Annotated in this window: 50 protein-coding genes and 1 tRNA gene (1 of these 51 running past the window's edge); 17 read left to right on the top strand and 34 right to left on the bottom strand. The window is 58.7% G+C overall.

The window, feature by feature from the left end:
- From ACTQV4_RS03315 to ACTQV4_RS03295, 5 genes are all read right to left on the bottom strand, one after another.
- A protein-coding gene (locus tag ACTQV4_RS03315; RefSeq protein WP_441540232.1) for a DegV family protein crosses the window boundary here: on the bottom strand, positions 1-828 show its 5' portion. The gene continues 27 nt to the left of window position 1, outside the view; 828 of the gene's 855 nt are visible here — the first part of the coding sequence; the start codon lies at positions 826-828; the stop codon falls past the left edge of the window.
- 549 nt (positions 829-1,377) lie between these two features.
- On the bottom strand, positions 1,378-1,629 hold the full coding sequence (grcA3, locus tag ACTQV4_RS03310) for an autonomous glycyl radical cofactor GrcA3 (protein ID WP_055252439.1): 252 nt from the start codon (positions 1,627-1,629) through the stop codon (positions 1,378-1,380).
- Between the two features lie 85 nt (positions 1,630-1,714).
- Positions 1,715-3,766, bottom strand: coding sequence for a formate C-acetyltransferase (gene pflB, locus ACTQV4_RS03305; RefSeq protein WP_427718174.1), 2,052 nt, complete (start codon positions 3,764-3,766; stop codon positions 1,715-1,717).
- Between the two features lie 469 nt (positions 3,767-4,235).
- The gene (locus ACTQV4_RS03300; RefSeq protein ID WP_427794436.1) at positions 4,236-5,258 is read right to left on the bottom strand and encodes a 2-keto-3-deoxygluconate permease; all 1,023 of its coding nucleotides are present in this window, start codon (positions 5,256-5,258) and stop codon (positions 4,236-4,238) included.
- Between the two features lie 108 nt (positions 5,259-5,366).
- Positions 5,367-6,116 carry an SDR family NAD(P)-dependent oxidoreductase gene (locus ACTQV4_RS03295; protein WP_427728112.1) on the bottom strand — a complete coding sequence of 250 codons (750 nt, stop codon included), beginning with the start codon at positions 6,114-6,116 and terminating at the stop codon, positions 5,367-5,369.
- Positions 6,117-6,366: 250 nt separating this feature from the next.
- Here ACTQV4_RS03295 and ACTQV4_RS03290 point away from each other — a divergent pair, with 250 nt between their 5' ends.
- The 4 genes from ACTQV4_RS03290 to ACTQV4_RS03275 all read left to right on the top strand — a co-directional run bounded on the left by ACTQV4_RS03290 (position 6,367) and on the right by ACTQV4_RS03275 (position 12,371).
- Positions 6,367-6,816, top strand: coding sequence for a MarR family winged helix-turn-helix transcriptional regulator (locus tag ACTQV4_RS03290; RefSeq protein ID WP_154514934.1), 450 nt, complete (start codon positions 6,367-6,369; stop codon positions 6,814-6,816).
- Complete coding sequence (locus tag ACTQV4_RS03285; protein ID WP_441569284.1) at positions 6,813-9,179, top strand: ABC transporter ATP-binding protein; 2,367 nt, start codon at positions 6,813-6,815, stop codon at positions 9,177-9,179. Before ACTQV4_RS03290 ends, ACTQV4_RS03285 begins: the two co-directional genes overlap by 4 nt.
- On the top strand, positions 9,179-11,035 hold the full coding sequence (locus tag ACTQV4_RS03280) for an ABC transporter ATP-binding protein (RefSeq protein ID WP_441031269.1): 1,857 nt from the start codon (positions 9,179-9,181) through the stop codon (positions 11,033-11,035). The genes ACTQV4_RS03285 and ACTQV4_RS03280 overlap by 1 nt, the downstream gene beginning before the upstream one ends.
- A 304-nt stretch (positions 11,036-11,339) precedes the next feature.
- Positions 11,340-12,371 carry a 3-deoxy-7-phosphoheptulonate synthase gene (locus ACTQV4_RS03275; protein WP_427748347.1) on the top strand — a complete coding sequence of 344 codons (1,032 nt, stop codon included), beginning with the start codon at positions 11,340-11,342 and terminating at the stop codon, positions 12,369-12,371.
- Between the two features lie 463 nt (positions 12,372-12,834).
- Here the strand turns inward: ACTQV4_RS03275 and ACTQV4_RS03270 are convergent, their stop codons facing one another.
- From ACTQV4_RS03270 to ACTQV4_RS03260, 3 genes are all read right to left on the bottom strand, one after another.
- On the bottom strand, positions 12,835-14,040 hold the full coding sequence (locus ACTQV4_RS03270) for an agmatine deiminase family protein (protein WP_441569283.1): 1,206 nt from the start codon (positions 14,038-14,040) through the stop codon (positions 12,835-12,837).
- A 225-nt stretch (positions 14,041-14,265) separates the two neighbouring features.
- The gene (locus tag ACTQV4_RS03265; RefSeq protein WP_441569282.1) at positions 14,266-16,467 is read right to left on the bottom strand and encodes an FtsX-like permease family protein; all 2,202 of its coding nucleotides are present in this window, start codon (positions 16,465-16,467) and stop codon (positions 14,266-14,268) included.
- Entirely contained in the window at positions 16,457-17,242 is a 786-nt protein-coding gene (locus tag ACTQV4_RS03260; protein WP_441569281.1) for an ABC transporter ATP-binding protein, read from the bottom strand. Before ACTQV4_RS03260 ends, ACTQV4_RS03265 begins: the two co-directional genes overlap by 11 nt.
- Positions 17,243-17,504: 262 nt before the next feature.
- Here ACTQV4_RS03260 and vsr point away from each other — a divergent pair, with 262 nt between their 5' ends.
- Complete coding sequence (gene vsr / locus ACTQV4_RS03255) at positions 17,505-18,494, top strand: DNA mismatch endonuclease Vsr (protein ID WP_441569280.1); 990 nt, start codon at positions 17,505-17,507, stop codon at positions 18,492-18,494.
- 699 nt (positions 18,495-19,193) lie between these two features.
- Here vsr and ACTQV4_RS03250 read toward each other — a convergent pair.
- The gene (locus tag ACTQV4_RS03250; RefSeq protein WP_022095149.1) at positions 19,194-20,051 is read right to left on the bottom strand and encodes a class II fructose-bisphosphate aldolase; all 858 of its coding nucleotides are present in this window, start codon (positions 20,049-20,051) and stop codon (positions 19,194-19,196) included.
- Between the two features lie 334 nt (positions 20,052-20,385).
- Here ACTQV4_RS03250 and ACTQV4_RS03245 point away from each other — a divergent pair, with 334 nt between their 5' ends.
- A complete protein-coding gene (locus tag ACTQV4_RS03245; RefSeq protein ID WP_441569279.1) occupies positions 20,386-21,189 on the top strand; it encodes a DeoR/GlpR family DNA-binding transcription regulator in 804 nt (267 codons plus the stop codon).
- Between the two features lie 64 nt (positions 21,190-21,253).
- Here ACTQV4_RS03245 and ACTQV4_RS03240 read toward each other — a convergent pair whose 3' ends face one another.
- The 3 genes from ACTQV4_RS03240 to ACTQV4_RS03230 form a co-directional block, all read right to left on the bottom strand.
- Positions 21,254-22,414 (bottom strand): FprA family A-type flavoprotein, encoded by a 1,161-nt coding sequence (locus ACTQV4_RS03240; RefSeq protein WP_427728570.1) that lies wholly within the window; start codon positions 22,412-22,414, stop codon positions 21,254-21,256.
- 129 nt (positions 22,415-22,543) lie between these two features.
- On the bottom strand, positions 22,544-23,530 hold the full coding sequence (locus ACTQV4_RS03235; RefSeq protein ID WP_441569285.1) for a LacI family DNA-binding transcriptional regulator: 987 nt from the start codon (positions 23,528-23,530) through the stop codon (positions 22,544-22,546).
- A 55-nt stretch (positions 23,531-23,585) separates the two neighbouring features.
- Positions 23,586-23,843, bottom strand: coding sequence for a hypothetical protein (locus ACTQV4_RS03230; RefSeq protein WP_441569278.1), 258 nt, complete (start codon positions 23,841-23,843; stop codon positions 23,586-23,588).
- Between the two features lie 70 nt (positions 23,844-23,913).
- On the opposite strand from ACTQV4_RS03230, the gene ACTQV4_RS03225 reads away from it, so the two are divergent.
- Both ACTQV4_RS03225 and ACTQV4_RS03220 read left to right on the top strand, forming a co-directional pair.
- Entirely contained in the window at positions 23,914-25,119 is a 1,206-nt protein-coding gene (locus ACTQV4_RS03225; RefSeq protein ID WP_441569277.1) for a galactokinase, read from the top strand.
- Positions 25,110-26,738 (top strand): UDP-glucose--hexose-1-phosphate uridylyltransferase, encoded by a 1,629-nt coding sequence (locus ACTQV4_RS03220; protein ID WP_441569276.1) that lies wholly within the window; start codon positions 25,110-25,112, stop codon positions 26,736-26,738. Before ACTQV4_RS03225 ends, ACTQV4_RS03220 begins: the two co-directional genes overlap by 10 nt.
- A 269-nt stretch (positions 26,739-27,007) precedes the next feature.
- Here the strand turns inward: ACTQV4_RS03220 and ACTQV4_RS03215 are convergent, their stop codons facing one another.
- The 7 genes from ACTQV4_RS03215 to ACTQV4_RS03185 form a co-directional block, all read right to left on the bottom strand.
- Positions 27,008-27,943 carry a hexose kinase gene (locus ACTQV4_RS03215; RefSeq protein ID WP_441569275.1) on the bottom strand — a complete coding sequence of 312 codons (936 nt, stop codon included), beginning with the start codon at positions 27,941-27,943 and terminating at the stop codon, positions 27,008-27,010.
- Between the two features lie 56 nt (positions 27,944-27,999).
- Entirely contained in the window at positions 28,000-28,881 is an 882-nt protein-coding gene (locus ACTQV4_RS03210; protein ID WP_427748000.1) for an aldose 1-epimerase family protein, read from the bottom strand.
- Between the two features lie 378 nt (positions 28,882-29,259).
- Positions 29,260-29,784 (bottom strand): galactose-6-phosphate isomerase subunit LacB, encoded by a 525-nt coding sequence (gene lacB, locus ACTQV4_RS03205; RefSeq protein WP_006234831.1) that lies wholly within the window; start codon positions 29,782-29,784, stop codon positions 29,260-29,262.
- A 63-nt stretch (positions 29,785-29,847) separates the two neighbouring features.
- Entirely contained in the window at positions 29,848-30,276 is a 429-nt protein-coding gene (lacA, locus tag ACTQV4_RS03200) for a galactose-6-phosphate isomerase subunit LacA (protein ID WP_006234830.1), read from the bottom strand.
- 310 nt (positions 30,277-30,586) lie between these two features.
- Positions 30,587-31,597, bottom strand: a complete 1,011-nt coding sequence (locus ACTQV4_RS03195) for a hypothetical protein (RefSeq protein WP_441569274.1) — start codon at positions 31,595-31,597, stop codon at positions 30,587-30,589.
- A 411-nt stretch (positions 31,598-32,008) separates the two neighbouring features.
- On the bottom strand, positions 32,009-32,347 hold the full coding sequence (locus tag ACTQV4_RS03190; protein ID WP_055252615.1) for a PTS lactose/cellobiose transporter subunit IIA: 339 nt from the start codon (positions 32,345-32,347) through the stop codon (positions 32,009-32,011).
- Positions 32,348-32,561: 214 nt separating this feature from the next.
- On the bottom strand, positions 32,562-33,566 hold the full coding sequence (locus tag ACTQV4_RS03185) for a LacI family DNA-binding transcriptional regulator (RefSeq protein ID WP_427718989.1): 1,005 nt from the start codon (positions 33,564-33,566) through the stop codon (positions 32,562-32,564).
- 357 nt (positions 33,567-33,923) lie between these two features.
- Here ACTQV4_RS03185 and ACTQV4_RS03180 point away from each other — a divergent pair, with 357 nt between their 5' ends.
- Positions 33,924-35,699 (top strand): PTS lactose transporter subunit IIBC, encoded by a 1,776-nt coding sequence (locus ACTQV4_RS03180; protein WP_427718986.1) that lies wholly within the window; start codon positions 33,924-33,926, stop codon positions 35,697-35,699.
- 66 nt (positions 35,700-35,765) lie between these two features.
- Entirely contained in the window at positions 35,766-37,205 is a 1,440-nt protein-coding gene (lacG, locus tag ACTQV4_RS03175; RefSeq protein WP_441564653.1) for a 6-phospho-beta-galactosidase, read from the top strand.
- 357 nt (positions 37,206-37,562) lie between these two features.
- On the opposite strand, the gene ACTQV4_RS03170 is transcribed toward lacG (ACTQV4_RS03175), so the two are convergent.
- The gene (locus ACTQV4_RS03170) at positions 37,563-38,564 is read right to left on the bottom strand and encodes a LacI family DNA-binding transcriptional regulator (RefSeq protein WP_441569273.1); all 1,002 of its coding nucleotides are present in this window, start codon (positions 38,562-38,564) and stop codon (positions 37,563-37,565) included.
- 284 nt (positions 38,565-38,848) lie between these two features.
- On the opposite strand from ACTQV4_RS03170, the gene ACTQV4_RS03165 reads away from it, so the two are divergent.
- The 4 genes from ACTQV4_RS03165 to ACTQV4_RS03150 all read left to right on the top strand — a co-directional run bounded on the left by ACTQV4_RS03165 (position 38,849) and on the right by ACTQV4_RS03150 (position 43,043).
- The gene (locus ACTQV4_RS03165) at positions 38,849-40,606 is read left to right on the top strand and encodes a PTS lactose transporter subunit IIBC (RefSeq protein WP_441569272.1); all 1,758 of its coding nucleotides are present in this window, start codon (positions 38,849-38,851) and stop codon (positions 40,604-40,606) included.
- A 75-nt stretch (positions 40,607-40,681) separates the two neighbouring features.
- Entirely contained in the window at positions 40,682-42,103 is a 1,422-nt protein-coding gene (gene lacG, locus ACTQV4_RS03160; RefSeq protein ID WP_390398991.1) for a 6-phospho-beta-galactosidase, read from the top strand.
- 405 nt (positions 42,104-42,508) lie between these two features.
- Positions 42,509-42,748, top strand: a complete 240-nt coding sequence (locus ACTQV4_RS03155; RefSeq protein WP_441569271.1) for a type II toxin-antitoxin system Phd/YefM family antitoxin — start codon at positions 42,509-42,511, stop codon at positions 42,746-42,748.
- Complete coding sequence (locus tag ACTQV4_RS03150; RefSeq protein WP_195240938.1) at positions 42,738-43,043, top strand: type II toxin-antitoxin system RelE/ParE family toxin; 306 nt, start codon at positions 42,738-42,740, stop codon at positions 43,041-43,043. Before ACTQV4_RS03155 ends, ACTQV4_RS03150 begins: the two co-directional genes overlap by 11 nt.
- Before the next feature lie 202 nt (positions 43,044-43,245).
- Here ACTQV4_RS03150 and ACTQV4_RS03145 read toward each other — a convergent pair whose 3' ends face one another.
- Positions 43,246-44,010 carry a DeoR/GlpR family DNA-binding transcription regulator gene (locus ACTQV4_RS03145; protein ID WP_441569270.1) on the bottom strand — a complete coding sequence of 255 codons (765 nt, stop codon included), beginning with the start codon at positions 44,008-44,010 and terminating at the stop codon, positions 43,246-43,248.
- 206 nt (positions 44,011-44,216) lie between these two features.
- Between ACTQV4_RS03145 and ACTQV4_RS03140 the strand changes: the two genes are divergently transcribed.
- Both ACTQV4_RS03140 and ACTQV4_RS03135 read left to right on the top strand, forming a co-directional pair.
- Complete coding sequence (locus ACTQV4_RS03140; protein ID WP_441569269.1) at positions 44,217-45,269, top strand: aldose epimerase family protein; 1,053 nt, start codon at positions 44,217-44,219, stop codon at positions 45,267-45,269.
- A gap of 206 nt (positions 45,270-45,475) precedes the next feature.
- A tRNA-Thr gene (locus ACTQV4_RS03135) sits at positions 45,476-45,551 on the top strand.
- Positions 45,552-45,763: 212 nt separating this feature from the next.
- Here the strand turns inward: ACTQV4_RS03135 and ACTQV4_RS03130 are convergent.
- The 4 genes from ACTQV4_RS03130 to ACTQV4_RS03115 are packed head-to-tail and all read right to left on the bottom strand — an operon-like array spanning position 45,764 to position 48,317.
- On the bottom strand, positions 45,764-46,237 hold the full coding sequence (locus ACTQV4_RS03130; RefSeq protein ID WP_117778978.1) for a YhcH/YjgK/YiaL family protein: 474 nt from the start codon (positions 46,235-46,237) through the stop codon (positions 45,764-45,766).
- Between the two features lie 32 nt (positions 46,238-46,269).
- Entirely contained in the window at positions 46,270-46,404 is a 135-nt protein-coding gene (locus ACTQV4_RS03125) for a hypothetical protein (protein ID WP_441569268.1), read from the bottom strand.
- A 37-nt stretch (positions 46,405-46,441) separates the two neighbouring features.
- On the bottom strand, positions 46,442-47,377 hold the full coding sequence (locus ACTQV4_RS03120; protein WP_441569267.1) for a hexose kinase: 936 nt from the start codon (positions 47,375-47,377) through the stop codon (positions 46,442-46,444).
- Between the two features lie 58 nt (positions 47,378-47,435).
- Entirely contained in the window at positions 47,436-48,317 is an 882-nt protein-coding gene (locus ACTQV4_RS03115) for an aldose 1-epimerase family protein (protein ID WP_154514986.1), read from the bottom strand.
- 155 nt (positions 48,318-48,472) lie between these two features.
- Between ACTQV4_RS03115 and ACTQV4_RS03110 the strand changes: the two genes are divergently transcribed.
- Positions 48,473-49,057, top strand: coding sequence for a flavodoxin domain-containing protein (locus tag ACTQV4_RS03110; RefSeq protein ID WP_229770598.1), 585 nt, complete (start codon positions 48,473-48,475; stop codon positions 49,055-49,057).
- 75 nt (positions 49,058-49,132) lie between these two features.
- Here ACTQV4_RS03110 and nagA read toward each other — a convergent pair whose 3' ends face one another.
- From nagA to ACTQV4_RS03065, 9 genes are all read right to left on the bottom strand, one after another.
- Entirely contained in the window at positions 49,133-50,302 is a 1,170-nt protein-coding gene (gene nagA / locus ACTQV4_RS03105) for an N-acetylglucosamine-6-phosphate deacetylase (protein ID WP_441547002.1), read from the bottom strand.
- 117 nt (positions 50,303-50,419) lie between these two features.
- Positions 50,420-51,586 carry an SIS domain-containing protein gene (agaS, locus tag ACTQV4_RS03100; protein ID WP_441569266.1) on the bottom strand — a complete coding sequence of 389 codons (1,167 nt, stop codon included), beginning with the start codon at positions 51,584-51,586 and terminating at the stop codon, positions 50,420-50,422.
- 114 nt (positions 51,587-51,700) lie between these two features.
- Entirely contained in the window at positions 51,701-52,432 is a 732-nt protein-coding gene (locus tag ACTQV4_RS03095; RefSeq protein ID WP_427794005.1) for a GntR family transcriptional regulator, read from the bottom strand.
- 184 nt (positions 52,433-52,616) lie between these two features.
- Positions 52,617-53,699: a PTS system mannose/fructose/sorbose family transporter subunit IID gene (locus tag ACTQV4_RS03090; protein WP_138374505.1), complete on the bottom strand. Its 1,083-nt coding sequence runs from the start codon at positions 53,697-53,699 to the stop codon at positions 52,617-52,619.
- A complete protein-coding gene (locus tag ACTQV4_RS03085; protein WP_154514996.1) occupies positions 53,689-54,489 on the bottom strand; it encodes a PTS mannose/fructose/sorbose/N-acetylgalactosamine transporter subunit IIC in 801 nt (266 codons plus the stop codon). Before ACTQV4_RS03085 ends, ACTQV4_RS03090 begins: the two co-directional genes overlap by 11 nt.
- 90 nt (positions 54,490-54,579) lie before the next feature.
- Complete coding sequence (agaV, locus tag ACTQV4_RS03080; protein WP_154514998.1) at positions 54,580-55,062, bottom strand: PTS N-acetylgalactosamine transporter subunit IIB; 483 nt, start codon at positions 55,060-55,062, stop codon at positions 54,580-54,582.
- 36 nt (positions 55,063-55,098) lie between these two features.
- Positions 55,099-55,380 carry a preprotein translocase subunit YajC gene (gene yajC / locus ACTQV4_RS03075; protein WP_022094612.1) on the bottom strand — a complete coding sequence of 94 codons (282 nt, stop codon included), beginning with the start codon at positions 55,378-55,380 and terminating at the stop codon, positions 55,099-55,101.
- Positions 55,380-55,823 carry a PTS fructose transporter subunit IIA gene (locus ACTQV4_RS03070; RefSeq protein ID WP_117743271.1) on the bottom strand — a complete coding sequence of 148 codons (444 nt, stop codon included), beginning with the start codon at positions 55,821-55,823 and terminating at the stop codon, positions 55,380-55,382. The genes yajC and ACTQV4_RS03070 overlap by 1 nt, the downstream gene beginning before the upstream one ends.
- 646 nt (positions 55,824-56,469) lie before the next feature.
- Complete coding sequence (locus ACTQV4_RS03065; protein ID WP_441569265.1) at positions 56,470-57,555, bottom strand: hypothetical protein; 1,086 nt, start codon at positions 57,553-57,555, stop codon at positions 56,470-56,472.
- Positions 57,556-57,671 lie beyond the last annotated feature (116 nt).

Raw genomic sequence — 57,671 nt, 5'->3', positions numbered from 1 at the left:
GAAGGCGGTCGGGCCGCAATGGCTCGAGATGACGCCGCCGACCTGAGTCCAGGTAACGTCCTTAAAGCCCAGGTCGTGCGCATAGACTTCCATGTCGTCGCGCAGCTCCTCGGAAAGGCCTACCGAATACGCCAGGCCAATGTGCGAGTAGTCAATTTCGCCCTTCGCAACCATGTGGTCAATAAAGGCGCGGGCGCACTTGAGCATAGAGCCGCGGAACTTCTTGGTCGCCACGAACTTGCCGCCCGTTACCTCAATGCAGGGCTTAATCTTGAGCAGATGGGCACCTAGGAACGCCACGTTGGACAAGCGACCGCCCGCCTTAAGGAAGGCAAGGTCGGTAGGAACAAAGCCCAGCAACACGCGGTCCATAACGGAGTTCGCGAAGGCGAAGATCTCGTCGACGGTGGCATCGGGATGAGCCTCGATGTATTTGGCGGTCTCGACGACAACAAGCGACTGGCCCACCGAGACAAAACGCGTGTCCATGGAGAACACGTAGTCGCGCCCCTCTGCCGCGATCTTCGAGGACTGATGCGAACAGGTCGTGGCCTCGGAATACGCAAGATGCAAAATGGTCGCGTCGGGCTGCTCGGCGTGAATGCGGTCGTACACGCGAGAGAAATCTGCCGGCGCGCAGCCGCTGGTCTTGGGCATCACGCCAAACTCGTTGCAGCGCGAATAGATCTCGAGCGGATCGATCGAGCCGTCCTCGACGGTCTCGTCACCAATCGTGACATGCATGGGCACACGCACGATGCCGTAGCGTTCGCAGAGCTCTGGCGTCACATCCGAACCAGATTCAACCACGATTACGTACTTGCCCATTCTTATCACGACCCATCTCGACGTTGACTTTTTAATATGTGACGCACGTCCGCCGTCCTGCTACAGAACGGTCTCCAAGCGCCAAAGAGACGCCGTCCCTTGCACAAAACAAAGGACAGCGTCTCCCTGGAAAACTCCGTTCTTAACTGAGATTTTACACGGTTTATTACTAAGTGTTACTTACTCCGCAAACGGTAGCTATACGCGATAAACGGTAGCAAGTAAGTATCCAGAACGCTCAGCCCATTAGGAGAGTTCCGCCTAAAGGGTGACTACACAGGACCCCGCCGGGGCTGTTTGGGCTACCTCCCAAAACATTCCGCAGGACGCAAGAAGCCCTCGCCGCACGAAGTGCGCAGCGAGGGCTTCTTGCATGTCCGAGGACACCAATTTAATTTAGCGTGGTTCCCTAAAGTGCGATAACGCAGGAGACCCGGCAAGGCCGGGAGCACTTTGCCTCGCAAACATTCCGCAGCCGCGAAGCGGCGAGGACGTTTGAGAGGCAAAGTGCGTAGGCCTTACCGGGTCTTCGGTGGGAGTTGAGTCCCTTTAGAACTTGTTGTGGAAGGTACGCGAAATGACCTCGTCCTGCTGCTCCTTGGTGAGCGTGTGGAAGTTCACGGCATAGCCGGAAACGCGGATGGTCAGCTGCGGGTACTTCTCGGGGTGAGCCTGAGCGTCGAGCAGCGTCTCACGGTTGAAGACGTTGATGTTCAGGTGGTGGCCACCCTTCTCGGCGTAAGCGTCGAGCATGTGGACCAGGTTGTCGGCCTGAGTCTCGGAAACTTCAGAAACCTTCATAATGTGTCTCCTTCAATCGATAGGCGCCGGCCGAAACCGTCGCACTAATCAGTAATCGTTATTGTTAGTATAGCACTAACAATAGTTACTCGCCCAGCTGATCAAGGTCGATATCACCAAAGAACACTTGGTCCTCCTTGCCGAGCGCGCCCGGGATGATGGAGAAGGTGTTGGAGATGCCGTCCTGGGCATCGCGGAACGGGAGCTTGGAAACCGAAGACAGCGAAGCGATGGCGCCCTGGCTATCGCGCTTGTGCATGGGGTTAGCACCCGGGGCGAACGGCTGGCCAGCCTTGCGGCCGTCGGGCGTGGAGCCGGTCTTCTTACCGTACACGACGTTGGAGGTAATGGTCAGAACCGAGGTCGTGGGCACGGAGTTGCGGTAGGTGTCGTTCATGCGGATGTACTCCATGAACTGGTGCACAACGTCGTGAGCGATCTGGTCGACGCGGTCGTCGTCGTTACCGTACTTGGGGAACTCGCCCTCGGTCTCGAAGTCGACGATGATGCCGTTCTCGTCACGGACGGGGTGAACCTTGGCGTACTTGATGGCGGACAGGGAGTCAGCCACGACGGAAAGGCCAGCGATGCCCGTAGCGAACCAGCGGTGCACGTGCTTGTCGTGCAGAGCCATCTGGATGCGCTCGTAGCAATACTTGTCGTGCATGTAGTGAATGATGTTCAGCGAGTTGACGTACACGCCAGCGAGCCACTTCATCATGTCGTTGTACTTGGCCATAACGTCATCGTAATCGAGCGTGTCGCCCTCGACGGCGCGATACTTGGGGCCGACCTGCTTCTTGGAGACCTCGTCAACACCGCCGTTGAGTGCGTACAGCAGGCACTTGGCCAGGTTGGCACGAGCGCCGAAGAACTGCATCTCCTTGCCAATGCGCATGGAGGACACGCAGCAGGCGATGCCGTAGTCGTCGCCATGGTAAACGCGCATGAGGTCGTCGTTCTCGTACTGGACCGAGGAGCTGGCGACAGAAGTCTTGGCGCAGAACTTCTTGAAGTTCTCGGGAAGACGGGTCGACCACAGAACGGTCATGTTGGGCTCGGGGCTGGTGCCCATGTTCTCGAGCGTGTGCAGGTAGCGGAAGCTCATCTTGGTAACGAGCGTACGGCCGTCAACACCCATGCCGCCGATGGACTCGGTGACCCACTGCGGATCGCCGGTAAACAGGGCCTGGTACTCGGGGGTACGGGCAAACTTGACCATGCGGAGCTTCATGATGAAGTGATCCACGAACTCCTGGATCTGCTCCTCGGTAAAGGTACCGTTGGCAAGGTCGCGCTCAGCGTAGATGTCGATGAACGTAGAGGTACGGCCGATGGACATAGCGGCGCCGTTCTGCTCCTTGACGGCAGCGAGGTAGGCGAAGTACATCCACTGGATGGCCTCCTGCGTGTTGGTAGCAGGTTTGGAAATATCGAAACCATAGGTCTCGGCCATCATCTTGAGCTCGCCGAGGGCGCGGATCTGCTCCTGCAGCTCCTCGCGATCGCGGATGTTGTCGGCGGTCATGACCGTCGGGGTGGAAGCCTTCTGGGCCTCCTTATCCTTGATCAGGTAGTCGACGCCGTACAGGGCGACACGACGGTAGTCGCCGATGATGCGGCCGCGGCCATAGCCATCGGGCAGACCGGTGATAATGTGAGCCGAGCGGCAAGCACGCATCTCGGGGGTGTAGACATCGAAGACGCCGGCGTTGTGGGTCTTGCGCTCGAAGGTGTAGCGCTCGACGACGTTCTCGTCGATCTTGTAGCCGTGCTGGCTGGCAGCCTGGCAAGCGATGCGGATACCACCGTTGACGTGCAGAGCGCGCTTGAGCGGCTTGTCAGTCTGAAGACCGACGATGGTCTCCTTCTCGCGGTGGGCGTTATCGATGTAGCCAGCGGGGTGGCTCACGATACCCGTGACAGTCTTGGTATCCATATCGAGGACGCCGCCCTGCTCGCGCTCCTTGAGCAGCAGGTCGAGAACCTCGCCCCACAGCTCCTTGGTACGCTCGGTCGGACCGGCGAGGAACGATTCGTCGCCCTCGTAGGGGGTGTAGTTCTTCTGGATGAAGTCTCGGACGTCAACCTCTCCCGTCCAGATGCCTTCCTTGAAGCCTTCCCATGCCTCCTGCATTGTGTAACCACGCTCCTAGTTACGTATAATGCGGCGCTCTCTCACACCGCTGCTTATTGAATTCTTGAATGTTCGGGTTGCATGACCGGCTTCATTCGCCTTCCATCGCGCGTTAGCACAGGGAAAAACGTTTGTCCACCTTGGAACTGCAACCCAAAACCCAAGATTTCACCCGTTTGAGAAGGATAACATAGCCACCCCCTTCATCAGGGCTGTTATATGTTTCTTTTTTTATACCATTAGGGCGTTTTTAACAAATCCGCAGGAAATGCGAGCGCGAACAACTACCGTTCACCGATTTGTTTGGTATTTTTCCTTGCCTTTGTACGACGTTCACTCTAGCTGTTATGCCAGCTTTAGCAGGGTAAAGTGCCCCAGAGACCCACAGAAACTGCAGGGCGGCCACGGGATTTCCCCCGGGGCCGCCCTGTGGCGTGGCTAGTTATTTAGCTTTGATTGCCGCTTGGCATTAAGCGGCTGCGGCGACCTTGTCGGCCGCGGCCTTTTTGCTGTCGCCGTGACCCTGGCCCTCAAAATGCTTGTAGCACCAGCTGGTGACCAGCGGGGTCAAAATGGCCGTCACGATGGCGCACGCTGCAACCTGCGCCGTAGCCGTCGCGAGCACGGCGCCACCGTACATGGCCTCGTTGACACTCGCCATGGCGGCAGGCGTGGCCACATTGGCTCCGGCGCAGCTCGAAATGGCCGCACCTGCGACACCCGTACCGCCCGTGAACTTATCGACCGCGATGACGGGAATTGCAAAGACCACCGAGCAGATCACGCCGAGCAGGATGCCGGGAAGACCGCCGTTGATGAGCTGGCCAAAGGTCATGGTCGAGCCCATGGCAAAGAAGACGAGCACGATGATGGCGGAAAGTGCCGGAGCCATCATCTTCTTAAAGCTCGGGAAGAGGTTACCCAGAATAATGCCGACGACGATCGGCAGGATGGCGCCCACGAGCGACCAGCCGATCGGAGCCTGGCCAGCAGCGCCGAGCACGATCATTGTGACCGGAGGGCCGACAACGAGTGTGGTGATGGCGACGGCGCCACGTTCGGCCTCGTTGCCCATGGTGCCCATCAGACCAGCGTACATAGCGTTGTTGGCGCCGGTGCAAGCCGCCAGCATCACCATGGCAGAGATGCCAAACAGGTTGTCGTTGAATACATAAAGGATGAGCAGCGACACGGCAACGACCACGATCTGCTTGACAGCGATGATGATGGCGCCGCGTGCAGCGGCGGCAGGCGCACTTTTAAACGAAATCGTCGTACCGACGATGAGCAAAAAAGCGCCCACGAGTGGGCTTGCACCCTGCTGGGTCATGCCAAGCGTAAAGCTGCCGAGCGTTTTGAACAGGTCGGGGAATAGCGTGTTGAGCAAGCAGCCCAGCAAAAGCGGCACCAAAATATTGGCGCCCGGGATGGACGACATCTTAAAGAACGGCTCCTTTGCAGCCGGCGCCTCCACCGCAGTCGATTCACTCATATATATCTCCTTTGGATGCATGCGAATCGTAGCCGCACGCGCCTATGTCAGAAAGAAGGCGACAACCCCGATTCGCCAGGGTCGCCGCCAAACGATTACCGCGGGGTATTACCCGTCCAGGACGATGCCGCCGTCGCAGTCACCGATCTCGCCGTTCACGAAGCTGGCGAGGTCGGAAGCGAAGAACAGCACCATCTGCGCAGGCTCGCTGGCCTGGGCGGCGCGGCCCAGAGGAATACCGTTGATGATGCGCTGAGAGTTCTCGTCAGAAAGGATCGACGTCATGTCGGTAAGCGTGAGCGACGGGCACACAGCGTTGCAGCGGATGCCGAACTTACCGCCCTCCTTGGCGACCGCCTTGGTAAGGCCGTTGACACCGGCCTTGGAGCTCGCGTAGGCCGCGGTGCCGAGCAGGCCGCCGCCGATCTTGCCAGCAACGGAGCTCACGTTGACGATAGTGCCGGCATGTGCCGCCTTAAAGTGCGGGTACACGGCATTCATCATGGTAAAGGTGCCGTTGAGGTTGATGTCGATGGTGCGACGCCACTCGGTGTCGTCGATCTCGTCAAACTTCTTGGTGCTGATGACACCGGCGCAGTTGATCAGGATGTTGGTTTGCGGCAGGTCCGTAAAAATCTGCTCGACGGTCTCGCGCGCCTTGGGCGCATCGGCGACATCGAGCTGATAGAACTTGTTGCCCTCGCCAAGCTCGGCCACAGCCGCCTCGCCCTTAGCAGCGTTCCTTGCGATGAGCGCGACGTGTCCGCCGCCCGCAACGATACCCTTGGCAATCTCGAGGCCAATGCCCTGAGTGCCACCGGTAACGATCGCGGTTTTACCCGTGAAGTCAAATGCCATGACTCCAACCCCCTTGATTCAGATGTCTCCTTGCGGGAAGTTGGAGCATCGCACATGGCGATAAATGAGTCCCAGTCGTCATGGTGGTGACAACCCCTCGCCTAACCGCGGGCATGATAGTTCTTTGAAACGCTTCAGCAATTGAATTATTTTAAGTCTTTATGCGTTCTTAATATTGCCCACTGCATGAGGCCCGCATATGGGGGTATCATCTTCTACCAAAAATAGTTTCTAGTGTTAGGGGTTTTCGGTGAAAGATACCGATTTCCGTGAACTTGGGCGTCAGCTCCTTACCGAGTTCGGCAGTATGCATCAGCGCATTTCGCGCTTTGCGGACAAAGCCCTCAGTGGTGAGATGGCCGTCATGCGCGCCCTCATGCTCGCTGGCGGTTCGCTCACGCCAAGCGAACTCGCCGATCGTGCCTGGGTCTCGAGCGCCCGCATCGCCAATATCCTGCGCGCTCTCGAAGCCAAAGGCTGGGTCGAGCGCGAGCACTCAAAGACCGACCGTCGTCGCGTACACGTCACGGTGACCGACAAGGGATTCCATGATCTCGAAATCAAGCATCGGGAATTCGAGGACCGCACCGCGGCCTTCCTCGAGCAGCTCGGCGAAACAGATACCCAAGAGATGGTGCGCCTTCTTAGGCGTGCCAACGAAATTATCGACCGCAATCAAGAAAGGAGAGATGCCGAGTGAGGATTCTCAAGCTCTTTAAAAAGCATGTCCTGGCACTGTTCGCAGCTATCGTACTTATCGTAATCAGCTGCAACGCCGATCTGGCGCTGCCTACGTATATGAGCGACATCGTCGACGTGGGCGTGCAGCAAGGCGGTATCGCCTCGCCCGTACCTGACACCATTCGCACCGAATCGCTCGACGACCTCGAACTCTTTATGAGCGATAAGGACGCCAAAGCTGTGGAGGCCGTGTTTAGCAAGGCGGATAATAACGGCATTCGAACGTACAAGGGCACCGAGGAAGAGCGCGCCGACGGCGGCAAGATTGCCGACATCGTGAGCCTGCCCGAGACCGTCGTCCTTTCGTTCAACCAGGGCATTGACGCCAACTCCATGGATGACATGATGGGTTCGTCCAGCGAGAATAACAACAACGCCGCCCAGGCCATGCCCACCCCCGAGCAGATGGCGGCAATGACGCCCGAGCAGCTCGCCGAGATGCAGCAGAAGGCCGCGGCGGCGCAGAACATGCAAAAGCAGATTGATACCGACGGCGGTAAGATCACCATGAAGAGCCTGCGCCTAGGCGTTGAAGGCGGCCTAATCGACCAGGGCAAGCTCGTCGAGGGTGCCAACGATATGGCGGACAAAATGGGCTCCATGTCGGGTTCCATCGTGACCCAACGCGCCGTGAGCTATGTACAAAACGAGTACAAGGCGCAGGGCATCGACCCCGCCGACGTGCAGAACGCCTATCTGGGCCGCATGGCAACCACGATGTTTGGTCTGTGCCTGATCTCGCTCATCGCCACCATCCTGACCGGCGCCGTGGCCTCGCGCACCGCCTGTTCCATCGCACGCGACCTGCGCCGCGAGACCTTCAACAAGGTTATGCACTTCTCGCCGGCCGAGGTGGGCAAGTTTAGCCAGGCCTCGCTCATCACCCGCTGCACCAACGACATTCAGCAGATTCAGATGGCCTCAACCCTGTTTATCCGCATGTGCCTGATGGCCCCCGTCATGGGCATCGTCGCCGTCATGCGCGTCCTGGCCAACCACACCGGCCTGGAATGGACCATCGCTGTGGCCATCATCGCGGTCTCGGCCGTCGTCGGCGTGCTTATGGGCCTCACCATGCCCAAGTTCAAAAAGATGCAGAGCTTTGTGGACCGCGTGAACCTCACCGCCCGCGAGCTGCTCGACGGCCTTATGCCCATCCGCTCGTTCAACCGCGAGGAGCATGAGCTCGAGCGTTTTGACAAGGCTTCGCTCGACCTAATGACCACGCAGCTCTACACCAATCGTGCCATGAGCTTTATGATGCCGCTCATGATGCTCGTCATGAACTGCATCACCGTGCTTATCGTCTGGTTTGGCGCGCAGGGCGTGTCCGATGGCGTGATGCAGGTCGGCAACATGATGGCGTTTATCTCCTACACCATGCAGATCGTCATGGCGTTTATGATCCTCACCATGGTTTCGGTCATCCTGCCCCGCGCCGAGGTCGCAGCCGAGCGCGTGGAAGAGGTCATCACCTGCCCCACGAGCATCAACGACCCCGCCTCGCCCAAACTGCCCGCGGCCAGCGCACCGCACGGTGAGCTCACCTTCCGCGACGTGAGCTTCCAGTATCCCGATGCCCGCGCCGACGTCATTAGCGGCGTGAACTTCACCACGCATGCCGGTCAGATGCTCGGCATCATTGGTTCCACGGGCTCGGGCAAGTCCACGCTCGTACAGCTGATTCCGCGCTTATACGACGTCACGGGCGGCAGCATTTCGCTCGACGGTATCGACGTGCGCGATATGACCCTTTCCGAGCTTCGCCGCCGCATTGGTTACATCCCGCAGCAGGGGCGTCTGTTCTCGGGCACCGTGGAGAGCAACCTTAAGTTTGCCGGCGACATGGTAAGCGACGAGAACATGCACGAGGCCGCGCGCATCGCCCAAGCCGAGGACTTTATCGCCGAGCGCGAGGGCGGCTACGACTCCCCCATCAGCCAGGGCGGCTCCAATGTCTCGGGCGGTCAGCGCCAGCGTCTGGCCATCGCCCGCGCGTTGGCAAAAAAGCCCGAGGTCCTGGTGTTCGATGACTCGTTTAGCGCCCTCGACTACAAGACCGACGCGCGCCTGCGCGAAGAGCTTGCCAAAAACGTTACCGACGCCGCGCTCGTTGTCGTAGCCCAGCGCATCGCGACCATCATGCACGCCGACCAGATCATCGTGCTCGACGACGGCCACGTGGTGGGCACTGGTACGCACGAGGAGCTGCTGCACAGCTGCCCGGCGTACCTGGAGATCGCACAGTCGCAGCTTTCCGCCGAGGAGCTGGGGCTCACTCAAGAAGAAATTGCAGCCGTTATGGAGGGAGGCGAGCACTAATGGCAGACGAGACCAAGACTCAGATTCCCAAGCCCACCCGCCAGCGCGGTCCCATGGGCCGCATGGGTGGCATGGGCCGCGGCGAGAAGGCCAAGGACTTTAAGGGCGCCATGCGGCAGTTGCTCGGCTATATCGGTCAACACAAGGTTGCCGTGCTTGCCGCCGTCGCCTTTGCCGTGTGCTCGGTCGTCTTTAACATTGTGGGACCCAAGGTGCTCGGCCAGGTTACGACCAAGCTGTTCGAAGGCCTGGTCGCCAAGGTCAACGGTACCGGCGATGTCGACTTTGCCTGGATCGCCAAGACGCTCGGCTTTTTGCTCTGCCTGTATCTGGCAAGCTCTGTTTGCAGCCTCATCCAGGGCTGGCTCATGACCGGCGTCACGCAAAAGATTTGCTACCGCATGCGCAAGGAGATCGCCGCCAAGATTGCCGTCGTGCCGATGAGCTACTTTAACGGACACAGCAAGGGCGATGTGCTCAGCCGCATCACCAACGACGTCGATACGCTGGGTCAGTCGCTCAACCAGAGCGTGACGCAGCTCATCACGTCGGTGACGCAGATTGTCGGCGTGCTCGTCATGATGCTGTCGATCAGCCTGCCGCTTACCGGCGTCACCGTGCTCACACTGCCGGCCGCCGCGATTATCCTGACCGTGATGATTCATTTCTCGCAGCCGTACTTCCGCGAACAGCAGCAGGTCCTGGGCACCGTCAACGGCATTATCGAGGAGGACTTTGCCGGCCAGAACGTCATTCAGGTGTTCGACCGCGCCGAGGCCTCAATCGAAGAGTTTGACCGTCAAAACGACCGCCTCTTTATTAGTGGCTGGCGCTCGCAGTTCCTGTCGGGCCTGATGATGCCGCTTATGAGCTTGGTGGGCAACATGGGCTACGTGGGCGTCGTCGTGGTGGGCGCACAGCTCGCGCTGACCGGCAATGCCACGCCCGGCGACATCCAGAGCTTTATCCAGTACGTTCGCAACTTTACGCAACCCGTGCAGCAGCTGGGCAACGTGAGCAACACGATGCAGTCTATGGCCGCTGCCACCGAGCGCGTCTTTGAGTTCCTGGCCGCGCCCGAGGAGGAGCAGAAGGCCGACGCGCAGATTCCCGAAAAGCGCCCTGGCCATGTGGAGTTTGACCACGTCAAGTTTGGCTACACGCCCGACAAGACCATCATCCACAACTTTAGCTGCGAGGCACAGCCCGGCCAGACCATCGCCATCGTCGGTCCCACCGGCGCGGGCAAGACCACGCTCATTAAGCTGCTTCAGCGCTTCTACGACGTGGACGGCGGCTCGCTGCGCGTCGATGGCGTCGACGTACGCGATTGGGACCGCGCGGCACTGCGCGGCGAGTTTGCCATGGTGTTGCAGGATACGTGGCTGTTTAACGGCACCATCCGCGAGAACATCCGTTACGGACGCCCCGATGCAAGCGATGCCGAGGTCGAGGCCGCTGCACGCGCTGCACGCTGCGACCACTTTATCCATACGCTCGCCGGCGGTTACAACTTTATGATCAACGAGGAAGGCACCAACCTTTCGCAGGGCCAACGCCAGCTCGTGACCATTGCCCGCGCCATTTTGGCCGACCGCCCGGCGCTGATTTTGGACGAGGCGACATCCAACGTCGATACCCGCACCGAGGAGCTTATTCAGCGCGCCACGGATGCGCTGATGCAGGGCCGCACCAGCTTTGTTATCGCACACCGCCTGTCCACGATCCGCAACGCCGACGTGATCTTGGTAATTCGCGACGGCGACATCGTCGAGAAGGGCACGCACGACGAGCTGCTCGCCCAAGGCGGCTTCTACGCCGACCTGTACAACTCGCAGTTCGACGAAGCGGCGTAAATTCTGCCGCAGGGAACGGATAACACCCGAAAACGGGGGCGCAGGACAACCTGTGCCCCGTTTTTTGTTCTGCGACCCTCAAACCGCCTCCCCTGGGACCAAATCGACGGCCTCTTCCAAGCCGCGTGGCATCATTCCATTCCAGGGCCAGCCAACGTTTGCCCAGATAAAACCTGCCAAAATAAACCTGTCCCTTTTTGGCAGGTTTTGGGGTGACGAGGGCTTGCACTTTAGCGTGCGACAGCGGATAATGCCGAGCATTCGACAATGCACACTTTGTCTTATTTGATTGAGGAGGCCCCGTATGGCCATGGAATTCAAGCGCAGGTTGCCGATCCCCATGGAAATCCGCGAGGAAATGCCGCTTTCCGCCGATCTTACCGCCAAAAAACAGGCATTCGACGCCGAGGTCGCCAAGGTCTTTACCGGCGAGGACGCGCGCAAGGTGCTCATCATCGGCCCGTGCTCTGCCGACCGCGAGGACTCGGTGCTTGAGTACATGAGCCGACTGGCCAAGGTCGCCGAAGAGGTCAAGGACAAACTCATCATCATTCCGCGCGTCTATACCAACAAGCCGCGCACCAAGGGTACTGGCTACAAGGGCCTGCTGCACAACCCCGACCCCGAGGCTCCCGACGACCTGCTCGAGGGCGTCAAGGCCATCCGCCATATGCACCTGCGCGTCATCGAGGAGACCGGTTTCTTTACCGCCGATGAGATGCTCTACCCGTCCAACTACCAGTACCTCGTCGACCTGCTGAGCTACGTCGCCGTGGGCGCGCGCTCGGTCGAGAACCAGGAGCATCGTCTGGTGTCGAGCGGCATTTCGGTGCCTGTGGGCATGAAGAACCCCACCGCCGGTTCCACCACCGTCATGCTCAACTCCATCTACGCCGCCCAGGCACATCAAAGCTTCATCTTCCGCAACTGGGAGGTCGAGTGCGACGGCAATCCGCTCGCGCACGCCGTCATGCGTGGCTACATTGGTCTCGACGGTCGTACCTACCCCAATTACCACTACGAGCATCTGGAGCGTCTGGCCGAGCGCTATACCGAGCATGCCGGCTACGCCAACCCGGCGGCGGTCATCGACTGCAACCACGACAACTCGGGCAAGCGCCCGCTGGAGCAGCACCGTATCTGCAAGGAGGTGCTCGACAGCTGCCGCCGCAACGAGTCCATCTCCAAGCTGGTCAAGGGCTTTATGATCGAATCCTACCTGGAGGACGGCAACCAGTCTGTCGACGGCGGCGTCTTTGGCAAGTCCATCACCGACCCGTGCCTGGGCTGGGAAAAGACCGACTACCTCATCCACGAGATCGCAGAGCGGGTGTAGGTTACGGCGTTTTACCAAACGCCGTAACCGGCCGACGCTGCAAACCCGTACACGCGAGCAATCTGCCTTTCAGCTTCGACGGCATGACCAAAAGGTCAATGCCGCCTCGCTTCAAGGCACATTGCTCGCGTGTACGGGTTTTCGCTGACGTTTTTCGACCTGCATCGTTGCCAGGGTTGGCACCAATGACTGATGCGGTAACAAGCTGCGTCGGTCCGATTGATCGGCTGGGTTTTCGAGGTGCCCCAGGTCGCCGCGAAAGAGGAGCGAAGCGTACTTTGGTACGCGTGCGACGGTTTGAGCGGCGAGATGGGGTGCCTCAGGAAGCCAGACGATTAAGCGTCGGCGTGATTGGCTGGGTTTCCGAGGTGCGGCAGATTGCCCTGAAAGAGAAGGGCATAGACCTTAAGGGTCATGCCCGACGATTGAAGGGCAAGGTGCCGTGCCCCGGGAAGACAGACAATTACGCCGAGGGCTCCTGCTGCGTGATGCAGTGGATGTTTCCGCCACCGAAGACGACCTGCTCGGACTGAACGCCGACGCACTTGTAGACGCCCTCGCCCCAGACCTCGTCGTAGATTTTCTGGAGCGTGTCAACGGCCAGCTGGTCGTTCTCGTCGCCGTACTGCGGGACGATAACGCCGTGGTTGGTGACCAGGTAGTTCATGTAGGAGGCGATCAGCGGCTCGTCGGCAACGCGCGGCTCGGCGTTCTCGTCGGCGTCGATGGTGTCGCAGGAAGCCCGATCCATGAACAGTGGGTTCACGGGCATGCAGAGCTTGTAGACCTTCATCTTGCGACCCTTGGCGTCAACGGCGTTGGAGAGGGTCTCGTAGACGGCGTGGCACTGCTCGTAGAACGGATACTCGGGATCGTCAGTCCAGATGCAGGCCATGACGCCCGGAGCGATGAACGTGGCGACGTCATCGATGTGGCCGTTGGTCTCCTCGGGATCGATGCCCTCCTTGACCCAGATGACCTTCTCGACACCCAGGTAATCCTTGAGGTGCTCGTCCATATAGGCGCGAAGTTCCTCGCTCCAGGGCTCGAACTTCCTCTTGAACTTGGGCCAGATGGACTCGGGGTCCTCTTCCTCCTCCAGAACCGCAGAGCAGGTGCGGCCCGGGGAAAGCAGGCACTGGTCGGTCACAACCACGGTGCCTTCGCCGTCGACGGTGATGGAACCGCCCTCGAGAATCATGTCATCGGGACGATAACGACGACAGCCGGAAAGCTCAGCCATCTTAAGGGCGATCTGCTCGTCCTTGTCCCACGGGAAGTACAGGCCGTCGACAAGACCGCCATAAGCGTTGAAGTGCCAGTGGTTGGCGCGTTTATCGCCCTTGCCGTTGATAACAAACGTGGCAGCGGTGTCACGGAACCAAGCGTCGTCGGTGGTCATCTCGATAACGGTGACGTTCTCGTCTTCCTCAAAGACGGCCTTGCAGTTGGCGTAGTCGGCCTGGTTGGCGCATATGGTAACCGGGGTGAACTCGGCAATGGCGCGGGCGATGGCGGCATACTGCTTCTGAGCCGGCTTGGCACCATGGGCCCAAGTGTCGGTGCGATGGGGCCAACCCATCCACACGCGATCCTGCGGAGCGAACTCAGCGGGCATAAAGAAGCCGTCGGCCTTGGGGGTGGACTCGGACTCGGTAATCGTGCGCATAAGGCTTCCTCCAAATCGAACGATCGCTGTCTCGATCTGTAACATCTAGGGGCCGAATCCCCGTCTTGTTGTTACAGATCGAGACAAACCGTATGGCTCGGGACAAACAATCTCAATCTATAACAGATAGAGGCGATTTTGCCAGCCATATGTTACAGATTGAGATAGACGTAAAAACCACCACAAAGGTGCCTGTCCCCTTTGTGGTGGTTCTGGACTAGAAGGTTACTCGCTGTAGCGGGTGGCTATGGCAGCTCGCACCATTCCGGTGCTCATGAGGTAGGTCACCAGGAAGTAGCCACCGTATGCTGCCAGGAAGATCGCGCAGGTGAGGCCCACAGTGCCGCCGATGCTCATATTTCCGAATATGCTCACCAGCTCGATAATCACCTTAAGTGCCACAAAGGAGTGCGCCAGACCCACTGCCAGCGGGAACAGGAAGAATACCGCCTGCTGCGCCATCACCGAATGGCGAATCTGGCGGTCGTCGCAGCCGATCTGTGCCAGCACACGATAGCTGCGGCTGCCGTCGGCCACGTTGGAGAGTTGCTGGATCGACAGAATCGCCGCGCATGCAACGACCAATACAAAGCCGATGTAGATGGCTAGGTAGCTAATAAGACCGTTCATTTGCGCTGCTTGTGTGTACATCTCGGAGCGTGTGATGAAGATTCCCCACGATCCCGGCTCCTTGCCGTCGACGAGCAGATTGTCGAGCACAGTGTATTCAATGCTCTCGTCTGCCTCGGTCGTATCCATCCCCTGTTTGTAGTTAGCGAGCAGGCTACTGGAATACGGCTGCAGATTAATTTGGGACAACAGCTCGTCGGCAACGACGACGGTACCCGGATTACTGCCCATCGCCGAGTTGGCGATGGCCGCCGTGTCCTCGTCCGACTTATCGGTTGCGGGCTTGAGCGTATGCCCGCCCAAGGTAAGGGCATGGCCGCCAGCCATATACTTGGTGTACAGGTCGACCAGCTCACCGCCCATATCACACGTAAGCAAGTACTGGTCGCGGCCAATGCTCACCGGCTCCTCGCCCATCATCTGACGCAGCTTGTTGTACTGGCTCGCCGGCGTCACAAACAGACCCATCGCATCGGCCTTGCTACCCCCGAACGCCTTGGGAAGCTTTTCGCCCATGGTCTTGCACATCTCACCCGCAGACACCGAAGGGCTCGAACCGCCAAACGGGTAACTTAGATACGAATCGATCTGCACATGCTCACCGGCAACATCGGCGATATTGACCTTCTTGCCGGTCTCGTCGTTGTTGTCCGCCGACTTGTCCTTACCGTGCCATGCGGGGTACAAATCGACCGTTGTATCGGCCAGCACCATGCGATCGGCCTCAGACGAATTGACATACTCCTTGTAGTAGCCGAGCGTATCGGGCGTGTAATAGACATACGTCTGCGACATATCGACCGGCGTATAGCGCTCCAGATTCTCGTTCATCACATTGGCAATCGACATACCGCACGTCACCGAGGTGATGGCCAAAAACAGGAGCATCGCGATGACACCCATCGAAAAGCACACCGTGTTGACCTTGGCCGCAAGCTGGCGCACGATAAACATGTTGAGGCCGCGCCAATACACGCCGCGCAGGCTCTGCAGCAGCTTGATAAGCATGCCCGAGAGTCCCCAGAACAGGGCAAAGGTGCCCACGGTAACCATAGCGGTCGTAATGCCAAACTGGTTCATGGCCTCTTGCAGCTTGCTGTCCGTCGCGGTTAGCGGGAACCCATCACGTAGCAGACGGTAATAGGCCACGCCCACAAGCACCACGCCCACGGCAAAGATGGCAATCGCGATCCAGGGGTTGCGTGTCTTGATGCTCTCGTTGCGACGCTCGGCACCCATAAGCTCGATGAGTTTGGTACGACGCACGGCGCGAAGGTTCAGCAGTAGCGTGAGCACAAACATTACGAGCATGCAGGCAAGGGTCAGGTTGAACGCATGCACCGAGAAAAAGAAGTGGAAATTGGCGATCTGTGTCTTAAAGAGCGAGGCCGTAAAGAACGTCATGAGCTGGGAGAGTCCCACACCCAGCACAATGCCGGCGACAAAGGCCACAACCGATACTATCACGGTCTCGAGCGCCATGATCGTGGCGACGCGCCCGCGCCCCATGCCGAGCACCTGGTACAGGCCAAACTCCTTCTTGCGGCGTTTCATGATGAAGTTATTGGCATACACCATCAAAAAGGCCATGACACCGGCCAAAAAGTACGTCAGGTCGCCGAGCATGCTGCCCATAACCTGCGCCAAGCCCTCTTCATCGATTCCGGCGATGTCGACCTGCATCGAGATGGTGTTAAAGGCATAGAAGACCGTGACGCCCAGGGTGAGCGTCAAAAGGTAGACGAGGTAGTCGCGGCCGGCGCGGCGGACGTTGCCCCAAGCGAGTTTACAGAGCATCGGAGCCCTCACCGCCCATCATGGCAACGACCTCCAAAATGCGGTCGAAGAACTCGCGGCGGTCGGTGTCTCCGCGGCGCAGCTCGGTGAAGATCTTGCCGTCGCGAATAAACAGCACACGGCTCGTGTAGCTGGCGGCAAAGCTGTCGTGCGTGACCATGAGCACGGTGGCGCGCAGGCGGCGGTTAAGGGCCTCCAGGCTCTCGAGCAGCAGGCGAGCGCTCTTGGAATCGAGGGCGCCGGTGGGCTCGTCGGCCATGATCATGGTGGGGTCGGTGACGAGCGCGCGAGCCGCGGCAACGCGCTGCTGCTGACCGCCGGACATCTGGTAGGGATACTTGTCGAGCACCTGACTGATGGACAGGCGCGCTGCCACATCCTGCACGCGGGTCGAGATCTCTGCCGAGTTTGTGCGGGCGATGGTGAGCGGCAGGGCGATGTTCTCGCGTGCCGTGAGCGTATCGAGCAGGTTGGAGTCCTGGAAGATAAAGCCGAGCTCCTCGCGGCGGAACTGCGAAAGCTTAGCCTGCTTCATGCGCGTCACGTCCTGGCCGTTGATGCGGATCGTGCCACTTGTGGCACTATCGATGGTCGACACGCAGTTGAGCAACGTCGACTTGCCCGAGCCCGAAGCGCCCATGATGCCAACGAATTCGCCGCGGTTGACGGTAAAGCTGACGTCGTTGAGCGCGCGGGTCACGTTGCCCAGCGCTCCGTATACCTTTTCGAGATGCACGACTTCCAGTACCGGAGTCGCCATGTGCGTGGTTTGCATACCGAGTCCTTTCTTGCGATTAGTCTACGGCATCTATAGTCGCAAGAAGCCGAGTCGGCTACCATCGATATCGCTTACGCTTGCCTTACCGTTGCGTAAGGTAGGGGTAGTCTTTTTGGGACGGGGCTTTTTTAGCTACCCTATCCGTAGCCTTCGAAGCATGAGGCCGCATTTGACATAGGGTAGCTAAAAAAGCCCCGTCCCAAAAAGACTACCCAAATGAGCTACCCTGCCACGTGTCGATGTTGAGAGAGGACTCCTGTTGAAGACTGTTCATGTTGCCGCTGGGATCATTCGCAAGGAAGGATCTGACGAGCTGCTTGCCGTGCAGCGCGGCTATGGCGACATGCGGGGACTTTGGGAGTTTCCCGGCGGCAAGCTCATGCGCGGCGAGACGCCCGAGGACGCCGTACGCCGCGAGCTCATGGAAGAGCTGCAGGTAAAAGTCACCAACCTGCGCGATTTTTACACCGTTGAGTATGACTACCCCGATTTTCATCTCTCAATGGAGTGTTACTACTGCTCGCTGGCTAAAGAATCCGATGAGCCCCAGAAGCACGACCGCCAGCTCGATATCCGCTGGATTCCGCGCACCTCGCTTGCCACCGTTGAGTGGATGCCCGCCGACAAGGGGCTTATCGATGCTCTGATTGAGCTGAAGGAAGATCGGCTTGAGGCCAACGGCGCCGCCGATGACGCCACGCCCAACACGGCCGACAAACCCGCCGCCAAACCCAAGCGCGCACCTAAGCGCCGCAGCAAAAAGCGTCCCAAGCCAGGTCTGCTCGACGGCATCGATACCTCGGACCTCTCCGCTGACGAGCGCGAATTGGTGCGCCGTCGCGCCGCTATAAAAAAGTCCATGAAGGGCAACAAGCGCGCCAACACCAAACCCGAGCTGCTCGTTCGCCAGCGCCTGCGGGCAGCGGGCCTTACGGGATACCGTCTGGAATGGAAGGTACCCGGCAAGCCCGACATCGCCTTTCCCGGGCGCAAGATCGCCATCTTCGTCAACGGCTGCTTTTGGCATCGCTGCCCTAAGTGCAATCCGAGCCAGCCCAAGCGCAATGTTGAGTTTTGGGAGGCAAAGTTTCGCCGCAACGTCGAGCGCGACCGAGCCGCCATCGACGCGCTTACCCAAATGGGCTGGACGCCCATCACCGTCTGGGAATGTGAGCTCAAGAAAGACCGCATCGACGCCACCATGGAAAAGGTCATCGAACAGGTGCGCGCCGCCGCACCGCAGCGCTAACAGCGATCATTCACACGCTCCGCACGTCCGCGCCACATCCGAGCCGCAAACCTTAGAAAGCCCTTAAGCTCAAAACCTTTCAAGAGTGTTATTCGATACCTTTGAACTGCGGTTTCATTGTTATATCAAACCTGATTAAGCCTTTCTTTAGCGCTTCTTTGCAGCAGCCGCGGCATAATACTGCCGACGAACGGGACCTAGCAGCACACCCCGTGCGCAACCTTTTGGTGGACATCGAGGAGGCCGCATAAGCATGCATTCTTCCAATGACGCAGCACAGCAGCCATCCCTAAAACATGCAGACCTTTTCTCCTTCCCCCCGACACAGAGAAACGGCCTCCTCGACTCCCCCACCACAAAAGCCAAACGCTCAACCGATCAGAATCTCAACTTGCGAATATCCTTCGATAAGCTCCGAGCATCCCTAAACAAGTCATTCCCCAACCAAGCCCGGGCATACTAGTCCCCCATCAACAAAGCGTCCCTAGCGCACCACTATTCCGCCCCAACGCCACAAGGGCGATTGAGCAGGGCCGTCCGGAAACGGAAAAGGGCCTATCTCTCAGAACATTCCGCAGGACGGAGGAAGCCCCGCAGCGCGTAGCGCGCAGCGGGGCTTCCGACATGTCCGAGGACGTTCTGAGAGATAGGCCCTTTTCCGTTTCCGGACGGCCCGGTGGGATCAGAGTACCCTTGCTGTTACTCTGCTTTGCCCACAGAGTTGAGGTTGGTCATGCGGATCTTAACCAGCTCGGTGATCTCACGCATGCCCTCCTTGGCCGGCTTCTTGGGATCGAAGCAGGCGGGGTTCTCGGCCATGTAGGCCATGAAGCCCTTGGTGTAGGCCTGACGCAGCTCGGTAGCGTAGTTAACCTTGCAGATGCCGTTCTTCACAGCCTCGGCAACCTGCTCATCGGGCACACCGGAAGTGCCGTGCAGAACCAGCGGCACGTCGACGGCGTCGCGGATGGCCTTGACCACGGACTGCTCGATGTGCGGATCGCTCGTGTACACGCCGTGGCTGGTGCCAACGCCAATGGCCAGCGAGGTGCAGCCGGTGCGCTCGACGAACTCCTTGGCCTCGGCAGGATCGGTGTAGGGGCTCTCGCCCTCAACCGCGGGACCGTCGTCCTCCTTGCCGCCAACCTTGCCGAGCTCGGCCTCGACGGGCACGCCCATGGCGCGGCCAGCGTCGGCGACGGACTTGGTCAGGGCAATGTTGTCCTCGAAGGACTCGTGCGAGCCGTCAATCATGACGGAGGTGTAGCCCGTGCGGAAAGCCTGCATGCAGCGGTCATAGCCATCGCCGTGATCGAGGTGCAGAGCGACGGGCACGGAAGCGCGCTCGGCAGCGGCCTTCACCATGCCGTAGAAGTAGTCCAGACCAGCGGTCTTGATGGTGCCCGGGGTGGTCTGCATGATGACGGGGGACTTAGTCTCCTCGGCAGCGGCCAGAACGGCCATAACAAACTCGAGGTTCTCGACGTTGAACGCGCCGACGGCGTAGTGGCCGGCCTGAGCGTCCTTGAGCATCTTTTCGGTGGTAACAAGTGCCATGAGCGTTTGCTCCTCTCCCTCGCCCGCATCTGGACATCGGGCGTAGTTGTTCACAAGGCGTTTTACCTTGCGTTTTACTGCGCTCATTGTATGAAATTCAGCGGCTTTGCACGTGCGAGATATTGAGTCCATGCAGGCCAATACAGTCGTTTTTGAAAAGTAAACGGAAGGAATCGGAACCGAGTGGGCGTGTTCGATATTGAATTTTGAGCGTTTAGCGTCTTTCTTTTATAGAAAAGATAAGTAATCGAAAGGTGTTTTCTTACTCAAAAAGAAAATGAACGAAAATAGAGTCAACACAATTCCTGCAAATTTAGCCGAGAATGGAGCAAATATGGCCCAAGCTACCAACCGTGCTTTTGCTGACGAGCGCCGTACCGCCATTATGGAAATACTCGAGCATAACGCCTCGGTGCAGGTAGCAGAAATCGCCCAGACCTTTGGCGTGTCCTCCGTCACCGCCCGCGCCGACCTGGACGCGCTCGCCGAAGCAGGCAAGCTGCGTCGCACACATGGTGGTGCCGTATCGCTCCACAAACGCCTGACCGTCTCCACGCAAGATCGCCGCATCAATGTCAACGTCGCCGCCAAGCAGGCCATCGCGCAAAGCGCCATCGAGCTCGTTAATGACGGCGACAGGCTGCTCGTCGACTCGGGCACCACGGCGCTCGAATTCGTCCGGCTCCTCGATCAGCGCGACGGCATCACCGTTATCACGGCCGACATTACCATCGCCGATTATATTGACGAGAGCATGCCCTCGGTCGATGTCGTCATGCTGGGCGGGGCACTGCGCAAAGGTCATCGCTATCTGTACGGCCCACTTACCATGCAGGCGCTCCAAAAGGTCCACGCCGACCTTGCCGTCATGTGTCCTGGCGCTTTTGTTCCCGGCTGCGGCTTTACGACCGACTTTCCGCAGATGGCCGAGACCAAAGCGGCTATGGTCGGTGCCGCCCGTCAAAGCGTCGCCCTCATGGATGCCAGTAAGGTCAACGGACGCGGCATGTACCGTTTTGCCGAGCTTGCCGACGTCGACATCATCGTGATGGACAGCGACCCCGACGCCGCCGTCGCCACCTCAATCGCCGAGGCCGCCGACAGCGCACGTCCAGCCCTCATCATCGCCGGCACTTAAACAAAAACCACCACAAAGGGCCTGTCCCTTTGTGGTGGTTTTGCCCGTTAAAAGCGAAATATCGCTACTTGGAAAGCTCGTCGGCGAGGGCCTCGATCTGGGCGCGCGATGTGTCGTTGAGCGAGCCCAGGACAGTCACCTTGTTCTGCGCCAGGGTGATGTCCTTCATGCCCTCGAGCTCCTTGGTCATAACCTTGGCAGCGGCGGGCGTCCAGGAACCGGCCTCGACGAGCGCCACGGTGCGGTTCTGGTAGGCATGCTCGGCGAGCGTGTGGATAAAGGTGCTCATGAACGGGAAGATCTCGCCCTGATAGGTGATGGAGGCGAGCACCAGGCGGTCATAGCGGAACGCATCCTCAACGGCCTCGGCCATGTCGTCGCGAGCCAGGTCAAAGACGGAAACCTTCTGGCCGCGAGCCTCGAGCGCTGCGGCGAGCTCCTCGACGGCAGCCTTCAGATGTCCATACACACTCGCATAGGCAATCGTGATGCCCTCGTCCTCGGGCTGATAGCTCGACCAGGTGTTATAGGTGTCGAGGTAATAGCCCAGATTCTCGGTAAGGACAGGACCGTGGAGCGGGCAGATGATCTGGATATCCAGATCGGCAGCCTTTTTGAGCACGGCCTGCACGAACTTGCCGAACTTACCGACGATGCCAAAGTAGTAGCGGCGAGCCTCGCAGGCCCAGCCCTCGGGATCCTCGATGTCGTTGGCGCCAAACTTGCCAAAGCCGTCGGCGCTAAAGAGCACCTTGTCGGTGGCCTCATAGGAGAAGAGCACCTCGGGCCAGTGAACGTTGGGGGCGCCGATAAAGGTCAGGCTGTGGCCGCCCAGGTCGAGCACATCGCCCTCTTTGACAACCATTTTGCGCTCGGGGAAGTCGGTGCCAAAGTAGTTGACCATCATGCGGAAAGCACCCATGCTGGCCACAATCTGCGCCTGGGGATAGCGCTCCATAAAGGCGGCGATACCGGCGGAGTGATCAGGCTCCATATGATGGATGACCAGGTAGTCGGGCGTACGGCCATCGAGCGCGGCCTCGAGGTTGCCGAGCCACTCGTCGACAAAACCACCGTCGACCGAATCGGCGACAGCGATTTTATCGCCCAAGATAACGTAGCTGTTGTATGCCATACCGTTCTCGGACACATCGTACTGGCCCTCGAACAGGTCAATGTCGTGGTCGTCGACGCCAATGTAGCGGATATCCTTGGTGATCTCCATCAGACAAAGCCTCCTAGATAGACAAAATAACCTGTCTATCATAGCACTTGGCAGCATTCCAACTGTTATCTGCCGGCATCCTTACCGATTGTTATTAAAATACGATAAATCGCCGTTTACCTGCGCAAACTATGAGCGTGGCATCGCCGTGCTATGTCGAATAATGAGCTGGCCGGGAATACGAATAGCAACGGTTTTGCCCGCCGTACCCGCCTCGGGAACCGCGTGCTCAAACACCTCGCGTCCACGCTGATGTAAATCGAACCGAACGGTCGTGAGCTCGTTATGCGCGACAAAGTCGTCGAGCGAATCGTCGACGCCCACCACGCTTGCGTCCTCGGGCACGCGCAGGCCGCTATCACGCAGCGCGGCAATCGCGCCATTTGCCATCTGATCGTTTGCCGCATAAATCGCCGTCATGGTGCGATCGTGCTCGGCCAGGTACCTGCCGGCCTCGTAGCCGCTGTTGGCAGACCAGTCGCCCTCGAGCGGCGCCTGCGGCTTAATGTGCTTATGCTCGAGCGCATCCTGCCAGCCGGCGCGACGAAATTGCTCGTCGACCGAGAACGACGGGCCGCCAATATAGCGAATTTGCTCGTGCCCCAGCTCAAACAGATGATCCATAAGCAAGAGCGAGCAGCCGTAATGGTCGGAGTCGACCGTGGTCACCCGCGGGTGCGCGTACATGGTAACAATAACCGTGCCAATGCCCGGCAGCGGATCAAACGTCTCAAAATCGGGCGCCATGCGGCTCATGCCGATGATGATGCCGTCCACCGGCAGCGCAGCCATACGACGCGTGGCCTCGGCAAGCGAAAACTCCTCGGTCTTGGACATCTCGACCAGCGTGATGGCGCAATTATGCTCGCGAGCAGCGCTGGCGATGCCGTCGATCATTGAGAGGTTGCCAAACTTGGTGATATCGTTGACGCACAGACCGACCGAATGGTAACGGCCGTCGCGCAGCGAGCGGCCGGCATAACTCGGACGAAAACCGAGCTCTTGCATAGCGGCCTGCACGCGCTGGCGCGTCTGCTCGTTAACGTTGGGCAAGCCGTTGGCGACGCGCGAAACCGTCTGCTGCGAAACACCGGCAGCGCGGGCGACGTCGGCCATGGAGACCGGACGCGTACCTGTATCGTTGGACGAGTGCCTTGCCACAGAACCACCTTCACCTTTGCGAAATCTGAATAGCGTGCATGCCGACCCAGGCAGAAACACACCCCGCGCCGAAGCCCGCTATCGTCGGACGCATGTTAACGTACTCTACTTTTTCTATCTGCATCTCTTCTGCTTTATAAGTCCATACGGCGGTACCGTTCACGGCTGTAATTCTACCGGCTACCGGATTCTCAAAAAGTGACAAGCGATGTGTTATGAGTACGTTAACATAGCCCGTAACGTGCGGCATCGTGAACACTTGGTTCATGCCGCTTCAAGTTGTTAACGTACTCATAGCGACGCAAAACTCACCCGTGCGCGCCAAGGAAAGGACTCCCATGACCACCCCCGACGAAAAGACACTCACCATGCTCACCAGGCTGTTTGAGGAGGAGTTTGGACCCATCGGCGACCGCCAGGTGCTCTACGTGCACGCACCCGGGCGTTCCGAGATCAGCGGCAATCACACCGATCACGAGGGCGGCCATGTTATCGCCGGCTCGCTCGATGTCGCCGTTGACGGTATCGCCGTGGCAACCGACTCCAACAAGATCCGCGTCGCCGACGAGGGCTATCCTACGTTTACGATCATGCTCGACACGCTGGATATTCAAGAGTCCGAGAAGGGCACGTCCGCGAGCCTCGTCCGCGGCATGGCCCACGAAATCGCTGCTCTGGGCGTTGAGCCCCAGGGCTTCGACTTCGCCTTCACCTGCTCCGTCCCCTCGGGCGGCGGCCTTTCCAGCTCTGCCGCCGTCGAGGCGGCGTACGGTCGTGCCATGGAGACGCTCTGGGGCGCACCCGCCATCGAGCCCGTCGCGCTCGCCCAGATGAGCCAGCGCACCGAGAACAACTACTATGGCAAGCCCTGCGGTCTTATGGACCAGGCCGCCGTTTGCTTGGGCGGCCTCGCCTACATGGACTTTGAGGACCAGGCTCAGCCTAAAACCCAGAAGCTCGAACTCAACTTTGAGGATCACGGCTATGCGCTCGTGCTCGTTAAGGTTGGCGCCGACCATGTGGCAGCTACCGACGACTACGCCGCCGTTCCGCGCGAGATGCAGGACATCGCCGCCGAGCTTGGCAAGACACGCCTGTGCGAGGTAAACGTGGCGGATTTTGACGCCAAGCTCCCTGAGCTACGCGCCAAGCTGGGCGACCGTGCCTGCCTGCGCGCCGTTCACTACTGGTACGAGAACGGCCTGGTCGATAAGCGCTGGGCAGCCCTTAGCGCCGGCGACATCGACCAGTTCCTGGTCCTGACGCGCGAGTCCGGTGCCAGCTCCGCCATGTACCTGCAGAATGTCGTCGCCAAACTGGGCTCCGAGCAACCTTCCATGTATGCCTTGGCGCTGGCCGAGCATGTGCTCGACGGCCGCGGCGCCGTCCGCATCCACGGTGGCGGCTTTGGTGGCACCATCCAGGCCTTCGTGCCGCTCGACCTGGTCGACACCTTCATCACCAAGATGAACGGCTGGCTGGGCGAGGGCTCTGCCCGCCACTACGCAATTTCTGACAAGGGGGCTTACGCGGCATGGCTGTAATGACTGATGTGCGCGAGGCCGCGCAGGGCCTGATTGAGTATGCCATCCATCGATCCATGATCGGACAGGATGACCGCATCTGGGCCTACAACACCATTCTCGAGTGCATCGGCGCCACGGGTCCCGCGCTCGACATGGCTTGGGCGATGCAGAACGAGAAGCTCTCGCTCTTGCACCCCGATATGCTCCCCAATTTTGACCTGGAGGGCACGCTTGCCGCGCTTTCCGAGGACGCCGTTGCCAACGGCGCTGCCGAGGACACGGCGTCGGGCCGCGACCGCATCGCCATGCGCATCATGGGCGCGCTCATGCCGAGGCCTTCGGTTGTAAACGAGGAGTTCAACGGACGCATGGGCGTCAACGAGCCCCGCGCCGCGACCGACTGGTTCTATGGTCTGTGCTGTGACGCCGGTTACGTGCGCCGCGCCGCCATCGCGCGCAATATCAAATGGAGCACCCCCACCAACTGGGGCGACCTGGAAATCACCATTAACCTGTCGAAGCCCGAGAAGGACCCGCGCGACATTGCCGCGGCCGGCGCCGCAAAGAACACGGGCGAGAAGTATCCCGCCTGTCAACTGTGCATCGAGAACGAGGGCTACCCTGGACGCTCCGCCGCAGCCGACGGCGGCGCCCATCCCGCTCGCCAGAACCTGCGCGTCATACCCATCCAGCTCGACGGCGAGCGCTGGGGCTTCCAGTACAGCCCGTACGCGTACTTTAACGAGCACTGCATCGCTATGAGCGCCGAGCATCGCCCGATGCACGTCGACCGTAAGGGACTGACCTGCCTGCTCGATTTTGTGGACCTGTTCCCGCACTACTTTATTGGCTCCAACGCCGACCTGCCCATCGTGGGCGGCTCGATTCTGTCGCACGACCACTTCCAGGGCGGCGCGCACGAGTTCCCCATGATGCATGCCGCCGAGGTCTCGCAGTTTAACGTGCCCGGCTTTGACCAGGTCAGCGGCACCGTGTTGCAGTGGCCGCTTTCGGTGCTGAGACTGCGCTCGCATGACCGCGCCCAGCTGCTCGACGCCGCCGAGAAGATTATCCTCGCCTGGCGCGAGTGGACCGATGAGTCTGTGGGCGCCATCGCGCACACAGCCGACGGCGTGGCGCATAACACTGTGACGCCCGTCATCCGCCGCGTCGACTCTCGCGGCAATGCCGGCGGCAAGATCTACGAGGCCTACCTGGCGCTTCGCTGCAACATCACAACCGACGAGCATCCGCTGGGCGTATTTCACCCGCATGCCGAGTACCACCACATCAAGAAAGAGAACATCGGCTTGATCGAGGTCATGGGCCTGGCCATTTTGCCGCCGCGCTTGGTTCCCGAGCTCGGCGCTGTCCGCGAGCACTTGCTGGCAGCCAAGGCCGATGTCAGTTACGACCTTGCCGGCGCGCTCGAGTGCGACGACCTTTGCCGCAGCCACGCCGCATGGGCCGAGGATGTCTTTGCCCGCCGCGCCGACGAGCTTACGGCGGATAGCGCCATCGACATCCTGCACGAGGAGGTCGGCATGGTGTTTGGCCACGTGCTCGACAACGCCGGCGTCTTTAAATGGGACGAAGCCGGTCGCGCCGCCCAGCAGCGCTTCATTGACTCGCTGTAATGATCCCTTGGGGACGGAGGAAAACGGATCATTTCGTCTTCAAGACAACGGCGCCCGCCGGCAACATCGCCGGCGGGCGCCGTTTTTGGTGCAAGGGCAGCTAATTTGGGACGGGGCTATTTTGACTACTTTGCATCTAGAAGTAGTCAAAATAGCCCCGTCCCAAATTAGCTGCCTCTCATGAGAGTGGAAAATCTCCCACTCTAAGCCCGCTTGCGAGCCCAAAATGGGAGATTATCCACTCTCGTTTTGTTCGGTACGCCGTAACTCTAAAGTTCGGTTACCTCTACGCTGTTGTAGACCTCGTCCCAGCGGTCCATGACCAGGTGGCCGGTCTTGGGATCCATGGCGTTGAGCTTGCCGCAGGCATTGGCGGTCTTGAGCACCGTGACGTCGTCGGCGCCAGCAGCAATGGCATGCGCAAAACCGGCGATGGTCGAGTCACCGGAACCCGTCGCGTTCACAGCCGCAATCGCGGGCGTCTTGGCGCGGAACGCGCGGCCCTCATGGAAGCCCACCGAGCCGGCAGCGCCCATCGAAACGACGACCCAGGGGATACCGGCAAAACGGTCATCGGCGGCAAGCGCCTCGCGCAGGGCATCGACATCATCGGTCGTAAAGGACGTACCCAGCAGGCCGTTAATCTCGGTCAGGTTGGGCTTTACGAGCTCAGGCTTAGCGTCGGACTCCAGCGCGGCCCCCAGCGATGCACCCGAGGTGTCGAGCAGCACCTTGGCGCCCGCCTCTTCGGCGATCTTGACGAGCTCGGCATAGTAGCCGGCATCGACGCCGCGCGGCAGCGAGCCCGAAAGCGTCACAACGTCCGCCTTCGCTGCAAGCTCGGCGAACTTGGCCGTAAAGGCCTCGAGCTCGGCCGGGGCGATCTGCGGGCCGCTCTCCAAAAGCTCGGTCTGATTACCCTCGTGCAGAATATTCAGGCAAATACGCGTCTCGCCGGCAATGGGTACAAAGTCGTTCTTGACGCCGTCGGCATCCATAAGCTCGGCCATATAGGCACCCATGTGACCGCCAAGCAGGCCAGTCGCGAGCACATCGTCGCCCAACTGCAGCAGCACACGGCTCACGTTGAGGCCCTTGCCGCCAGCGGTCTTTTCGGGCGTCACACGGTTCACGTCGTCGATGATCAGCTTGTCGAGCTGATAGCGCGTATCAATCGACGGGTTCATGGTAACGGTCAGAATCATGTTGAACTCCTGTTTCCGGGGCACGACACGCGCGACCCCAAACATACGATAGCTCGTTAAAGGATCTCGATCTCAAAGCCGCGGGTGACGGTCTCCCCCGGCTTGGCCACCAGGCAGCCGCGCTTGTGCTCCAGAATATCGTCCTCGTCGGAGCAGGTGGACAGGCCGCCCCACGGTTCCACGGCCACAAAGTCACCCTCGGGCTTGCTCCACACAATCAGGTACGGCATATCGGGGAACGTCAGGCGCACGCCCTTGTCCTCGGTCTTCTTGGTCAGCGTAACCACGCGGCTCTCGAGCACGTCAAAGATGGTCTCCGCGAAGTCAAAGAGTTCGTGGGTCAGCGGCAGGTCATGGCCAACCATCGGGTTCTTGCTGCGATGCTCAACATCAATCAGGCCCGTCGAGGGAACGGCAGTGCAGAGGTCGGTGGCCTCACGCTGCTCAAAACGAAGCTCGTAGTCGTCATAGGACTCGCCCTCGTCGAGCGGGCACTTAAAGCCGGGGTGACCGCCCACAAAGAACGGCATGTCCTCGGTGCCCTCATTGGTCACCTCGTACGACACGGCAACCTTTTCCGAATCGATCGTGTAACGAGCAACGATCTTAAACGGATACGGGTACTGCTCGAGCAACTCGGCATGGTCGGCAGAGCTTAAGCTCAGCGCAACCATGTTGTCGCTCTGTTCCTCGAGCTTCCACTCCTGCTTGCGCGCAAAGCCGTGGCGGGCGAGCTTTACCTCGCGGCCGCCCATGGTCATTGCGTGGCCGTCACGAAGGCCACCGCAGATCGGGAAGCAAATGGGGGCCTGGCCCGACCAGACTGCCGGATCACCCTGCCACAGGTACTCACGGCCGTTGGCCGCAATAGAAGTGAACGACCCGCCCGCCGTGCTCAGTGCCACGCGGATAGAACCGTTATCAAGAACAAACTCCATAGGAGTCTTCCCTTTCTTACGACAGCCCACCAAGTCAATAGGGCTGATAGAAAACCGGCCCGCGCCCCCTCACAGAAACGCGAGCCGTCAATTGAAAAGCTGCAGAATGCCGGGTACCGCCAAGAGCGAAGCACTCAAGCCAAGCAAGCAAACGTGTTATCGGAGCAGCTTACTGAACCAGAAAGCTTCGCAACAACAGCGGTAACCCCACAGGTGCCCCCAACGTCAGCGAGCGGCGATCAGGTGCCCCAGGTCGCCGCGAAAGAGGAGCGACGCGTACTTCATGTACGCGAGCGACGGTTTGAGTGGCGAGATGGGGTGCCTGGGCGTCGCGCAGCGTCGACCCGTTACGCGGTTTGGCAAAACCGCGTAACCCCACTAGTCGTGATACTCGCCGCGGTCCCACTTCTCAAGAAACTCATCAAAGAAGTGTGGGTCAGCCTGTGCCTCGGCGTCGGCCTTATTGCAGGCATCGATCTTGGCGATCAGGGCATCGTGCTCGGGGGTCTTCTCGTAGGGCTCCTCCAGGAAGGCAAGCATAATATCGGCCATCAGGAACTCACCGGTGATCTTGCCGCCAAAGCCCACGATGTTGGCGTTGAGCTCGCGACGGGCATACAGGGCAGAGGTCATGTCGCGAACCAGGGCGCAGCGGGCGCCGGGAACCTTGTTGACGGCGTTGGTGATGCCGATGCCGGTGCCGCACAGGGCCACGCCAAAGTCGGCCTTGCCGCTGGCAACAGCCTCGCCCACGGCCTTGCCGTAGATGGGATAGTGCGTACGGGTGTGGCTGTAGGTGCCGCAGTCGAGCACCTTGTAGCCAGCCTGCTCCAGGCGGTCGGCCAGATAGATCTTCTCGTCCGTAACGATATGGTCGCAACCGATTGCGATGGTCTTCTTCATCAGAACGTCCTTTCGTCTGAATTCACAAGTTGAGGTAGAAGTTCGAGTTCTCGTTGGCTCTCGTTAGGCCATCTTGTTGAGCATGTCGACACGGATCTGGTGACGGCCGCCGGCGTACTGTGCACGCAGGAACTCGCGGGCGATCTTCTTGGCGACCTCGGTGCCCACAACGCCCGGGCCCATGGTGACCATGCGCGAGCCGTTGTGCTCGCGGGTCATGTAGGCGGAACGCTCGTCGGAAATGTTAGCGACGACCATGCCCTTGATCTTGACGGCGGCCATATAGGAGCCGACACCGTACTTATCGAATGCGAAGCCCTGGGAATCCTTGTGCTCCAGCAGGTCCTTGGCAACGGCGGTAGCGGAATCGACAAAGTCCGCGGCAGGGGTCTCGGAATAGTCGACGACCTCGTGACCATCGGCGATGAGCATCTCCTTGATGGACTCCTTCATCGACATGCCGTCGGCATCGGAAGCGATTACAACCCTCATGACATCCTCCTTGAGAGATACGCAGGTGCGTTGTTTCTGTTTGGAAGTGTTGAATCTCGTTCAGGTCCGGGCATCTGAATGTGCGATTCTTCACTGTTCATGTTTATTTGAACACATTCGAACAGTAACTGCAACAATTATTTGTTTATCTTTGTTCTTTTTTGAACAAATACCGTTCACGGATGATTGCTGACCGTTTGGACCGGGCGCGGGCGTAGCGACCATGTGTTCAACAAACAAAAGGGCGGCCGAGAACGTGTCTCGGCCGCCCTTCGGCGGTATTCCCCGGTATATACGGCAGCTTTAGCTACTAGGACTGGCCGCCCTTCTTGGCATGCTTGGACGGAGTGCCCAGAAAGCGGCCCGTCAAATAATTCGTCGGCCCGGAAATATCAATCCCCAGCAGTGTGTGCCCCAGCCACAAAAACGCCGCGAGCACCAGCAATGGGATAACGCACGAGGTCACTATCATCACGATGACACCTTCGATCAGATCGGTCACCTGCTGCACAATCTCATCGGTCATCTGCTTGGCGCCGCTGGTCACCGTCGTGACGAGACCCGAGGCACCGTCGGCAAGCTGTTCAAGCACGTTCTTGGACTCTGCGGACTCGGTCTTTTTCTTGTTTGCTTTGGAGCTATCGCTATCTGCCGCACTCGCAGCGTCAGTCGCCTTTTGCTCGGCCGCCTCGATGCTCACTCGATACGTTTCATCAACCTTCTGCGACACCCATACGCTCGCGGGCACCAACACCATGCTAATGATGGCGACCACCAGCACACGCGTTGCCACGCGACGAATGACCGTGCTCGTGCTCCAGCGTCCGTGAATGCCAAGCGACGCTGCAAAGAGCACCAGCGCAAACGGGATCAGGATGCCCAGGCCAACCGACCACAAAATCGTGAGTAAATATTTCTCTAGGTATAGCACGGCAAGCACGATACCAAGATTACCCGAAAGCTGTGCGAGCTGCTCGGCAACTGGCGTTCCCGTATCACCCGGCAGCGCGGTAATGCCCGCAGATAGGGCGACGCACGAGGTCGTGAGCGCCAATACATTGCCCTTCTTTTGATCGATGACCTCGACGGTAGAGTCCCAAGTCTTGGTATCGGCAAAATGCGGACGAGCCACAAACCCCGACAGCAGCGCCAGTACCACGAGCGCAACGATGAGGCCAATCTGCAGTTTTTTGTTTGCGCACACGACATCGGATAGGCTGGGCTGCAGCTCGGTCACCGTTGTTTGCTCGGTTATCTGGACAGGACGCCCATGAGCCATCTCGCTCGCGTCTCTCTTTTGAATCGATCCGTTGTCCGGCATTTGGATACCTCCTCATTCCGGCCTGTATTGCGGATGGAAGTATACCCACCCAGCGAAAAACCGAACGGGAGGAGGCGCAACGGGCTGCCGCATGACCCGCTTGCCACGAAATGGGCCCATCTACTACGTTTAACTGCCCATCCCCGACCATGCCCCGTGGCGTAAAAACAAAACCACAGGTAGAACGCTTGCAGTTTTTCATGAAACGCAGGTGTGTTCGGGGGTATCGGGTTAAACGTAGTAGATGCGCCAGTTTCGTGGCGACGCTGCCAACCGATCCCCTGGGAACGGAGGAGAACGGATCATTTTGGGCCGTCAGCCCCTATTTCACCGCAACTTGGAGGAGGACAGAAAAAGCCCTGCTGCGGGTAGCGGCAGGACTTTTGGAAGGGGCTTGGTTGTGAGGACTCGTTAGGCGAGCTTGGCCTCGAGCTCGGCGATGCGCTTGTAGGCATCGATGGTAAAGCGGGCCTGCTTCTCCAAGATCATAGTGGTCATGAGGGTGTCCTGAGCGTGAGCCATGATGAAGGTCATCTCCATCTCGCCGCCGCCGGCCTCCTGCGAAAGCAGCTTGGTCTGCGTGTCGTGGGCGCCGATAAGTGCATCGCTGGCATCCTTGTGCAGCTGTTCGGCCTTCTCAAAGTCACCCTCGCGAGCAGCATCGAGCGCTGCAAGCAGATCGGTCTGGGCGTCACCTGCGTATGCGACAATCTCGAATCCAACCATCGAGATTTCTTCTTTGGTTGCCATATTGCGTTCCTTTCACATATGAACCAACGGAGAGCATCGCGTCCGGGCATCCGCGCTGCGCTGTGTATGACAGAAACATTAACATTCAAACAATAAAGAACAATACAAAACGTAATTTCGAGCTATGAACGGTCACTTTTAACCCGCGAACGGTTTCCAAACCATTTCGAACAATATCAAACATGATTAACGGAAACCCAAACAGGACCGCGCCCTAACGCAAATCGTGCACCGTATCGCCCTCTACGAGCACGCCGGGGATCAGCATGTGCTCCACGCCAGACGCAACTCCCTCGGCGCCGGCGATCTTGTCGACTGCCCACATGCCGACACGCTTGTTGTCAAAGCGCACGGTGGTCAGGCGACGATCGGGCACGATGTCGCCCAGACTATCATCAACCCCCACCACGCTCACGTCCTCGGGCACACGCCTTCCGCGCGACTCGAGTCCGCGAATGCAGCCGTAGGCCATGGCGTCATTGGAGGCATAGATGGCAGTACAGGTCGGATCGTCCGCCAGAGCCTGGCCTGCGGCATATCCACTCCGCGCCGTCCAGTCGCCACGGATGAGTCGCGGCAGCTCAATACCATGCGCGCGCAATGTCTCGCGCCAGCCCTCCTCGCGCTGCATGCCCGAAAGCGAGCGTTCGGGACACGAGATAAAGTGCACGGTCTTGTGTCCCTGCCCCAGCAAGTACTCGACAACCTGGCGCGAACAATCGAACTGATCGTTATCGACCGTCGAGCACAGCGGGTGCTCCAGCATGGTAACGAGCACCGTCTGCATACCAGGCAGCGGCTCAAAGGTGCCAAAGTCCGCCGGCATGCGATTCATGATCACAACCATGCCATCCACCGGCAGTGCGCTCATGCGCGACGATGCGCTCTCGAGGGTATACGGATGTCCATCTACTTTAGTGAGGGTAATGGCGTAGCCGTGCTTATCGGCGGCGGCGGCAAAGCCCTCCATACGGTCGAGGTTGCCGGTACCGGTAATGTTGAACATGGCGACGCCGACGGTCTTAAACTTGCCGCGGCGCAGCGATCGACCGGCAAAATTGGGGCGATACCCCAGCTCGCGCATGGCGGCACGCACGCGCTCCTTGGTCTCGGGGCGCACGCTGGGTGAATCGTGGACGGTGCGCGAGACCGTCTGTTCTGAGACGCCCGCGAGGAGCGCCACATCCTTAACGGAAACCGATTTTTTAACAGCGGCCATAGGTCGATCTTTCTATGTCAACGATGCCATTGGTGGCACCCTACGCAGTCAAATGAAACGTCTTCAAGTATATCTAACGCCTCCCCCACCATACGCTCACCACCCAAAACCTACCGTTCACCGACATTTTTGCTTCCCCGAACGGCTTTTATCGCCCAAATGTTAACGTTGCCATTGCGCAAACACAGAGCCACCGGGCGGCTCAAACGTTTACGCGCAAGAAATCGACGGTCCGCAGGCACAGGGGCCATCGGTTCGCGTCTTATTTTGTGTCACAAAATGGCAACGTCAACATTTTGGCAACCAAACGTCAAAAGCTACCATCGTTGCTAACCCACCGACTCTTAGGAGCTTTGCATGGAGCAACTCATCGCCACCATCGAAAAGGGCCAGCCCTTTTTCAACGCGATCGCCCGCAACAAGTACCTCAAGGCGATCCGCGACGGTTTTATCTCCGTCATCCCCATCATCATCTTCTCGTCCATCTTCTGCCTGGTAGCCTCGGTCCCCAACATCTGGGGTTTCTACTGGCCCGATGACATCAACAACGCCCTGTGGAAGTGCTACAACTACTCCATGGGCATCCTGGCCATCGCCTGCGCCGCTACCACGGCCAAGCATTTCGCCGACGCCCAGAACCGCGATCTGCCCAAGAATAACCAGATCAACTTTATCTCGTGCATGTGCGCGGCCATCATCGGCTTCTTGCTCCTTTCGAGCGACACCATCGCCACGGATGCCGCCAGTGGCTTCAACACCACCTACCTTGGTTCCAAGGGCCTACTGACCGCCTTCATCGCTGCGTTTGTGACCGGCATCATCTACAAGTTCTTTATCAAGCGCAACATCACCGTCAAGATGCCCGAGCAGGTTCCGCCCAACATCTCGCAGACCTTTAAGGACATCATCCCCTTCTCCGTCTGCATCACCGTCTTTTGGGTCTTTGACATCGTCTTCCGCGCTGCCTTTGGCTTCTGCTTTGCCCAGGGCGTCATCCAGGTGTTCCAGCCCCTGTTCACCGCTGCCGACGGCTACATCGGCCTTGCTGTGATTTACGGCGCCATGAGCCTGTTCTGGTTCGTGGGCGTCCACGGCCCCTCGATCGTCGAGCCCGCCATCGCCGCCGCCCTCGTTTCCAACATGACCGACAACCTGGCTGCGTTCCAGGCCGGCCAGCACGCTTCCGCTGTCCTGACCCAGGGTGCCCAGTACTTCGTCGTCTGCATGGGCGGCACCGGCGCCACGCTCGTCCTGGTCTTTATGTTCTGCTTCCTGGCCAAGTCCCAGGAGATGCGCGCTGTCGGTAAGGCCGCCATCGTCCCCGTGTGCTTTGCCGTCAACGAGCCGCTGCTGTTCGCCGCGCCTATCGTGCTCAACCCCGTCTTCTTTGTCCCGTTTGTCTTTGCCCCGATCGCCAACATCTGGATCCTCAAGATCTTTATCGACTTCTTGGGCATGAACGGCTTTATGTACACCCTGCCTTGGACCGTCCCCGGCCCCATCGGCACCATCATGGGCCTGGGCTTCCAGCCGCTCGCCTTTGTGATGCTCGCCCTTATCCTGGTCGTCGACTTCGTTCTGTACTATCCGTTCTTCCGTGCCTATGACGCCCAGAAGTGCGCCGAGGAGGCCGAGATTTCCCAGGAGGAGCTCGCCGCCAAGAACGCCGAGAAGGCCGCCAAGCTCAACGATGCCTTCCAGGGCAAGGCCGACGCCAAGAGCGTTGCCGCCGGCGCTGCTGCCGAGGCCGTGGAAGCCGGCGCTCCCGCCGCTTCCGCAGCACCCGCTGCCGAGGCAACGGCCACCAGCGACCTCAACGGCAAACGCGTGCTCGTGCTCTGCCAGGGTGGCGGTACCTCGGGCCTGCTCGCCAACGCGCTGGCCAAGGCCGCCAAGGAGCGCGGCATCAATCTTGAAACCGCTGCCGAGGCCTATGGCAACCACGTGGACATGCTCCCCGACTTCGATCTGGTCGTCCTGGCCCCGCAAGCCGCAAGCTACCTGGCCGACCTGCAGAAGGACTGCGAGCGCGTGGGCAACAAGTGCGTCGCCTGCCGCGGTAAGCAGTACATTGAGCTTTCCCAGAACGGCGATAAGTCTCTCGCCTTCGTAAGCGAGCAACTCTCGAAGTAAGTAACGCACAGGGCCAGCCGACCATCCAAGACCGGCTGGCCCTTCGATTTAGACGATTGGATTATCATGTCCGTTAACCCTGCTAGCGTCACCAACCCGCCTGCGCAGTTTCCCGAGGACTTTGTCTTTGGCGGCGCCACTGCTGCCTACCAGGTAGAGGGCGAGACCCGCACCCACGGTAAAGGCAAGGTTGCCTGGGACGACTTCCTGGAGGCCCAGGGGCGCTTTTCCCCCGATCCCGCTTCGGACTTCTACAACCAGTACCCCGTCGATCTGGAGCTGTGCGAGGAGTTCGGCATCAACGGCATTCGCCTCTCCATTGCCTGGAGCCGCATCTTCCCCAACGGCACCGGCGAGATCAACCCTGAGGGCGTGCAGTTCTACCACGATCTCTTCGCCGAGTGCCACAAGCACCACGTTGAGCCGTTTGTCACGCTGCATCACTTCGACACGCCGCTTGCCCTCTTTGAGAAGGGCGACTTCCTCAACCGCGAGACCATCGATGCCTTTGTGGACTTTGCCACCTTCTGCTTTAAGGAGTACGCCGACCAGGTGACCTACTGGTTCACCTTTAACGAGATTTGGGCCGATGCCTCCAACACCTACATCGAGGGCACCTTCCCCGGCGGCGTCAAGGCGCATCTGGCCGAGGCTTTCCAGTGCGAGCACAACATGATGCTCGCCCACGCCAAGGCCGTACTGGCCTTCCACAACGGCGGTTTTAAGGGCAAGATCGGCGTCATTCAGTCGTTGGAGTTTAAGTATCCGCTCAACGAGAACGACCCCGCCGACATCAAAGCCGCCAACAACGAGCACGTGTTGCAGAACCAGTTCTTGCTCGACGCCACCTTCCGAGGCGACTACGCGCCCGACACCCTCGAGTGCGCCAACCGTCTGGCTGCCGTCTCGGGCGGCACCATCGAGATCCTGGACGAGGACCTCGAGATTATGCGCGAGGCCGCGCTCTACAACGACTATCTGGGCGTCAACAACTACCAGTGCCGCTTCTTGAAGGCTTACGACGGCGAGAACGACCTGCACCACAACGGTACGGGCGAGAAGGGCACCGGCCGCTGGCGCGTTAAGGGTATTGGCGAGCACGTGAACAAGCCTGGCATCCCCACCACCGACTGGGACTGGATCATCTATCCCGAGGGCCTGTTCGATCTGCTCGTCTACATTAAGCAGCGCTACCCCAACTACAAGCAGATCTTCATTACAGAAAACGGCATGGGCTACAAGGACCCCTACAAGGACGGTTTTGTGGACGACCAGCCGCGCATCGACTACATCGAGCAGCACTTGCGCTGGCTGCTCAAGGCCATGGAGGTGGGCGTCAACGTGGGCGGCTACTTCCTGTGGAGTCTGCAAGATCAGTTCTCCTGGACCAATGGTTACAACAAGCGCTATGGCTTCTTCTACGTTGACTATGAAACCCAGAAGCGCACGCCCAAGGCAAGCGCCTACTGGTACAAGCACGTGGCGCAGACCCGTCGCCTGGACTAGCGGCTGGCGACCAGCGGAATTGCCCCGCTCACATAACCTGTCCCCATTTCTCAGCCGGGGGTGGCACGTCACACGGCGCGCCGCCCCCGGCCTTTTGTTTTTGTTCGGCTGGGGGGCCGTTTGTCTCGATCTGTAACATCTAGCCGAGTTTTTGGTCCCTAGCTGTTACAAATCAAGACAAACCGGGAAGACGGGGCCGAATTGTCTAAATCTGTAACACTAAAACCGGTTTTGGACGTCTGGTTGTTACAGATTGAGATAAACGCACAGGACAATCCTCTCAATCTCGATCTGTAACATCTAGCCGAGTATTTCGGTCCTAACTGTTACAGATTGAGATGAACGAGCCGAGCACGTCTACACCCGCAGGTCCTTCACGCTGGAACGCTCGACCAACACGCCCGAGACGAGCGTACGGCTTCTGGAGCTCGGGGCTTCCAGACCTGCGACGACCTCGTTAAGCGCACGGATGCCCAGCTCGCGGTGGCGAAACTTCACCGACGTCAGAATCGAGTTGGGAATCGTCTTGTAGAGCTCATCGTCGAAGCCGATCACGGACACGTCGTCGGGCACACTGAGCCCTTTGTCACGTAGAGCCATCATCACGCCGTTTGCCATGCAGTCGTTAGCAGCGAGGACCGCCGTGCAATCGGGTTTATCGGCAAGCACAAGGCCCGCGGCATAGCCACTATCCGCATTCCAATCACCTTGCAGAGGCTCGGGCGGCTCAATGCCACGCGTCTCGAGTGCTGCACGCCAACCTTTCATACGGCACTGGCTCGACAGCGACTCTTTTTTACCAGAAACGAAATACACGTTCTTGTGACCATGATCCAAGAAGTACTCGCACGCCATGCGCGCACCACCCTCTTGATCGTCACTGACGGTAGAACAGGTAGGATGCTCCATCGGCGTGATAATCACCGTCTTGAGGTCCTTCGGCGCCTCAAAGGTATCAAAGTCATCGACCATCTGGCGCAGATTGAAGATCATGCCGTCGACGGGAAGCTGCGACATCCTGCGCGCCGCTTCGGCAAGGGTCATCTTCTCCCCCGCCCGCTTTTTGATCATCGTGAGCGCAAAGCCTCGCTCTTCGGCGGCATCGGCGATTCCGTCAATCATGTCCACGGCGCCGCCCGACAAGTGGAACAGCACGACGCCGATGCACCCGTAACGGCCCAGCTTGAGCGAACGCGCGGCAAAGTTGGTTCGAAACCCGAGCGCCTCCATGGCAGCATGGACCCTATCGCGCGTCGACTCGCGCACGCTATCGGGCTCGTTGATTACGCGCGACACCGTCTTGAGAGAAACGCCCGCGGCAATCGCCACATCATTCATTGAGACATTTTTCTTGTCCATCGTTGCCACTGCTTCTCCAGTCGGTTCTCTATCGCTTGTTTTTTGTGTTCTAGCATACACTACCTGCCTGACTGATAAATCAGCCGTTTATCGGACGATATCGACCGTTCACCTGTAAATCCTTGTTGCTCATCCAAAAATGTCTTACGTTGTCATTAACGAAATGACAACGTTGTCATTTCGCAATGCCTTCCTTAAGCGGGAAGGTTTCCGGGCAGTCCTGACCATCCATCGACGACCAGTTCCATCCACATGCATCGCGCATCAAGTAGCAAAGGAGCTCTATGGACGCCATCGTAAAGATGCTCGAAAAGCATCAACCGTTCTTTGAGAAGATCTCGAGGAACATCTACCTCCAGGCCATCAAGGACGGATTCCTTGGGTGCATGCCCATTGTCCTCACCTCTTCGATCTTCCTGTTGATCGCCACCCTTCCTGGCGTAGTTGGCATCACGCTGCCCCAGCCGCTCATCGACTGGTGCAACAAGCTGTACAACTTCACCATGGGCGTTATGGGCATCATGGTTGCCGGCACCACCGCCAAGAACTTTACGGCTTCCATGAACCGTCGCATGCCCGCCGGCAAGGTGCTCAACGACGGCTCCACCATGGTAGCCGCCCAGTGCAGCATGCTGCTGCTCGCTGTTACGCAGTTCACCACCAAGTTCGACGGCTCCGAGCTTTCGGTCTTCGATTGCACCAGCATGGGTACGCGCGGTCTGTTCTCGGCCTATATCGCAGCGTTCATTACCGTTTGGGTTTATAAGTTCTGCGTCTCGCGCGATCTGACCATTAAGCTGCCCAAGGAGGTTCCGGGCGCCATCGCTCAGAACTTCCGCGACATCATCCCCTTTGGCGGCGCCGTCATCATCTGCGGCATCATCGATGTCGTCGTGCGCAACCTCATGGGCGTTCCGTTCTCCGAGCTGCTCATCAAACTGCTCTCCCCGCTCTTTACCGCTGCAGAAACCTATCCTGGCCTTATCCTTATCCAGGCAGCCACCGCGTTCTTCTGGTTCATCGGTGTCCATGGTCCTTCAATTGTCCAGCCGGGCATCGACCCCATCCGTCTTGCCAACCAGGCCGAGAACCTGCAGGTTCTGCTGGCCGGTGGTCACCCCGCCCATTCCCTCACCTTCAACATGTCGCTCGTGGGTGAGTTCGGCGGCACCGGCGCCACGTTCATCGTGCCGCTTCTGCTGATTCTCTTCATGAAGTCCAAGCAGCTCAAAGCCGTCGGTAAGGCTTCGATTGTTCCTGTTGCCTTCGCCGTCAACGAACCGCTGCTCTTTGGCGCGCCGATGATCCTTAACCCCTACATGCTCATCCCCTTTGTTGCCGCCGGCTGCGTCAACGTGAGTGTTGCCAAGTTCTTTATCGATAACGTGGGCATGAACGGCTTCTCCTTCGTGGTGCCTTGGGCTACCCCTGCCCCCATCGGCATTTTCATCACCACGAACTTCCAGCTTATCGCCTTGGTATTTGTCGCGATCATCATCTTGCTGGACGCCATCATCTACCTGCCGTTCTTGAAGGCATACGACAAGCTGCTCTGCGACCAGGAGGCCGAGCGCGCCGCCGAGCTGGGTCTTGAGTCCGACGGTGCTGCCACCATCGCCGCCAGCACCTCTGAGCCCGCCGTCGAGCCGACCGCCGCTGCCGCCGACAGCAAGCCTGTCGCCGATCAGCCCGAGTCCGCCGCCGATGCATCCGCCAAGAAGGATGTCGATGGCCTGAAGGTCCTCGTCCTGTGCGCCGGCGCTGGCACCTCTGCCATGCTTGCCAACGCCATCAAGGAAGGTGCCGCGCAGACCGGAGAGAACATCGCTTCCTCCGCGGGCGCCTATGGTCAGCACACTGCCATCATGGATCAGTACGACGTTATCGTGCTTGCCCCGCAGGTTCGTAGCTACTACAACGACATGAAGGCCGACACCGATCGCCTGGGCATTAAGCTGCTCGCCCCGCGCGGTAAGGAATATATCGACCTTACTCGCGACCCCGCTGGCGCCATCAAGTGGCTCCGCGAGAACCTCGACTAGTTCCTCCCTCTGTTGGTGCCCGGATCCCCAGTTCGGGCACCTCTCCCTATTCGAATCCCACAGAAAGGATGACTCATGACCAACCCCATGCAGTTCCCCGACGGCTTTGTGTTTGGCGGCGCCACCGCTGCTTACCAGGTTGAGGGCGAGACCCGCACGCACGGCAAGGGCAAAGTGCCCTGGGACGATTTCCTGGCCGCTCAGGGTCGCTTCTCCCCCGACCCCGCAAGCGATTTCTACAACAAGTACCCGGTCGATATCGACCTGTGCCAGCGCTTCGGCATCAACGGTATCCGCGTCTCCATCGCTTGGAGCCGCATCTTCCCCAACGGCACCGGTGAGATTAACCCCGAGGGTGTCGCCTTCTATCACGAGCTCTTTGCCACCTGCAATAAAGCCGGCGTTATCCCCTATGTCACGCTCGATCACTTTGATACGCCCGAGGCCTTTTACCAGGACGGCGGCGAGGGCTTCCTGACGCGCACGACGATCGACGCCTTTGTCGAGTACGCCAAGTTCTGCTTTGCCGAGTTCACCGAGGTCAAGCACTGGTTCACGTTTAACGAGATTCCCGCAACCGCCGAGGGCAGCTTTATCGTCGGCAACTGGCCGCACGGCGAGAAGTACCGCCTGGACAAGGCCTTCCAGCTCATGCACAACATGATGGTGGCCCACGCCAAGGCTGTCGTCGCCTTCCATGAGGGCGGCTTTGAGGGCGAGATCGGCATTGTCCAGAACCTGGAGCCCAAGTATCCCCTCGACCCCAACAACGCTGCCGACTGCGAGGCAGCTCGCATGGCCGACGTCATCAACAACCGCTGGGTACTCGACGCCACCTTCCGCGGCCACTATGCCGCCGACACCATGGAGGCTGCGACCAAGCTGGCCCATATCGCCGGCGGCGAGCTCGACGTCCGCGACGAGGACATCGCCGCGCTGACCGCCGCGCTCCCCTACAACGATTGCCTGGGCGTCAACACCTACAAGTGCCAGTTCCTGCGTGCTGCCGAGGGCGAAAACGACATCAACCACAATGGCACCGGCGACAAGGGCTCCTCGCGCTGGTTCCTCAAGGGCGTGGGCGAGGCATGCGTGCGCGAAGGCGTACCCACCACCGATTGGGACTGGATCATCTATCCCGAGGGCCTGTACGATCTGCTGCTCCGCATTAAGAACGATTACCCCAACTACAAGAAGATCTACATCACCGAGAACGGCATGGGCTATAAGGACGACTTTGAGGACGGCTTTATCGATGACGCCCCTCGCATCGACTATATGCGTCAGCATCTCGCATGGATCCTCAAGGCGATCGACGGCGGCGTAAACGTCGACGGTTACTTTGTGTGGTCGCTGCAGGACCAGTTCTCCTGGACCAACGGCTACAACAAGCGCTATGGCCTGTTCTACATCGACTTTGAGACCCAGAAGCGCTATCCCAAGGCGAGCGCGTACTGGTACAAGAACGTCGCGGAGACCGGCCTGCTCATGGCCTAGTTTTTGCCGCATACCCCCTGTCGGCCGCATACGAATCCCTCCACGGGTTCGCATGCGGCCTTTTTGTTTTGGCTCGGCCCGAGCAGGTCGTTTATCTCGATTTGTAACATCTAGCCGAATATTTCGGCCCTATCTGTTACAAATCGAGACAAACAGAACGCCCGAGCAGAAATATCTCAATCTGTAACATCTAACTCGCTTTTAACCGTCTAACTGTTACAGATCAAGACAAACGCCACAGGTCAATCCCTTTAATCTCAATCTGTAACATCTAGCCGAGTTTTCCGATCCCAACTGTTACAGATTGAGACGATTCGACGGTATCGTCCACATGGACACACCGTGGTACAATTGTGTCCCAACGTAAAGGAGGTACCTATGTCAGCTTGTGTGCCCGTCCGAGATATGAAGGACACTGCTGCATTCACTACGCTTGTTGAGTCTGAGCGCGACGTCACCGTAACCAAGAACGGCTACGAGGCCATGCACTGCATCAGCAGCGACCAGTATCGCCTCATGCAAGAAGAAATCGCCAAGGCAAAACTGCTGTCTCGTATGATGTTGGCAGAAGACGAAATATCGCAAGGCGACTACAGCGACTACGAATCCTTCGCGTCTTCGATACGAGACAAATATGACCTATAACGTCGTAATCCTCAAAAGCGCGCGATATGAGTACGAGAGTATTGTCGGATACCTTGCCCAAATCCTCAAAAATCCGCGTGCAGCAGGCAATTTTGTCGCTGAGTTTGAATATCAGCTTGATCTGCTTCGCGAGCAGCCGCTCCTACGTCCCCTCTCGCACATGCAAGAGCTGGCGGCACGTAATTACCGATCGTTTCCCATCAACAACTACGTGTGCCTTTATAAGTTTGAGCACGAAACAATCTATATCGCCCACATCTTTCATCAGTCACAGGACTACGCCCGTCTGGTCTAGCCCACAAGCTGAGTACTTGGCCCGAGCACATTTGCGTGTCATATCGCGTCACGTTGACGCGTAAAATGACGCGCAAATTGTTACGCGTCATCAAATTTGACGCACAAATGGTGTTTTTACTTATACGTGTCATTCTGCACGTCATATTGAAACGATAATCCCCGCGCCGGCAGGGGGGCAGAAGTATCGCCTGCAGCGTTAGCTAACAAATAACCTGCGTATGCTCCTCGATGGCGGCACGATCCTCGGCGGTAATACCCGGCTCGCACACCACGGCATCCAGGCTGTCCAGACGGCAGAAGGTGTAGAAGTCGCGCTTGCCGATCTTGCTGGAGTCGGCGATCAGATAGCGCGAGTCTGCCTTGCTAAAAGCGAGCTGCTGGATACGACCCTCTTCCATGTTAGATGTGGACACGTCGCCGTCCAAAATGCCGTTGGCACCGATAAACGCCGCGTCGATACCCAACGCACGCAGGGTATCCTCGGCCGTTGGTCCCACAAAAGCGGCGGTGCGGCGACGATACATGCCGCCCACGAGGCACAGGTCGCAGTCCTCTCGCGCCTCGAGCAGGTTAAACACCGAAAGCGAGTTGGTCACAATGCGCAGGCGGCACGCCGGCAGCATCGATGCCATCTGCTCAACCGTGGTGCCCGTACCCAAAAAGATGGTCGAACCTTCCTCGATAAGCTCCACGGCGCGGCGCGCAATCTGCAGCTTTTCCTCGGCATGCTTGGTGCGCTTTTCGCTGTGCGAGTACTCGTGGCGCAACATAGCGTGGGGACGACCCTGCGCACTGCGGGCGCCGCCGTGCACGCGCTCGATCTCGCCCAGGCTCGCAAGCTCCTCAAGATCACGGCGGATCGTCATATCCGAGACGCCCAGTGCATCCGAAATCTCCTTGACCGAGACCGTGCCCTGCTCCTCGAGCAGCTGACGAACCTTATCCTGTCGCTCCGCTTTAATCACGATGAATCCTCGCCGTTCTTTGCGCGCATATCATTCAAACAGTAACGAACAAATTGTATCAGACTCGTGCGCGTCAAAAATGAACGCCCGCACAGCTCCAATCATCACTTTTTTGAGAAAAATACCCCCTGCTTTAGTGGGATGTAGTGATAATCTCACCTGTTCGCGCTACAGTTTGTCGGAAATACCTCGATGTTAGGAACCAAATGATCACTTCTGAGCTTTTCGGCACCGCGCCGTGCGGTACCCCCGTTCATCGTTACACCCTCAACGGGCCCGAGATCTGCGTTCGCATTATGGACTATGGCGCCACCGTGCTGGGTATCGATGTGCCCGACATTCCCGGCAACGTGCGCGATGTGGTGCTGGGCTTCGATAAGCTCGAGGATTACTTTGACAATCCCGCCTGCTTTGGCGCGACCATCGGCCCCGTGGCAAACCGCACCGCGGGCGCCACGATCACCATCGACGGTACGGACTGGCATATGCCCGCCAACGAGGGCGCCAACAACCTGCACAGCGATCTTGAGCACGGCCTGCACAAGCGCGTGTGGGATGTTGAGCTTGACGAGGCCTACAACGCCGTGCGCATGACCACCTCACTTGAGGATGGCGAGTTGGGCCTGCCCGGCAACCGCACCTTTACGGCCGTGTTTACCGTGACGCACACCGGCCGCTTCCGTATCGAATATGGCTGCGAGAGCGACCGCGCCACGTACGTGTCCATGACCAACCACACGTACTTTAACCTTGCCGGCCATAACGCCGGCATGGACTGCGAACACTTCTTTGTTGCTAACGCTGCCCACTACCTGCCCATCGACGACCAGAACATTCCTACTGGCGAGATTGCTCCGGTCGAGGGAACACCGTTTGATTTTCGCGAGTTACGCCCCGTCGCGCCTGGCATGGAGGCCGACCATCCGCAGATTAAGCAGGCACGCGGCTACGATCACTGCCTGTGCATTGGCGGCTATCAGTACGGCCGCAATCTGCGCCGTGCCCTGCACGTCGAGGAGATGTGGACCGGCCGTGAGCTGGACTACTACACCACCGCCCCGGGCGTGCAGCTCTACACCGGCAACTGGCTAGGCGACGAGCACGCCAAGGACGATGCCAACTACGGCTGGGGCGCCGGCTTTGCCCTCGAGGCCGAGATGTACCCCGACACGCCGCACCAGCCGCTGTTCCCCCAGGGCATCGTGGGCCCGGGTCATCCCTACAGCAATGTGATCGAATACCACTTTATGAGGCACTAAGCCCATAACGCAACATATCGCACAGCAGCGCCCGCCGGCACACCGCCGACGGGCGTTTTTCTACCTAGTTGTAGGCAACCAGGCACATCTCGGCTTGAATGATTAGTGCATTTAACGTGAGAAAAGCCGTCAGAGCACTTGCGCGGATTTGCGATGTCCCGTATCATAGACAGCCGTTGACGCCTCAGCTGCGTCATCACATGGCCGCCAGCGTAGCTCAGTTGGTAGAGCACCGCTCTCGTAAAGCGGGGGTCACCGGTTCGAGCCCGGTCGCTGGCTCCATTGTACAAGACAGCCGCCTTCGGGCGGCTTTTTTGTTGCCGATTTTGAGTGCGCATGCCCACCCACGCATCGCAACAGCGTCAGCTCCCCTATTCAAAAACAGAAACCCCGTTAATCGTGATTCCCCTAGGGAAAACACGATTAACGGGGTCGTAGCGTGCTTCCCTTAGGGAAAACACGCCAGCATACGAACATCTCAGTCGGACAGTTCGCTACTCCTCCCAGTAGGCGTCTGCAAGCAGCTTAAAGCAGATCTTCTTGACCGGCTGCGCGCCATCGCCCGGGAACTCGAGCGTGGGCATGTGAGGCTCGCCGGCAACGAACAGCGCGAACTTGTCGTCGGCAAGATCGCCGGCGATCGAGGCGTCGGAATCGACCAGATCGTAGTCGTCCTTCTCGTCAAACTCCTGGACCAGCGTCAGGCTGCCCGTAGCGACCTTAAAGGCCTCGCGACCCTCGACGTCGATTTGCAGGTCGTGATAGCGCTGATGCGTCTCATAGTGAGCCTCGGCCTCGGGACGCGTCGTGGGAGCCATGACGTTCGCAAAGACCTTGTCGCCCAAAATCGGATGGCTGCCGACCTCGAGCTCCGCCGGGTCGTTCTCCTCGAGCCAGTCGATCAGCACGTCGAGGCCCTTGAGCATTCCGCGGTACTCCTCGATATCGCCCAATGCACCGTAAATCATCTAAATCCCCTCTCGGATCGTTTCTTTGGCGGTTACTCGGCAAACGCGTTACCGACGCTGTTGCCACCCACATACGTCTCGACCAGGGTAAGGTCGGGATTGAACACGACAGTATCGGCGTCGCGCCCCGGCATAATGCTACCGCACTTGTCGTTGGCTCTAACCACAAGCAAACAACCGATGCCAGAGCCGACGCCCAAGCTCTTACAGCTCGGTCACGACAACGCCGTTGTAGACCTCGTCCCAACGATCCATGACCAGATGACCGGTCATGGGATCCATGGCATTGAGCTTGCCGCAGGTGTTGGCGGTACGCAGCACCGTCTCGTCGTCCGCGCCGGCAGCGATGGCATGCGCGAAACCGGCGATAGTGGAGTCGCCGGAACCCGTAGCGTTAACGGCAGGAATATCGGGGGTCTTGGCACGGAACGCACGGCCGTTGTGGAAGCCCACGGAGCCGGCAGCGCCCATGGACACGACGACCCAGGGGATATCGGAGAAGCGGGCGTCAGAGGCGAGCGCAGCACGGAGCTCGTCCACATCGTCGGTGGTAAAGCTCGTGCCCAACAAGCCGTTGATCTCGGTTAGGTTAGGCTTGACCAGCTCGGGCTTGACCTCGGACTTGAGGGCAGCCTCAAGCGAAGCGCCCGAGGTATCGAGCAGCACCTTGGCGCCGGCGTTCTCGGCAATGCCCGTAATCTTGGCATAGTAGTCTGCCTCGACACCGCGGGGCAGCGAACCCGAAATAGTGACGACGTCGGCCTTGCTCGCAAGCTCGGTAAACTTGGCGGTAAAGGCATCCAGCTCCTCGGGGGCAATCGTCGGGCCGCTCTCGAGCAGCTCGGTCTGGTTGCCGGCGTGGAGGATGTTGAGGCAAATGCGAGTCTCTCCCTTGATGGGCACAAAGTCGTTGTTAATACCGTTGGCATCCATGAGCTCTACCATATAGGCGCCCATATGGCCACCGAGCAGACCGGTTGCCACAACGTCGTCGCCCAGCTGGCCCAGCACACGGGCCACGTTGAGACCCTTGCCGCCGGCGGTCTTTTCGGGCGTCACACGGTTGACGTCGTCGATAATGAGCTCATCGAGCTGATAGCGCGTATCGACAGACGGGTTCATCGTAACGGTGAGGATCATTTTAGCTCCTTATCTCGCGGGCTCCTTGGGCCTCGCGATACGAGTCGACAAAACGGAATTACAGAATCTCAATCGTGAACGAGCGAACGACGGTCTCCTTGGGCTTGGCGACAAGGCAGCCGCGCTTATGCTCAAGTACGTCGTCCTCATCGGAGCAGGTCGAGAGGCCGCCCCAGGGCTCAACTGCCACAAAATCGCCCTCGGGCTTACTCCACACGATGAGGTACGGGAAACCCTCAAAACTCAAGCGAACGCCCTTGTCCTCGCCCTTCTTGGAAAGCGTGACCTGACGACTCTCGAGCACGTCAAAGATGGTCTCCGCAAAATCGAAGAGCTCATGCGACAGGGGCAGCGTCTTTCCCACCATGGGATTCTTTGAACGGTTAGCTACATCAATCAAGCCAGTCGAGGGTACGGCGGTGCAAAGCTCCGCAGCCTCGTCTTTCTCGAAGCGCAACTCGTAGTCCGTATAGGCCTCGCCCTCGTCGAGCGGGCACCTAAAGCCGGGGTGTCCACCGATAAAGAACGGCATGTCCTCGGTGCCCTCGTTGGTCACCTCATAGGAAACGCGCACGGCAGCGTCCTCGAGCGTATAACGAGCGACAAGCTTAAACGGGTAGGGATAATCTCTCAGCAGCGCGGCGTTATCCTCCGAAGCCAGGCACATAGCCAGCTCGTTTGCGCTTTGGCTCAGCAGCTTCCACTCCTGTTTGCGCGCAAACCCGTGGCGAGCGAGCTTTACATGATGCCCGGCAAACGTCATGGCGCTGCCATCGCGCAGGCCTCCGCAAATCGGGAAGCAAATCGGTGCCTGGCCGGACCACACGGCGGGATCGCCCTGCCACAAGTACTCGCGGCCTCCGGCCTCAATCGAGGTAAACGAACCACCAGCCGTGGACACCTTAATAGAAATCGAATCGTTGGAGAGAGCGTATACCATTGCCCATCCTTTCGAACAACTGCTTTTGCTCGCAAGTATCCGTCTCGGCCCTGACCAAAGGACAAACCCGCACGCTCAACGATGTGTCCGGTATCCCAGCCATGCAACGGGGTACCATACAGACATTGATGCAATTACAGCTGGAAGGCCTTCTTATGCGAACCATCATCCTCTACGCCTCGCGCCATCACGGCAATACGAAAAAGCTCGTGGACGCCATCGTCGAGGCACACCCCGAGATCGATACCCTCGATGTCAAGGCGCTCGGCAAAAACGAGTATCCCAATCTGCACGAATATCATCTGATCGGTGTCGCCACGGGCATCTATTACTCCGAGATCGACAAGGACATGGCACGCGTGCTCACCAACGTGCTGCAGCCGCAGGACAAGGTGTTTGGCCTTATGACCTACGGCGGCAAAAACAAGTGGTACGGCAAGGATATCGATGGCATCTGCCGCATGAGGCAGGCCATCTTTATGGGTGTCTACGGCTGCCCCGGCTTTGATACGTGGGGGCCGTTCAAACTCACCGGCGGTGTCCAAAAGGGACACCCGACCGCTGAGGAAATTAAGGGCGCCGTCGACTTCTTCGACAAGATCGAAGACGAGTATGGCGACATCATCGTCGAAGAGTACGCCAAGCGCGAGAAGCGCCTAGCATACGAGAAGGAGCATCCTGCAGGAGGCCTGGTGGCCGGCGTTAAGCGCACGGTAAAGAAGATCGCTAACAAGCTGTAACTGTGAAGGTACTTTTGAGCGTTTAACCCATGCGGCGGGTCCGAGCAGATTCGGGCCCGCCGTCTTTTTCTATCGTTACTCGGTAAAGGCGTTACCGACGCTCTGACCGCCAACATACGTCTCGACGAGGGTGAGCTCATGGTCGAACACGACAAAGTCGGCGTCGCGACCCGGCATGATGCTGCCGCACTTATCCTCGATGTGCACGGAGCGTGCCGGCACCTCGGTTGCCATGCGAATGGCGATATCGGCACTGGCAATGCCCCAGTCGACGATGTTCTTAACGCCCTGGGCAAGCGTGAGCACCGAGCCGGCAATGCTCTTGCCGTCGGCGAGCCAGCACAGGTTGTCCTTCATGATGACGTCCATGCCGCCACTGGTGTAGCTGCCCTCGGGCATGCCGCCGCAACCCAGGCAGTCGGTAATGAGCACCGTATGCTGCCAGCCCTTTGCCTGCAGCAGCGCCTTGATAGCGCCAGGGTTTACGTGCTTGCCGTCACAGATGATCTCGGCGTAGGTCTCGGGCGTGGACATGGCAGCACCCACAACACCGGGCTCACGGTGATGCAGTCCGCGCTGGCCGTTATAGGTATGCGTAAAGCAGCTGGCACCGGCGTTGATGGCGGCGATGCACTCATCGTAGGTGGCGTCGGAGTGACCGATGCTGGTCACCACACCCTTGGCGTTCAGGGCAGCCGCATAAGCAGCGGCACCGTCGTGCTCGGCTGCCATGGCACTCTTAACGATGCGACCACCCGCAGCCTCCTGCCACTGATCGAAGACCTCCTCGGAGGGACCGATAAGATAAGCGGGGTTCTGCGCGCCCACGTGCTTCATGGTAAAGAAAGGGCCTTCCAGGTAGATGCCCTGAATGCGAGCACCGCAGAAGTCGGGGCCACGGCCCTCGTCCGCCTGAGCGATGGCAGCGCAGGCGTCCTTGATCTGCTCGACGCCATCGGTGAACGTCGTGGGCAGCCAGCTGGTGGTACCGCGACGGGCGAGCTCGGTCGAGCTGATATCGATGCCCTCGGGATCGTTATCGGTAGTCGAATGGTTATAGAAGCCATGGATGTGGGTGTCGACCATGCCCGGAGCGATCCACGATCCCGTGTAGTCCTTGATCTCGCAGGAGGGCTCGTCGGCCTGCCAAGCGCCAAAGACGCCGTCCTCGACCATAAGATAGCCGCCCAGTTGCGGGCCTGCCGGCAAGAAGAACTTGTCAGCCTTAATTGCATACGTGCTCATATGTACTCCTTACTTCTAAAGCAGTTGGCTGTGGTGATGTTTATACCCAGCTCACGTAAAACAAAAAGCGCCCGCCCGCCGTTATGAGCGGACGGGCGCCCTTACAGGGGGACGCGATTAAGCGGTGAAGGGGTGAATCGTCACGCCCTTGACCACGCGGTTGACCGTGCCGGTGGGGCTCGGCGTGTCGGGCGTGTTGCCCACGCGCACGGAGTTAAGCAGGCTGATAGCCTGGGCAAACATCACGAACGGCAGAGCAAGGTAGCCCTCGGGAAGTGCCTCGTAGCCCTTAAAGGTGAAGGACTCACCCTCGTAGACAGTAGCGCCATCCTGCTGAACGGCAACGGTGTGCTGAGCGATCTCGTCGCCACCGATCTCATTGAGGATGTCGATGTCGTACTGACGGGTGTAGGCGTCGTTGTTGACGAACACGAACACGAGGGTCTTGTCGTCGACGAAGGACTTGGGTCCGTGACGATAGCCCATGGAAGTGTCGTAAGAAGTGGCGACCAGGCCGTGAGCGAGCTCGAGGATCTTGAGCTGGCTCTCCTGGGCAAGGCCACCGAAGGAGCCAGAACCCAAGTAGGTCACGCGGTTGAAGTCTCCAGCGAGGTAATCGGCGACCTCGGGCTCACGGGAGATGACCTCCTCGCCCATCTTGGCGATGGTCTCGACCCACTCGGCCTTCTGCTCGTCAGAGGCAGTGTCGAAAATAAGGGTGGCGAGCAGGGTCATGCAGGAATAAGAACCGGTCATGGCGAAGCCCTTGTCGTTGGCGCGCGGAATGAGCAGCGTCAGCGCGTTGGGATCATCGGCAGACTCGACGGCGAGCTTGCCCTCGGGAGCGCAGGTGATGTTGAGGAATTTGACGTTGTGGACAAGCTCCTTGGCAACGGCAACGGCGGCAAGGCTCTCGGGGCTGTTGCCAGAGCGGGCAAAGGAAACCACGAGCGTGGGATCCTCGGCACGCAGGAAGTCGCGCGGGGCGCTCACGATGTCGGTCGTGGCAATGGGCTTAAAGTCGTAGAGATCAGTGTTGCCAGCGTGACGCAGGTACGGGGCGCAGGTATCGCCAACGTAGTCAGACGTACCGGCACCGGTGAAGACAACGGACAGACGGCCCTCGCCCATAGCGCGAGCCTCGGCCAGAAAGGCCTCGATGGTCTCCTTGTTCTCACGATAGATGTTGAGCGTATCACGCCAAAGCTCGGGCTGCTGAGCAATCTCGGCCGTGGTGATCTGGGCGCCGAGCTCGGTGAGCTCCTCGACACTCTTCTCGAACATTTCTAATACCTCTCTCTAGAAGTAATCCTCTGACGTGCAATTATACACTTCGGTTGGTTATCTGGTAGTAACCAGTTAAATGCAAGGAATCACCATATGGAAACGATGCGAACACTAGTTGCTACGCTGGTGGTAAACCTTGTATTTAAACTGATCGGCACGAGCAACCGAGAGCGTATACTCCACAACCTCGTTTGACTCGTTATACGTAGTCCTGACCAAATCGAGCACAGGCGACCCCTCGACAATTGCCAAAAGGTGGGCATCGGTGGGACGGGCTATGCTCGCATAGAACTCCTCTTCGGCCACGCGAATCTTTTGCTGAAAGTCCTGCTCAATCACATCGTAAAGCGGCTTACTCTCCAGCAGTGGTCGCTTTAGGGACAGAAATTGACGAACCGGCAGATAGCTGCGTTCGACCATCATGGGCATGTTGTCGGCAGAACGAAGGCGCTTGAGCTTAAAAATGCGATCACCGATATGCAATCCCATATGCTCGGCTAGATTCTTATCGGCCTCCATCTCACAAAACTCGAGAATCGTGGTCTCGGGGTCGCGACCCATCGCGCGCATCTGTTCGGTAAAGCTGTAGGACTGCATAAGATTGGTTGCCTTTGCCGAACGGTCGGTCACAAAGGTACCGCGACCGTGCTGCCGAACCACCAGTCCTAAACGCTCCAGTTCCTGCAGAGCCAGGCGTACCGTGGTGCGCGAGAGACCATAGCGCTCCGAAAGTTCGCGCTCGGAAGGAATCATGTCACCGGCACGATATTCATGGTCAATCTTTTCGGTCAGAATATCGACCAGCTGATCGTACAGCGGTTGCTTACGCGCCCCGATCGCCATCCTATCCTCCCATTTTCTCAAACTCGGCTACTACCTTGGGTGGTTAACATTATCTGTCTGCCACATCCGAATCATCAAGAAAACAAAAGCCGCGCGCTCTTTCGAGCACGCGGCTTTTAACATACACATGGCTTAAGGGGTCGGGGTGTGAGCCGCGTAGGGACACACCCCTCAAGCTAGAGCCTTACCAGATGCTCGGCCAGAGACCAAGCGGGCCAGCGCCCAGGATGCCCAGGACGAAGAGCAGCAGAATGCCCTTGGTCGGGGTCCAGCTGTGCTTAGCGAACATGTAGTAAAGCAGCAGCGTAAGCATAAGCGGGACGAGCTTCGGGACGATGGTGTTGAGGGTGTCGGCAACAGAGAAGTTGACCGGATCCTCGGTAACGGTGCCGTAGGTCACGGACTCCATGCCGTTGCCCAGATCGGTGACGCCGCACTCGACAGCGTTGCCGTCGGCATCGGAAGCGGTGAGGGCGTTGCCGTCCTTATCGGTCATGGCGATGGTACCGGCCTCAGCGGTCTCGGTATCGATGCCCTCCATACCGGTGAAGTTCTCGGCCTCCTTCTCGGAGACGATCACGGTAGTAGCGGAGAGGCCACGGGTGGTGCCGTTGGGAATCTGGAGGTTGATCTGGGTGCCACCCATGGTGACGACCAGGCAACCGACGACGAAGACGCCCATGATGGAAGCGGCGCGCGTGAAGGCCTGCATGTTGGCGGTCAGAGCGTCAATAGCGCTGGTGCCAAGCTTGTAGGACCAGTTCATGAGCCAGAAGCGCAGTGCGAACTGGACGGCGTTGAAGATCACCAGGAAGATGATCGGCGCAGCGGCGTTGCCGTTGATGGCCATGTTGGAGGTGATGCCAGCCGTGATAGGCACGAGCGTCAGCCAGAACAGGGCGTCACCGATACCACCGAGCGGGCCCATTGCGGCGACGCGGACGGCGCGAATCGTGGGGATGTCAACCTTGTTCTGCTCGAGCGAAAGCACGATGCCCATAACAAAGGTGACGAGGAACGGGTGAGTGTTGAAGAACTCCAGGTTGTGGCTCATGGAAGCCGCGAGGTCGTTCTTGTTGGTGTGGATCTTCTCCAGACCGGGGATGATGGAGTAGAGCCAGCCAGCGGCCTGCATACGCTCGTAGTTGAACGAGGCCTGCAGGAAGCAGGAGCGCCAAGCCATCTTGTTGAGGGTCTTCTGGTCGAGCTGCGGAGCAGGAGTGAGATCCTCGTAGTGCTCCGGGATCACATACTCATTAGATGCCATCTTCGAAGTCACCTCCGTCAGAAACAGCTGCACCCTTCAGCTCGGTCTGCTGCTGGAAGTCCCAGAAAGCAATGCCGAAGCCGATGAGAGCGAGGATGAGCAGGGCAGGAGTTGCCAGAGAATCGTTGGCAACGGTGATGATCGCGAGGCCAAAGCCCATGAGGAAGAAGCCCCACATATCGCGGTTCATCATAACCTTGAGCAGGACGGCGAAGCCGACGAAGCGCATCATGCCGCCTGCAGCGGAGAGACCGGTCTGCAGCCAAGCCGGGATGGCGGAAGCGATGGTCTGACCGATGGTAGCGCCAGCGATGAAGAACAGGGTGACGACGATAGCGAAGATCAGGCCGAGCAGAGCCATGGCGAAGTAGTTCAGACGCTCGATACCCTTGGTGTCAGCGTTGTGAGCCATGTTGTCCGCGGAGGACATGAGCGGCGACATAAGCGTGAAGACCAGGGTAACGCCGAGCTGACCAAGCAGAGCGAACGGAATGGCAAGGCCGACTGCCGCGTTGGGCTCGAGGCCCGTGGCGATTGCGAGAATGGCTGCCATGATGCCGCCGATGACGGCGTTAGGCGGCTGAGCGCCTCCGATCGGCATGTTGCCGATCGTCATGAGCTGATAGGTACCACCCACGAGAAGACCGGTGTTGAGGTCGCCAAGGATAAGACCGATGACGGCGCCGGTGACGATGGGCTGATAGAGAGACTCGAGGAAGTTGAACTGGTCGATTGCCGCGACGAACGTGACGATGAAGACCAGAGCGACCTGGATGATCGAGTATTCCATCTTGCTCCTCCTTTCAAAATGCATGTACGCACTTTTGATATCACGTACAGAACGTCAGGGTTTCACTCCTGACAATGTGGATCACGAGGATTACGAGAAGAGCTTGCTCGTGTCCTCAACAGGCGTGCTCGGAACGCGCCTGATCTCCAGCTCCACCCCCAATTCCTGCAGCTCTTTAAACGCAGCGACATCCTCGTCGTTAACTGCGACAGAGGTGGCGACTTGGCGCTTTCCTTCCGACATGTGCATGTTGCCGATGTTTACCTTCTTTATAGGCACACCGCCCTTGACGAGCGTAAGCACGTCTTCCGGTGTTTCGGCCACGATGAAGATCTTCTGGCGCGGGCTCGCCTTGCCGATGACGTCGATGGTCTTCTGCAGGGAGAAGAAACGCGTAGCGACGCCGGCGGGAGCGGCCATCTTCATGAGGTTCTGGCGCATGGTATTGGTTGACACGTCGTCGTTGGCGACGAGGATGAGGTTGGAGCCCAGAGTGGAGTTCCACTGGGTGGCAACCTGACCATGAATCAGTCGGTTATCGATGCGGGTAAGAAGAATGTTGGGTTCTGCCATGTTGATCAGCTTCCTTTCGCTATTTGCTGACGACAGTTACTTGATCTCCTGAATCGCGTAACGCGAAACATCTACGACGGCTCCGGATCGGACTTTGATCTGGACCTTCTCGCCTTCGATGCCCTTGACGGTTCCGTAGATACCGCCGGCGAAAAGAACCTCCTGACCCGGCTTGAGCTCGGTGTGCAGCTCCTTGAAGTACTTCTGCTTCTTCTTCATGTTGATTTGCGACCAGATGGTGTAAATCAAGCCCATGATGACAAGCAGGCCTAAAAGAGCGACCGAGGAGCTCAGGACGTTGGCTCCGAAATCGGCCATTAGATGCCGTCCTCGTCGCCGAAGATATCCTCTTCGTCGGAGCCGGCAACGGATGCGACCGTCTGGGCGGTGATGCCCGTCTGGCCAACGGTCACTGCCTGCTCGCCAAGCTCGGCGAGCGTGGCATTGCCGCGGAGGAACAGAAGCTCAATAACCATGGGGAGGTTAGTGCCAGTCAGAACCTCGACGTTGTCGACATCCTGGGCAATCATCATCGACTGGTTAAACGGGGTGCCGCCAAGCAGGTCGGTAAAGACGAGCACGCCATCGCACTCCTCGCGCATGGCGGTAATAGCGGCGCGGAGATCCTCACCGTAGGAAGCAGCCTGATCGCCCTCAAAAGGAACGACGGTAAAAGCGGGCTGGTCACCGGCAACCATAGCGATAGCGCTTGCGAGACCGGGTGCGAACTGTCCATGACCGGTAAGAATAAAGCCAACCATTCAAATTTCCCTTCCGAAGGTGTGTACGATCTGAGTCCGATGATTTTCGGAAGCCAGCGGGCGCTCGCCCTTAAAGCTTCTTGGAAAGCGTTCTTTGAAGACCAGTGGTTTCTCAACTGGTAGTAACCACGTGACGTGTTGTTGTCACTATATCACCCCAGAAGAGGTCGCTTTCGTTGATTCATACAGTAAAACGTTTTTGCACCGCTCACGGTGATATTTCGACCGTTTACCGGTCGTTAACACATCTACCTGCGGTTTTGAAACCGTTTCGAAATGCTTTGGCAAAAGATCGGATCTTTTTCCGTGTCTAAACAACGCAGGGCGGCTAAAAATAGCGTGTAGAAAAATTGCAGGTCATTGTGAAGATATGTGAATTGGTCTTTTTGACTTAATACCAGTCTGAACCAGTTTTGAGATTATCGGTGAACGGTCGTTTTCGACCGTTCACCGGTTACTTGCAATCGTTTGCAGTTGTTTTCCCAGATGAATTAGGGAGACCCGATGAAGCACGTGCGTGATCATTCAATCTGCCCTTTCCGTCTCAATAGATAGCCCTCCAACGCAAAAAGCCCCCTAGAACGATGTCCGCTCTAGGGGGCTTCAGCAAATATTTCGGCTTCGTACTCGAAGGCTCAGGTAATCTTTACGCAAACAGGCCGTAGATGCTGATATTGGCCTTGGCGTAGAGGCCGTTGGCGTACTCGGTCCACTTGGAGCTGGCGCTCGAAGCCTGCGAAGAGTACTGCTGGTAGGCGGTGTAATAGGCGGTCATGGCCTGCTTATAGGTAGCGCTATCGGCCGTAAAGGCATCGTCAGCGAAGGCCTTAGCGTAGGTGCTATCGGCGTCCTTCCAGGTACCCTTCTTGCTATCCCACTCGTCACCGGCAAGGTTGATGATGTAATCGGCGTAGTCCTTGCTCGCGGCGTCCTCGTTGCCGTCAGAAGGCTCGGTCGGAGCGATCGGCATGCTTGCGGAGCTATCGCCCACCTTCTTCTTGTAGAGCTTCTGCAGCGTTGCGGACTGGCGGACGATCTGCTTGGCCTGGTCCTTGGACACGCCATACTGCGTGGCCATGGTCTTGTAGTCCGAAGTGCCGATAGAATCCTCGGCGTACTTCTTCATCTCCTTAGAAGAGACGGTGATGCCCTCGTCCTCGGCGGCGTCGAGCAGGATCTTGTTGCGCACGTAGGACAGGATAACGTCGGCAGAGGGAGCGGTGTAGTTGCCATCGCTATCCTTGACGGTATCAAGGCTGTACTGGCTCTCGATGGCCTCGCGCGCGGTGATGTCGCTCTTCTTGCCGTTGTAGCTGTAGCTTGCCACGGTCGAATCGAGCTGGTCCTCGGTGAGGGTCGCCGAGCCGACGCCCTTGCCGCCAAAACCACCGTTGCCGATAAAGAAGCCGACCACAGCAGCGATCACGATGGCGACCACAAAGGCGGCAATGATCGTCTTCTTGTGCTTGGATGCGCTGTCGTCCACGTCGGAGTCATCGTCCTCGTCCTGCTCCTCAGGCATGAGGTTCTCGTCGGCGGCATCCGCGGCAATCTGAGCCTCCAGGCGGGAGTCCTCCTCCTCGGCGGTCGTGCCGGCAGCAATGTGCTCGGCAGACGTACCTGCGACCAGATCGATCTTCTCGTCCTCGTCACCGTCGGGGCCTTCGCCGCGCTCGATGATCTGGATGCCGTCGATCTCGTCCTTTTCGTCCTTCTTTTGAATCAGACCCATATCAGTTACTCCTTGTTAAGAAACATAGTCCTCAATAGAATACGCCCGACAGAGCGCCGGGCGTATTCATTCTCAGGTTATCCGCAAACGTATAAGTACCGCTTAGGCGTTTGAAG

It is taken from the genome of Collinsella sp. LCP19S3_B11, from assembly GCF_052121915.1.
Lineage (GTDB): Bacteria > Actinomycetota > Coriobacteriia > Coriobacteriales > Coriobacteriaceae > Collinsella.
This window is presented reverse-complemented; position numbering and strand designations above follow the sequence as displayed.

Coding starts and splice junctions, on each gene's coding strand:
- ACTQV4_RS03065 (WP_441569265.1), bottom strand. CDS start 57,555: ATGGGTCTGATTCAAAAGAAGGACGAAAAGGACGAGATCGACGGCATC.
- ACTQV4_RS03215 (WP_441569275.1), bottom strand. CDS start 27,943: ATGATTCTGACCGTTACCATGAACCCGTCGATTGATACGCGCTATCAG.
- ACTQV4_RS03235 (WP_441569285.1), bottom strand. CDS start 23,530: ATGGCCGACGTCGCCCGCGCTGCCGGTGTTTCGCAGCAGACGGTTTCG.
- ACTQV4_RS03265 (WP_441569282.1), bottom strand. CDS start 16,467: ATGCTCTGTAAACTCGCTTGGGGCAACGTCCGCCGCGCCGGCCGCGAC.
- nagA (WP_441547002.1), bottom strand. CDS start 50,302: ATGAGCACGTATGCAATTAAGGCTGACAAGTTCTTCTTGCCGGCAGGC.
- ACTQV4_RS03150 (WP_195240938.1), top strand. CDS start 42,738: ATGACCTATAACGTCGTAATCCTCAAAAGCGCGCGATATGAGTACGAG.
- lacB (WP_006234831.1), bottom strand. CDS start 29,784: ATGAAGAAGACCATCGCAATCGGTTGCGACCATATCGTTACGGACGAG.
- ACTQV4_RS03095 (WP_427794005.1), bottom strand. CDS start 52,432: ATGGCGATCGGGGCGCGTAAGCAACCGCTGTACGATCAGCTGGTCGAT.
- ACTQV4_RS03185 (WP_427718989.1), bottom strand. CDS start 33,566: ATGGCCGCTGTTAAAAAATCGGTTTCCGTTAAGGATGTGGCGCTCCTC.
- lacG (WP_390398991.1), top strand. CDS start 40,682: ATGACCAACCCCATGCAGTTCCCCGACGGCTTTGTGTTTGGCGGCGCC.
- lacA (WP_006234830.1), bottom strand. CDS start 30,276: ATGAGGGTTGTAATCGCTTCCGATGCCGACGGCATGTCGATGAAGGAG.
- ACTQV4_RS03130 (WP_117778978.1), bottom strand. CDS start 46,237: ATGATTTACGGTGCATTGGGCGATATCGAGGAGTACCGCGGAATGCTC.
- grcA3 (WP_055252439.1), bottom strand. CDS start 1,629: ATGAAGGTTTCTGAAGTTTCCGAGACTCAGGCCGACAACCTGGTCCAC.
- yajC (WP_022094612.1), bottom strand. CDS start 55,380: ATGGCCGATTTCGGAGCCAACGTCCTGAGCTCCTCGGTCGCTCTTTTA.
- ACTQV4_RS03275 (WP_427748347.1), top strand. CDS start 11,340: ATGGCCATGGAATTCAAGCGCAGGTTGCCGATCCCCATGGAAATCCGC.
- ACTQV4_RS03070 (WP_117743271.1), bottom strand. CDS start 55,823: ATGGTTGGCTTTATTCTTACCGGTCATGGACAGTTCGCACCCGGTCTC.
- ACTQV4_RS03190 (WP_055252615.1), bottom strand. CDS start 32,347: ATGGCAACCAAAGAAGAAATCTCGATGGTTGGATTCGAGATTGTCGCA.
- agaV (WP_154514998.1), bottom strand. CDS start 55,062: ATGGCAGAACCCAACATTCTTCTTACCCGCATCGATAACCGACTGATT.
- ACTQV4_RS03115 (WP_154514986.1), bottom strand. CDS start 48,317: ATGGTATACGCTCTCTCCAACGATTCGATTTCTATTAAGGTGTCCACG.
- pflB (WP_427718174.1), bottom strand. CDS start 3,766: ATGCAGGAGGCATGGGAAGGCTTCAAGGAAGGCATCTGGACGGGAGAG.
- agaS (WP_441569266.1), bottom strand. CDS start 51,586: ATGTTCGAGAAGAGTGTCGAGGAGCTCACCGAGCTCGGCGCCCAGATC.
- ACTQV4_RS03250 (WP_022095149.1), bottom strand. CDS start 20,051: ATGGCACTTGTTACCACCGAAAAGATGCTCAAGGACGCTCAGGCCGGC.
- ACTQV4_RS03240 (WP_427728570.1), bottom strand. CDS start 22,414: ATGGAGATCACCAAGGATATCCGCTACATTGGCGTCGACGACCACGAC.
- ACTQV4_RS03140 (WP_441569269.1), top strand. CDS start 44,217: ATGATCACTTCTGAGCTTTTCGGCACCGCGCCGTGCGGTACCCCCGTT.
- ACTQV4_RS03220 (WP_441569276.1), top strand. CDS start 25,110: ATGGCTGTAATGACTGATGTGCGCGAGGCCGCGCAGGGCCTGATTGAG.
- ACTQV4_RS03300 (WP_427794436.1), bottom strand. CDS start 5,258: ATGAGTGAATCGACTGCGGTGGAGGCGCCGGCTGCAAAGGAGCCGTTC.
- ACTQV4_RS03280 (WP_441031269.1), top strand. CDS start 9,179: ATGGCAGACGAGACCAAGACTCAGATTCCCAAGCCCACCCGCCAGCGC.
- ACTQV4_RS03085 (WP_154514996.1), bottom strand. CDS start 54,489: ATGGAATACTCGATCATCCAGGTCGCTCTGGTCTTCATCGTCACGTTC.
- ACTQV4_RS03225 (WP_441569277.1), top strand. CDS start 23,914: ATGACCACCCCCGACGAAAAGACACTCACCATGCTCACCAGGCTGTTT.
- lacG (WP_441564653.1), top strand. CDS start 35,766: ATGTCCGTTAACCCTGCTAGCGTCACCAACCCGCCTGCGCAGTTTCCC.
- ACTQV4_RS03245 (WP_441569279.1), top strand. CDS start 20,386: ATGGCCCAAGCTACCAACCGTGCTTTTGCTGACGAGCGCCGTACCGCC.
- ACTQV4_RS03165 (WP_441569272.1), top strand. CDS start 38,849: ATGGACGCCATCGTAAAGATGCTCGAAAAGCATCAACCGTTCTTTGAG.
- ACTQV4_RS03090 (WP_138374505.1), bottom strand. CDS start 53,699: ATGGCATCTAATGAGTATGTGATCCCGGAGCACTACGAGGATCTCACT.
- ACTQV4_RS03270 (WP_441569283.1), bottom strand. CDS start 14,040: ATGCGCACGATTACCGAGTCCGAGTCCACCCCCAAGGCCGACGGCTTC.
- ACTQV4_RS03260 (WP_441569281.1), bottom strand. CDS start 17,242: ATGCAAACCACGCACATGGCGACTCCGGTACTGGAAGTCGTGCATCTC.
- ACTQV4_RS03195 (WP_441569274.1), bottom strand. CDS start 31,597: ATGCCGGACAACGGATCGATTCAAAAGAGAGACGCGAGCGAGATGGCT.
- ACTQV4_RS03155 (WP_441569271.1), top strand. CDS start 42,509: ATGAAGGACACTGCTGCATTCACTACGCTTGTTGAGTCTGAGCGCGAC.
- ACTQV4_RS03180 (WP_427718986.1), top strand. CDS start 33,924: ATGGAGCAACTCATCGCCACCATCGAAAAGGGCCAGCCCTTTTTCAAC.
- ACTQV4_RS03110 (WP_229770598.1), top strand. CDS start 48,473: ATGCGAACCATCATCCTCTACGCCTCGCGCCATCACGGCAATACGAAA.
- ACTQV4_RS03120 (WP_441569267.1), bottom strand. CDS start 47,377: ATGATCCTCACCGTTACGATGAACCCGTCTGTCGATACGCGCTATCAG.
- ACTQV4_RS03210 (WP_427748000.1), bottom strand. CDS start 28,881: ATGGAGTTTGTTCTTGATAACGGTTCTATCCGCGTGGCACTGAGCACG.
- ACTQV4_RS03230 (WP_441569278.1), bottom strand. CDS start 23,843: ATGAACCAAGTGTTCACGATGCCGCACGTTACGGGCTATGTTAACGTA.
- ACTQV4_RS03295 (WP_427728112.1), bottom strand. CDS start 6,116: ATGGCATTTGACTTCACGGGTAAAACCGCGATCGTTACCGGTGGCACT.
- ACTQV4_RS03170 (WP_441569273.1), bottom strand. CDS start 38,564: ATGGACAAGAAAAATGTCTCAATGAATGATGTGGCGATTGCCGCGGGC.